This window comes from Paenibacillus caseinilyticus (assembly GCF_027533645.1).
GTDB lineage: Bacteria > Bacillota > Bacilli > Paenibacillales > NBRC-103111 > Paenibacillus_G > Paenibacillus_G caseinilyticus.
In genome coordinates this window covers 1-57,245 of the sequence record NZ_JAQAGY010000023.1, presented here as the reverse complement: position 1 = coordinate 57,245, position 57,245 = coordinate 1, and the positions used below count along the sequence as shown (strand labels likewise).

General features: G+C 60.3%; 52 protein-coding genes (1 of these 52 running past the window's edge). 11 read left to right on the top strand and 41 right to left on the bottom strand.

The features are described from left to right. Positions 1–184: the 3' portion of a DUF1540 domain-containing protein gene (locus O9H32_RS26010; protein ID WP_269869050.1), read on the top strand. It extends 38 nt beyond the left edge of the window; the window shows 184 of its 222 coding nt (coding positions 39–222); its start codon lies off the left edge, out of view; the stop codon is at positions 182–184. A gap of 263 nt (positions 185–447) precedes the next feature. Continuing rightward, entirely contained in the window at positions 448–618 is a 171-nt protein-coding gene (locus O9H32_RS26005) for a hypothetical protein (protein WP_269869049.1), read from the top strand. A 223-nt stretch (positions 619–841) separates the two neighbouring features. On the opposite strand, the gene O9H32_RS26000 is transcribed toward O9H32_RS26005, so the two are convergent. From O9H32_RS26000 to O9H32_RS25990, 3 genes are all read right to left on the bottom strand, one after another. After that, complete coding sequence (locus tag O9H32_RS26000) at positions 842–2,431, bottom strand: UDP-glucose--hexose-1-phosphate uridylyltransferase (protein WP_269869048.1); 1,590 nt, start codon at positions 2,429–2,431, stop codon at positions 842–844. Positions 2,432–2,512: 81 nt separating this feature from the next. Continuing rightward, on the bottom strand, positions 2,513–3,502 hold the full coding sequence (gene galE / locus O9H32_RS25995; protein ID WP_269869047.1) for a UDP-glucose 4-epimerase GalE: 990 nt from the start codon (positions 3,500–3,502) through the stop codon (positions 2,513–2,515). 71 nt (positions 3,503–3,573) lie between these two features. Continuing rightward, positions 3,574–4,752 (bottom strand): galactokinase, encoded by a 1,179-nt coding sequence (locus O9H32_RS25990; protein WP_269869046.1) that lies wholly within the window; start codon positions 4,750–4,752, stop codon positions 3,574–3,576. A gap of 212 nt (positions 4,753–4,964) precedes the next feature. Between O9H32_RS25990 and O9H32_RS25985 the strand changes: the two genes are divergently transcribed. Continuing rightward, a complete protein-coding gene (locus tag O9H32_RS25985; RefSeq protein WP_269869045.1) occupies positions 4,965–5,831 on the top strand; it encodes an AraC family transcriptional regulator in 867 nt (288 codons plus the stop codon). Between the two features lie 59 nt (positions 5,832–5,890). On the opposite strand, the gene O9H32_RS25980 is transcribed toward O9H32_RS25985, so the two are convergent. Next, entirely contained in the window at positions 5,891–7,951 is a 2,061-nt protein-coding gene (locus O9H32_RS25980) for a sensor histidine kinase (protein WP_269869044.1), read from the bottom strand. 237 nt (positions 7,952–8,188) lie between these two features. On the opposite strand from O9H32_RS25980, the gene O9H32_RS25975 reads away from it, so the two are divergent. Then, complete coding sequence (locus O9H32_RS25975; RefSeq protein WP_269869043.1) at positions 8,189–8,881, top strand: response regulator transcription factor; 693 nt, start codon at positions 8,189–8,191, stop codon at positions 8,879–8,881. Positions 8,882–8,920: 39 nt separating this feature from the next. Here O9H32_RS25975 and rluF read toward each other — a convergent pair whose 3' ends face one another. Both rluF and O9H32_RS25965 read right to left on the bottom strand, forming a co-directional pair. Next, positions 8,921–9,625 carry a 23S rRNA pseudouridine(2604) synthase RluF gene (rluF, locus tag O9H32_RS25970; RefSeq protein WP_269869042.1) on the bottom strand — a complete coding sequence of 235 codons (705 nt, stop codon included), beginning with the start codon at positions 9,623–9,625 and terminating at the stop codon, positions 8,921–8,923. 144 nt (positions 9,626–9,769) lie between these two features. Further along, complete coding sequence (locus O9H32_RS25965) at positions 9,770–10,516, bottom strand: SDR family oxidoreductase (protein WP_269869041.1); 747 nt, start codon at positions 10,514–10,516, stop codon at positions 9,770–9,772. Between the two features lie 356 nt (positions 10,517–10,872). On the opposite strand from O9H32_RS25965, the gene O9H32_RS25960 reads away from it, so the two are divergent. Beyond that, positions 10,873–11,331, top strand: coding sequence for a hypothetical protein (locus O9H32_RS25960; protein ID WP_269869040.1), 459 nt, complete (start codon positions 10,873–10,875; stop codon positions 11,329–11,331). A 402-nt stretch (positions 11,332–11,733) separates the two neighbouring features. Next, entirely contained in the window at positions 11,734–14,145 is a 2,412-nt protein-coding gene (locus O9H32_RS25955) for a transglycosylase domain-containing protein (protein ID WP_269869039.1), read from the top strand. Positions 14,146–14,531: 386 nt separating this feature from the next. Here O9H32_RS25955 and O9H32_RS25950 read toward each other — a convergent pair whose 3' ends face one another. The 3 genes from O9H32_RS25950 to O9H32_RS25940 form a co-directional block, all read right to left on the bottom strand. After that, the gene (locus O9H32_RS25950) at positions 14,532–15,446 is read right to left on the bottom strand and encodes an alpha/beta hydrolase family protein (RefSeq protein ID WP_269869038.1); all 915 of its coding nucleotides are present in this window, start codon (positions 15,444–15,446) and stop codon (positions 14,532–14,534) included. A gap of 35 nt (positions 15,447–15,481) precedes the next feature. Continuing rightward, entirely contained in the window at positions 15,482–16,354 is an 873-nt protein-coding gene (locus O9H32_RS25945; protein WP_269869037.1) for an AraC family transcriptional regulator, read from the bottom strand. Positions 16,355–16,484: 130 nt separating this feature from the next. Next, the gene (locus O9H32_RS25940; protein ID WP_269869036.1) at positions 16,485–17,819 is read right to left on the bottom strand and encodes an MFS transporter; all 1,335 of its coding nucleotides are present in this window, start codon (positions 17,817–17,819) and stop codon (positions 16,485–16,487) included. 245 nt (positions 17,820–18,064) lie between these two features. Here O9H32_RS25940 and O9H32_RS25935 point away from each other — a divergent pair, with 245 nt between their 5' ends. Further along, the gene (locus O9H32_RS25935) at positions 18,065–18,232 is read left to right on the top strand and encodes a hypothetical protein (protein WP_269869035.1); all 168 of its coding nucleotides are present in this window, start codon (positions 18,065–18,067) and stop codon (positions 18,230–18,232) included. Then, entirely contained in the window at positions 18,216–18,383 is a 168-nt protein-coding gene (locus tag O9H32_RS25930; protein ID WP_269869034.1) for a hypothetical protein, read from the top strand. The genes O9H32_RS25935 and O9H32_RS25930 overlap by 17 nt, the downstream gene beginning before the upstream one ends. A 363-nt stretch (positions 18,384–18,746) precedes the next feature. Here O9H32_RS25930 and O9H32_RS25925 read toward each other — a convergent pair whose 3' ends face one another. Then, positions 18,747–20,294: an MDR family MFS transporter gene (locus O9H32_RS25925; RefSeq protein ID WP_269869033.1), complete on the bottom strand. Its 1,548-nt coding sequence runs from the start codon at positions 20,292–20,294 to the stop codon at positions 18,747–18,749. Positions 20,295–20,741: 447 nt separating this feature from the next. On the opposite strand from O9H32_RS25925, the gene O9H32_RS25920 reads away from it, so the two are divergent. Next, entirely contained in the window at positions 20,742–21,956 is a 1,215-nt protein-coding gene (locus tag O9H32_RS25920) for a hypothetical protein (RefSeq protein WP_269869032.1), read from the top strand. A 588-nt stretch (positions 21,957–22,544) separates the two neighbouring features. Here the strand turns inward: O9H32_RS25920 and O9H32_RS25915 are convergent. Continuing rightward, complete coding sequence (locus tag O9H32_RS25915; RefSeq protein WP_269869031.1) at positions 22,545–23,579, bottom strand: hypothetical protein; 1,035 nt, start codon at positions 23,577–23,579, stop codon at positions 22,545–22,547. 141 nt (positions 23,580–23,720) lie between these two features. Continuing rightward, positions 23,721–24,245 carry a hypothetical protein gene (locus tag O9H32_RS25910; RefSeq protein WP_269869030.1) on the bottom strand — a complete coding sequence of 175 codons (525 nt, stop codon included), beginning with the start codon at positions 24,243–24,245 and terminating at the stop codon, positions 23,721–23,723. A 226-nt stretch (positions 24,246–24,471) separates the two neighbouring features. On the opposite strand from O9H32_RS25910, the gene O9H32_RS25905 reads away from it, so the two are divergent. After that, positions 24,472–24,621: a hypothetical protein gene (locus O9H32_RS25905; protein ID WP_269869029.1), complete on the top strand. Its 150-nt coding sequence runs from the start codon at positions 24,472–24,474 to the stop codon at positions 24,619–24,621. Between the two features lie 81 nt (positions 24,622–24,702). Here the strand turns inward: O9H32_RS25905 and O9H32_RS25900 are convergent, their stop codons facing one another. The 5 genes from O9H32_RS25900 to O9H32_RS25880 all read right to left on the bottom strand — a co-directional run bounded on the left by O9H32_RS25900 (position 24,703) and on the right by O9H32_RS25880 (position 28,162). Further along, on the bottom strand, positions 24,703–25,062 hold the full coding sequence (locus tag O9H32_RS25900) for a hypothetical protein (RefSeq protein ID WP_269869028.1): 360 nt from the start codon (positions 25,060–25,062) through the stop codon (positions 24,703–24,705). Beyond that, positions 25,062–25,238 (bottom strand): hypothetical protein, encoded by a 177-nt coding sequence (locus tag O9H32_RS25895; protein ID WP_269869027.1) that lies wholly within the window; start codon positions 25,236–25,238, stop codon positions 25,062–25,064. The genes O9H32_RS25900 and O9H32_RS25895 overlap by 1 nt, the downstream gene beginning before the upstream one ends. 107 nt (positions 25,239–25,345) lie before the next feature. Then, positions 25,346–26,521, bottom strand: a complete 1,176-nt coding sequence (locus tag O9H32_RS25890) for an FtsW/RodA/SpoVE family cell cycle protein (RefSeq protein WP_269869026.1) — start codon at positions 26,519–26,521, stop codon at positions 25,346–25,348. Between the two features lie 184 nt (positions 26,522–26,705). After that, positions 26,706–27,362 (bottom strand): 5,6-dimethylbenzimidazole synthase, encoded by a 657-nt coding sequence (gene bluB, locus O9H32_RS25885; RefSeq protein WP_269869025.1) that lies wholly within the window; start codon positions 27,360–27,362, stop codon positions 26,706–26,708. Between the two features lie 269 nt (positions 27,363–27,631). After that, positions 27,632–28,162, bottom strand: coding sequence for a DNA-deoxyinosine glycosylase (locus O9H32_RS25880; protein ID WP_269869024.1), 531 nt, complete (start codon positions 28,160–28,162; stop codon positions 27,632–27,634). Between the two features lie 133 nt (positions 28,163–28,295). On the opposite strand from O9H32_RS25880, the gene O9H32_RS25875 reads away from it, so the two are divergent. Further along, a complete protein-coding gene (locus O9H32_RS25875) occupies positions 28,296–28,508 on the top strand; it encodes a hypothetical protein (protein ID WP_269869023.1) in 213 nt (70 codons plus the stop codon). A gap of 199 nt (positions 28,509–28,707) precedes the next feature. Here the strand turns inward: O9H32_RS25875 and O9H32_RS25870 are convergent, their stop codons facing one another. The 24 genes from O9H32_RS25870 to O9H32_RS25755 form a co-directional block, all read right to left on the bottom strand. Then, positions 28,708–30,441 (bottom strand): hypothetical protein, encoded by a 1,734-nt coding sequence (locus tag O9H32_RS25870; RefSeq protein ID WP_269869022.1) that lies wholly within the window; start codon positions 30,439–30,441, stop codon positions 28,708–28,710. Between the two features lie 92 nt (positions 30,442–30,533). After that, complete coding sequence (locus tag O9H32_RS25865; RefSeq protein ID WP_269869021.1) at positions 30,534–32,177, bottom strand: DHA2 family efflux MFS transporter permease subunit; 1,644 nt, start codon at positions 32,175–32,177, stop codon at positions 30,534–30,536. Positions 32,178–32,188: 11 nt separating this feature from the next. Continuing rightward, positions 32,189–33,508 (bottom strand): efflux RND transporter periplasmic adaptor subunit, encoded by a 1,320-nt coding sequence (locus tag O9H32_RS25860; RefSeq protein ID WP_269869020.1) that lies wholly within the window; start codon positions 33,506–33,508, stop codon positions 32,189–32,191. Positions 33,509–33,540: 32 nt separating this feature from the next. Beyond that, on the bottom strand, positions 33,541–34,200 hold the full coding sequence (locus O9H32_RS25855) for an efflux RND transporter periplasmic adaptor subunit (protein WP_269869019.1): 660 nt from the start codon (positions 34,198–34,200) through the stop codon (positions 33,541–33,543). Continuing rightward, the gene (locus O9H32_RS25850; RefSeq protein WP_269869018.1) at positions 34,197–34,634 is read right to left on the bottom strand and encodes a MarR family winged helix-turn-helix transcriptional regulator; all 438 of its coding nucleotides are present in this window, start codon (positions 34,632–34,634) and stop codon (positions 34,197–34,199) included. The genes O9H32_RS25855 and O9H32_RS25850 overlap by 4 nt, the downstream gene beginning before the upstream one ends. Positions 34,635–34,706: 72 nt before the next feature. Then, entirely contained in the window at positions 34,707–35,147 is a 441-nt protein-coding gene (locus O9H32_RS25845; RefSeq protein ID WP_269869017.1) for a MarR family winged helix-turn-helix transcriptional regulator, read from the bottom strand. A 545-nt stretch (positions 35,148–35,692) separates the two neighbouring features. Beyond that, entirely contained in the window at positions 35,693–36,892 is a 1,200-nt protein-coding gene (locus O9H32_RS25840; RefSeq protein ID WP_269869016.1) for a class I SAM-dependent methyltransferase, read from the bottom strand. 82 nt (positions 36,893–36,974) lie between these two features. Further along, positions 36,975–38,165 carry a PQQ-dependent sugar dehydrogenase gene (locus O9H32_RS25835; protein ID WP_269869015.1) on the bottom strand — a complete coding sequence of 397 codons (1,191 nt, stop codon included), beginning with the start codon at positions 38,163–38,165 and terminating at the stop codon, positions 36,975–36,977. Positions 38,166–38,484: 319 nt separating this feature from the next. Then, entirely contained in the window at positions 38,485–39,369 is an 885-nt protein-coding gene (locus O9H32_RS25830; protein ID WP_269869014.1) for a carbohydrate ABC transporter permease, read from the bottom strand. Beyond that, positions 39,370–40,251: a carbohydrate ABC transporter permease gene (locus tag O9H32_RS25825; RefSeq protein WP_269869013.1), complete on the bottom strand. Its 882-nt coding sequence runs from the start codon at positions 40,249–40,251 to the stop codon at positions 39,370–39,372. Positions 40,252–40,290: 39 nt separating this feature from the next. Then, the gene (locus tag O9H32_RS25820) at positions 40,291–40,482 is read right to left on the bottom strand and encodes a hypothetical protein (protein WP_269869012.1); all 192 of its coding nucleotides are present in this window, start codon (positions 40,480–40,482) and stop codon (positions 40,291–40,293) included. A gap of 37 nt (positions 40,483–40,519) precedes the next feature. Continuing rightward, positions 40,520–41,839 carry an ABC transporter substrate-binding protein gene (locus O9H32_RS25815; protein ID WP_269869011.1) on the bottom strand — a complete coding sequence of 440 codons (1,320 nt, stop codon included), beginning with the start codon at positions 41,837–41,839 and terminating at the stop codon, positions 40,520–40,522. Positions 41,840–42,006: 167 nt separating this feature from the next. Continuing rightward, positions 42,007–43,188, bottom strand: a complete 1,182-nt coding sequence (locus tag O9H32_RS25810) for a response regulator transcription factor (RefSeq protein ID WP_269869010.1) — start codon at positions 43,186–43,188, stop codon at positions 42,007–42,009. A 6-nt stretch (positions 43,189–43,194) separates the two neighbouring features. Further along, positions 43,195–44,532 (bottom strand): ABC transporter substrate-binding protein, encoded by a 1,338-nt coding sequence (locus O9H32_RS25805; protein WP_269869009.1) that lies wholly within the window; start codon positions 44,530–44,532, stop codon positions 43,195–43,197. 79 nt (positions 44,533–44,611) lie between these two features. Next, on the bottom strand, positions 44,612–46,426 hold the full coding sequence (locus tag O9H32_RS25800) for a cache domain-containing sensor histidine kinase (RefSeq protein WP_269869008.1): 1,815 nt from the start codon (positions 46,424–46,426) through the stop codon (positions 44,612–44,614). A 282-nt stretch (positions 46,427–46,708) separates the two neighbouring features. After that, positions 46,709–47,149 carry a Dps family protein gene (locus tag O9H32_RS25795; RefSeq protein WP_269869007.1) on the bottom strand — a complete coding sequence of 147 codons (441 nt, stop codon included), beginning with the start codon at positions 47,147–47,149 and terminating at the stop codon, positions 46,709–46,711. A 365-nt stretch (positions 47,150–47,514) separates the two neighbouring features. Next, complete coding sequence (locus tag O9H32_RS25790) at positions 47,515–48,495, bottom strand: alpha-ketoacid dehydrogenase subunit beta (RefSeq protein WP_269869006.1); 981 nt, start codon at positions 48,493–48,495, stop codon at positions 47,515–47,517. A gap of 341 nt (positions 48,496–48,836) precedes the next feature. Continuing rightward, positions 48,837–49,610, bottom strand: coding sequence for a sporulation protein (locus O9H32_RS25785; protein WP_269869005.1), 774 nt, complete (start codon positions 49,608–49,610; stop codon positions 48,837–48,839). Positions 49,611–49,693: 83 nt separating this feature from the next. Continuing rightward, complete coding sequence (locus O9H32_RS25780) at positions 49,694–50,359, bottom strand: serine/threonine protein kinase (protein WP_269869004.1); 666 nt, start codon at positions 50,357–50,359, stop codon at positions 49,694–49,696. Between the two features lie 4 nt (positions 50,360–50,363). Continuing rightward, positions 50,364–51,254 carry an SMP-30/gluconolactonase/LRE family protein gene (locus O9H32_RS25775; RefSeq protein WP_269869003.1) on the bottom strand — a complete coding sequence of 297 codons (891 nt, stop codon included), beginning with the start codon at positions 51,252–51,254 and terminating at the stop codon, positions 50,364–50,366. 136 nt (positions 51,255–51,390) lie between these two features. Then, the gene (gene cls, locus O9H32_RS25770) at positions 51,391–52,890 is read right to left on the bottom strand and encodes a cardiolipin synthase (RefSeq protein ID WP_269869002.1); all 1,500 of its coding nucleotides are present in this window, start codon (positions 52,888–52,890) and stop codon (positions 51,391–51,393) included. A gap of 305 nt (positions 52,891–53,195) precedes the next feature. After that, positions 53,196–53,465: a hypothetical protein gene (locus O9H32_RS25765; RefSeq protein ID WP_269869001.1), complete on the bottom strand. Its 270-nt coding sequence runs from the start codon at positions 53,463–53,465 to the stop codon at positions 53,196–53,198. Positions 53,466–53,619: 154 nt separating this feature from the next. Next, positions 53,620–55,443, bottom strand: coding sequence for an adenine deaminase (locus tag O9H32_RS25760; protein ID WP_269869000.1), 1,824 nt, complete (start codon positions 55,441–55,443; stop codon positions 53,620–53,622). A gap of 188 nt (positions 55,444–55,631) precedes the next feature. Beyond that, positions 55,632–56,759, bottom strand: coding sequence for a helix-turn-helix domain-containing protein (locus O9H32_RS25755; protein WP_269868999.1), 1,128 nt, complete (start codon positions 56,757–56,759; stop codon positions 55,632–55,634). Between the last annotated feature and the right edge of the window lie 486 nt (positions 56,760–57,245).

Below are 57,245 nucleotides of genomic sequence, written 5' to 3'. Positions count from 1 at the left end.
TGAGTACTGGGAGAGCGGCAATAACTGCAGTGCAGAGGTCATTATGATTGAAGTTAACGCACATTCGGACAAGCCCGGTACGCAAAGCAAGAACGGACTGGAGTATGACTCCCGCCATCAGGATGAGGCCAGCGGCGTCATTGACACCTGTTGTCAGACCTTCGAAGAACGCAAAGCACACTAACCAGGCTTACATCCAATAACGCTTCAGGAGACATTCATCGTCAAAAGAGCAGATACCCGGATCAGCCGGGTAGTCTGTTCTTTTGATGGTTACGGCGCGCGAACGGACCTTACCCCCTGATTCTTTTCGAATCTTGTGGAGTAGCGGACCAGACGCCAGCCTGATCTCCATCATCGTATCTACATAAGAGGGACCGGCACTATGCCAAGCCCCTACCTATAACTATCATCACAACCAATTTATCTAGTAATGGAGGACGGACCATGAAATTCAGTATCAGTTATAAAGGCAAACTGCTTGGGCATCCGATGAACCGCGAACAGGCGGAAGCCGCCCTGCTGAAGCTCAGTCTCTGCATGAACAATCTGCAGATCGTGCAGGTCACTTCCGAAGTGCCTGCCTCCATGGATACCCGGCAGCGTATTATCGTGTAATGGCCTTCTCCGCCTCCGCGTGTTGGATTATGCAGCGAAGCGAGCCGCAGGGAGCCCCTCGGCCGTACGACAAAAAGGGCTGAAGCATATGCTTCAGCCCTTGGTTGACGTGCGCAGCTATCCCGCTCACGCTTCTTGAGCCCGTGTTCCTGCTCTCCTGTGTTACGGGAGGGCGGAACCGGGACCGAGGCGCCCCCCTCCGGAGCCGGAGGAACCGCTCTCTTTATTGAAAACCGATACTCCGCAGATAGGCCCGGAAGCCTTGACGTCCGTGATCATCGCGCTTGTATACCCCCGCGTCACGGAGCACGTCCGAGAACTTGCGGCCTACGGCCCCTCGGAGCATCGCTTCCGCCGCTTCCTCCGTCAGCGCCGCGCCGTGTTCGGCGATCAGCTCGGCCAGCCAAGCCGCATGCTTATGCAGCGGATGCGACGCATCCTCCGTGATGCGCCCGTCCAGAGGCGCCCCGCCGGTGAACAGCTGCCCCGCCAGCTCCAGCTCATCCTTGAGCCGGCCGGGCAGAACAGCCAGCCCCATCACTTCAATCAGGCCGATATTCTCCTTCTTGATATGATGCAGCTCCTGGTGCGGATGGAAGATCCCGTCCGGATGCTCTGCGCTCGTGCGGTTGTTGCGCAGCACAAGATCAAGCTCATACTCTCCGTTCGCATTGTTGCGGGCGATCGGAGTGACGGTATTATGCGGGGTCCGCACGCCATCCTGCTCCGTATAAGCCAGCACTTCTTGCCCCGGATCGCTGTAGCCTCTCCAACTATCCAAGATCGTACCCGCCAGCTTCAGGACCAGCTCCCGGTGATGGCTCTGAATCCGGATAACGGACATCGGCCAGTTCACGATCCCGAGCTTCACTCCGGGGTAATCCGGATGGGTGAAGCTCTCCTCGACCGGCGCGATTTCCATCGGAAACTTGTGGCGCCCGCCTTGGAAGTGATCATGGTTCAGAATCGAACCGCCGACTATCGGCAGGTCCGCATTCGAGCCGATGAAATAATGCGGGAACTGGTCGACGAAGTCGAGCAGCCGCTCGAAGGTGTCTCCCGAAATCTTCATCGGCCGGTGCTGCTTATCGAAGATGATGCTGTGTTCGTTATAATATACATATGGCGAGTACTGGAAGAACCAGGTCTCACCCGTCAGCTCCAGCGGAATGACCCGGTGATTCTGGCGGGCCGGATGGTTCAGGCGGCCGGCGTAGCCCACGTTCTCGATGCAGAGCAGACACTTCGGATAATGCGACTGCGGCGCATTCTTCAGCATCGCGATCTCCTTCGGGTCTTTCTCGGGCTTCGAGAGGTTGACGGTCATCTCGAGCGCCCCGTACTCCGTCGGCGCCAGCCAGTACAGGTTCTTCTCGATCCGGTCCATCCGGATATAGTTGGAGTCGATGCAGAGGCGGTAGAACTGCTCGGTCGCCTGCTCTACGCCATCCTTCCTTGCCTTGGCCCAGAACCGGTTCACGATCTCCGAGGAGCGGGGCATAAGCTGGCCCATGATCCGCGCATCGAGCAGATCGCGCAAGGTCGTGTTGTTCTCTTCCAAGAGGCCGACCTCCGCCGCGTAGTCGAGCAGTCCTTCCAGGATCTCCACCGGACTCTCCGCCGGTGCCTCTTCCAGTACACCCTCATAGGGCTCGGGTACCTGCAGCAGATCCAGCAGCCCGTTGCGGGCCGCGTACACGTCCATACTGTCGATGAGTTTGCGCTTCAAGGCGAACTGCAGCAGCCGCTCGATCCGGTAGGCCGCCTCTCGGGCGGGAGCGCTGTGCTGCGGCTCTTTCTGTACGTTCTCCATTGCTCTTTTTCCCTCCTTATCGCCACGGGACGGACTCTACACCCGCCCCGCGGCGGAATCGGCGTGCCTTGACAGCCGCCTTCAGTTCGGTCCGTAGCCGTCCGGGCGGCTCTGGTGCCAAGCCCAAGCGGAAGCGATGATCCGCTCCAACTGATTGCGCTTCGGCTCCCAGCCAAGCTCGCTTCTCGCCCGGTCGGAAGAAGCGACGAGTACGGCCGGATCGCCGGCGCGGCGCGCTTCCACCCCCGCAGGAATGCCGTGTCCTGTCACGGTACGGGCGATATCGATAACTTCCTTCACCGAGAAGCCTTGGCCGTTGCCGAGGTTGTAGACCGCGCTCTCGCCGCCTTCGCGCAGCTTCTTCACCGCGAGAATATGCGCATCGGCCAGGTCGGTGACATGAATATAGTCGCGGATGCAGGTGCCATCCGCCGTTGGGTAGTCGTCGCCGTAGATCGAGATGTGCTCGCGCTTGCCCAGCGCCACCTGCAGGATGATCGGGATGAGATGCGTCTCCGGCGAGTGGTCCTCGCCAATCTTGCCTTCTTCGTGCGCCCCGGCGGCGTTGAAGTAGCGGAGGGACACGTACTTGATGCCGTGAGCCGTATCGAACCAGCGCATCATTTTCTCCATCGCGAGCTTCGTCTCACCATAAGCATTGGTCGGCAGGGTGCGGTCGGTCTCGAGAATCGGCACGTTCTCCGGTTCGCCGTACGTGGCCGCCGTGGAAGAGAACACGATCTTCTGGACGCCATATTGGTTCATCTTCTCGAGCAGGCAGAGCGTGCCGTACACGTTGTTATGATAATACTTGCCGGGATTCTGCATGCTCTCGCCCACGAGCGAGCTCGCCGCAAAGTGAATCACCGCATCGATCTCGTTCTCCCCGAACACCGTATCCAGGAAGGCGGCGTCACGCAGATCGCCTACGTACAGCTTGCCGCCAAGCACCGCTTCGCGGTGTCCCTGATGCAGATTGTCGACGATGACAACTTCTTCCCCTCGTGCCAGCAGCTCGGCCACCGTATGCGAACCGATATACCCCGCGCCGCCCGTTACCATAATTGCCATTGTTACCTCTCCCTTCGCTATCCGCGGATCTCTTCTCTATCTATGTCAGTGTCTAATGGAGTACAGGAATATTACAGGGCCGGCAGTTCCTTCACGCCGTCCCCGATATTGCAGACGTAGAAATCAGCAGTCAGGCCGGTCTTGTTCTTGTATACCTGGCCGACTTCCTCGATGAAGCGCTCGACGCTGTCCTCGTGAACGAGGGACACCGTGCACCCGCCGAAGCCTGCGCCCGTCATCCGGGAACCGAGCACGCCAGGCACCTCCAGCGCTGCCTCGACCATCGTGTCGAGCTCGAAGCCCGTCACCTCATAGAGATCGCGCAGCGACTTGTGGGAGCCGGTCATCAGCTCGCCGAAGCCGACGAGATCGTTCTCTTCGAGCACGCGCACGGAATGCAGGACACGGTGAATTTCTTCGACCACGTGCTGGGCACGCTTGCGGACGACCGGATCCTGGATCAGATCCTGGGATTCCACGAACTGCTCGAGGGACAGTTGCCCGAGCAGTCTCAGGTCCGGATATTTCACCTGCAGGTCCGCCACCGCCTGTTCGCATTGGGCGCGCCGCTCGTTGTAAGCGGAATCGACCAGCCCGCGCTTCTTGTTCGTGTTGCCGATCACGAGCTTGTAAGAGCCGCTGTGGAACGGCACATGCTTGTATTCCAGCGTGTCGCACATGAGCAGAATCGCGTGGTCCTTCTTGCCGTTGGCGACGGCAAACTGGTCCATGATGCCGCATTTGACGCCGATAAACTCGTTCTCCGCCTTCTGGGCGAGCAGCGAAATATCGACCGTATCCACCGGCTGCCCTTCCAGCGTTAGAAAGCCGTAGGCTGTTACGACTTCGATCGAAGCGGAAGACGAGAGCCCCGAACCATTCGGGATCGCGCCGCTGAACAGCAGGTCATATCCGCCTACCCGCACGCCGCGGTTCTGCAGCTCTTGGATCACGCCTTTGGGGTAATTGGTCCAGTCATCCTCTGCGCGGTACTCGATATCCTGAATGGATATTTGTTTGCGAAGCGGAAAATTGGTCGATGCGAAGCCAAGCAGCCCGTCGTCCCGGCGGCGGATCACAAGCGTCGTCCCGAACGTCAGCGCGGCCGGAAATACGTATCCTCCGTTGTAGTCCGTATGCTCGCCGATCAGATTGACACGGCCCGGCGCGTGGAATACGTGAATCTCGTGGGAGCTCTCCGTACCGTACAATTCGATAAACTGTTCCTTTAATACCTGTACTTCACTCATCGCTCTTCACCTCATCATAAGTATGGATAGAACTGGAATACGTAATGCATCCTGCATGCTTTGAATGGTCTCAGTATAGCGCAACAGGTACGTCGGAGAGTATGGAACGATGTCAGACACATATGGAATTATGTTAGATCCCGCTATTCTCCCCCTCATCTGCATGATACAATGGACACACCTTAGCCCCTTGATCAAGGAGATGCCCAGCCATGAAGCCTGCAGCTGTCCCCCCCGAGAGCTATTACGTCGTGTCGAATCCGTATCCTCCCCCGCAGCCGGGCCCGCTGACCGTGCTCTTCTCCGGCCACAGCCAGACGAAGCCGGGCCATAAGCCCGGGCCCAAAGTAGTGGACTATTATCTGCTGCATCACATCCTCTCCGGCAGAGGCAGCTATACATGCCTTGGGCAGACCTACGAGCTCGGTCCCGGAGACAGCTTCCTGATCGAACCCGGGAAGCTGGTCGCCTACACGTCCGACCTCGAAGAACCTTGGCACTACCGCTGGATCGCCTTCGAAGGGGAGCAGGCAGCCGCGCTGCTCGAAGGTATCGGACTCAGCTCGCGGCAGCCGGTCATCCAGGCCCCGCGGCGCCGCAGCACCGGCGTGCTGTACCATCAGGTCCAGACCGCCTTCCGCTCCCGCAGCCTCTCTGCCAATCTGAGGGCGAACGGACTGCTGCAGCTGCTGCTCGCCGACTATGCGGAGGCACTGCAGGGGGAAGGGCGGACGCTGCCCGAAGAAACCAGCCCAGCGGCGCAGACGGTGCAGCAGGCGCTGAACTACTTGTCCGCGCAGTATGCCGAGCCGATCACCATCGAGCTCATGGCCGAGACGCTCGGCTACAACCGCGCCTACTTGTCCACGCTCTTCAAGCAGCAGACCGGCGTCACCCCGGTGACCTTCCTGCTGCGGCTTCGGCTCGACAAGGCGCGCCATCTGCTCCGGGAGCGCCCCGAGCTGACGGTGGAGCAGACCGCCTCTTCCGTCGGCTTCCAGGATCCGCTCTACTTCTCGAAGCAGTTCAAGCGGCAGTACGGCGTCTCTCCTACCGATTACCGTCATTCGCTGCTGTAGCCGATTCGAGCCCGGGCCACCCTGCGCCGCTGCAGCCAAGTAAAAGTAAAGGCTGCGGCTTACTCCGCCGGGTTCACCAGCGGCAGCATGAACGCCAGGCAGGCCCCTTGGCCGATCATGCTCTGGGCCCAGATGCGGCCTCCATGGTAGTCGATGATCTCCTTGGCGATCGCAAGGCCGAGCCCGCTGCCTCCCCGGGCGGTGTTGCGGGACTTGTCCTTTTTGTAGAAGCGGTCGAAGATGTAAGGCAGGTCTTCGGGATCGATACCCGTCCCGTTGTCCTGCACCTGCACGACGAGCGAATACTCGTCGACGATGAAGAGCAGCTGAATCAGCCCGCCCGCCGGCGTGTGCTTCACGGCGTTGTAGATAATGTTCGTGAGCACCTGGTCGATCCGGTCCAGATCCACCCGGATCCAAGCCGGCTCGGCATCCGCAGGCTTCATGGCATGCGAAACCATCTCAAAGCGGAGTCCCGCCCCCGCAAGCTCCAGCTCGTACCGTTCCTCGAAATATCGGATAAAATCACCCGCCGGCACCGGACGGATATCGAAGTCGAGCTGCCGTGCCTCCAGCTTCGAGAGCTGGAAGAGATCCGCAATGAGGCGGCTGAGGCTCGTAATTCGCCCGTGGATCAGCTTCAGATACTTCTGCTGCTGGTCCGGCTGGGTGACCACGCCATCGATCAGCGCTTCGACATACCCCTGAATCAGCGTCATCGGCGTGCCGAGATCGTGCGAGATATTGCTGAGCAGGTGCCGCCGCGAGGTTTCCATCCGCGCCAGATCTTCATTCATCTTCTCGAGGCTGCGGTTAATCTGCTGCAGCTCTGCGGTGCGTTCGCGAATCTTCTCCTCGAGCCCCAGGTTCATCTCCCGCATCTGGCGGGAGAGCGTCTCGACGGACCGGTAAGCCTTGGCCGACTTGGCACTGAGGATGAACGAAGTCATGAATACGCAGAAGAGCAGCCCGTACGACGATACCTCACCGAAGTGGATCAACTGGTTGTAGAACAGGATATCGATGACGACGCTGGTAATGTAGGAGCCCGCGCCCACGACAGCGAACATGGCCCCTTCCCTGCGCCGCGCCAGTGCCTGGCCGATACACATCATCGTGTAGATACAGCCGATGACCGTGATGACTTGATAGATCGGAATGAAGTAAGTAAACCACGGGGCAGGGAAGAAGAAGAGCCCGGCAGAGAACAGCAAGCCGAGTCCCTGCGCCGTACGTACCGCCTCCCGCCGTACCTCCAGCGGATAGAGCGAGCGCACGAACATCAGTATGGACGGCACCCCGATGAAGAAGCAGATGTACTCGATGCGGACCCCCATCGTCCAAGACAGGTCCTCGAAAAAATAATAAAGCATCGAGCTGCCGGTCAATGTCGCGCGAACCCCGACGAGCACGCAGAACAAGCCGAAGAACAAGGCGCCGCTCTCTTTGCGCCGCAGCGCATACAAGCCTAGATGGTAGAATCCCATCGACAACAGGCTTCCGATGATGAGCATCTCGAACGCCAGGGAACTGTAGACCCGGTCATTAATCCGGTCGATGGTCCCGAGCTCGATGGGCCTCAGGATTCCGCCGAGGCGGTGATGGAAGTTCGATACCTGAACCACGATATCAAGCGTGCCGACCCCGCTCTTGTCGATCTTCAGCACTTGTGACTTGAACCGGGGTACGGACGACTGCAGGTCTTTGCCCAAGGTTCCGACTTCCGTGAGCATCTGCCCGTTCACCCATACCTTGTACGCGGTCCTGACCGATGGAACATACAGGGCCAGGTGGGTGACCGGGTCGTCGATCTTGACTTTGAGCCGGTAGGTCGCGTATCCGCTTCCCTCAAGCTCTTCCCCGTTGACCGTCCGCCCGCTCCAAAAGCCCGGCAGCTCCATGGTCTGCATAGACTTAAGCGTATCGCTGCTCGGGGACAGAAGCTCGAGCGGCGTAAGCAGACGCCGCCAGTAGAAGTGCCACTCCCCTTCGAGCGCCACGTTGCCGTCACGGTCAAAGCGGTGCCCGTCCAGCCGGAGAATGCCGTTCACCGCCCGGGGACGCAGCGAGTCGTCTCCCGTCTCCTCCCCACTGCAGGCAGTTCCAAGACCAATTAACAAAACTATGGAAAAAATAATGAAAAAACCTTTATAATAGAAATAGTTTTTGAGGATCGGTACCACTTTCTTTCTGGCTGCCCTGAGGATGACTGCCGCCTGATGCTATCGTATCGCACCCGTCGACATTTGGAAATCTTCTTTTTTTGCCGAATCGGAATGCGATCCCCCCGCCTGGCGGGCAGGCGGTACACCAACGAACGGGCGCCTTGTACATAGAACTGCTTGGAGGAGACACTCATGCCTGGAGAAAAAATACTCATTGTAGACGATGAAGCCGAAATCCTGGAACTCATCTCCCTCTATCTCAAAAAAGAAGGTTATGAGGTCCTGACCTCCACGAACGGTCCCGACGCGCTGGCGATCGCCCTGGAGCACCGCCCTGACCTTGTCATTCTCGATATTCTGCTGCCGGAGATGGACGGGATCGAAGTATGCCGCCAGCTGCGCAAAACCTCCAATACCCCGATCCTCTTCCTGAGCTGCAAGAGCGAGGATATGGACATCATTCTCGGCTTCAGCATCGGCGGGGACGACTACATCACGAAGCCGTTCTCCCCGGGCCAGCTCGTAGCCCGGGTCAAAGCGCACCTGCGGCGCAGCCAGCTCATGGAACAGCATAAGGAAGAATCCCAGCATCTGACCTTCCCGGGCTTGGAGATCGACATGCTCTCCCGCTCCGTCAAAGTCGACGGCACCCTGGTGCCCCTGTCTTCCAAGGAATTCGACCTGCTGCTGCATCTGGCCCGTTCTCCGGGCAAGGTCTTGTCGCTCGAACAGCTCTACAAGCTGACTTGGGGTGTCGACAGCAACGGGGACACCCGCACGCTGCTCGTTCATATCTCGAATCTGCGCAAGAAGATCGAGGGGAATCCCGCGGATCCGAGATACATCCATACCGTGCGGGGCATCGGCTACAAATTCAACGGGTAGCTCTCGTGCCGCGTTCCATGCCGGTTCTCCCCTGTAAGATCAAGCATCCGCTTCATGCCCGATCCGGTGCAGCAGTCCCTGCAGCTCGTCCGGCTTCAGGTCGCGCCACTGTCCTGGCGGCAGGTCCCCGAGCGCAATGTTCATAATACGCACCCGCTTCAGCCGGCGTACCTCATAGCCGAAGGCGGCGCACATCCGGCGGATCTGTCGGTTGAGCCCCTGGGTCAGCACGATGCGGAAGACGCGGTCCTGCTGCCGGGTTACTTTACAGGGCTTGGTGACCGTACCCAGAATATGCACCCCGGAAGCCATGCCCTGCAGGAACATCGGCGTGACAGGCTTGTCCACCGTCACAATATACTCCTTCTCATGCTCGAATTCGGAGCGCAGCACTTTGTTGACAATATCCCCGTCATTGGTGAGCAGAATCAGACCCTCCGAATCCTTGTCGAGCCGGCCGATCGGGAAGATGCGCTCCTTGTGTCCCACGAAGTCCACAATATTCCCGCGGATATGCCGCTCCGTCGTCGAGGTGATGCCGACTGGCTTGTTCAAGGCGATATACACATGGGGCTTCTTCGTGCTGACCAGCCGGCCGTCGACCCGCACTTCATCGCCTTCCTCTACCTGGGAGCCGAGTTCCGCCGGCTTGCCGTTAATCGTCACCCGCTTCGCTTCGACGAGCTTGTCGACTTCCCTGCGCGAGCACAGTCCTGTTTCGCTAATAAATTTATTGATCCGCATATCCTTCACTCCGGTTGCCTCTAAGGCCCAATTTCTTCCCACATTATATCATGGGGTGCGGGGAAACCAAACCTCCCGGACCGCGCCGCTTGGGGCATCCGGGAGGTTTGGGTTACAGCGTCGGATGCCCGACCGGGTAGCTTCCTACCGGGCCGTCCGGTTGTTCATCGCCTCAAAAGCGGCGTCGATCTCGTCGCGGGACATCCGCAGGGACTTCTCCGACGGTCCGTACCCGATCTCCGTGCGTCCCTCGGCCAGCCCTTGGAAGATCCCATCCGCGAAGTTGCCTAGCGGTGCGCCGAACGTATGCAGACCCGGCCCGCCGAGATCCGTGTCTACGGCCGGAGGAGCCACTTCGATCACCTGCACGCCGGTCTGCGCCAGCTGGTGCCTCAAGCTCATCGTGAAGGAGTGCAGGGCCGCCTTGGTCGCACTGTAGACCGGCACGCCTGCGAGCGGCGAGAACGCAAGGCCCGAGGTCACATTGATGATCGCCGGCCTGCCCTGGCCTGCAAGAAAGGGGGCGAACAGCATCGCCAAATGAATGGGAGCCTCCAGATTCGCAGCGATCTCCTGACGGTAATAGCTCCAATCTTCCGCCGCTTCCAGGAGGTTCACCCGCTGCTGGATCCCCGCGTTGTTCACAAGCACGTTCACCTCTGGGAATTCGTTCACCGTCCAGTCGAAGAGGGATTGGCGGCTGGCTTCATCCGCTACATCGCACACCCGGGTATGAAGCTCCGGCAACCGCTCCTTGGCCTCGCGCAGCTTCTCCTCCCGGCGGCCGCATACGATCACCCGGCTGCCTGCCCGGATGAACCGCTCCGCCATCGCGAACCCGATGCCCGATGCCCCTCCTGTGATCAGCACTGTATTGCCTGACAAGTCCATGGCCATCTCTCCTTTGCTTCGTTTGATATAGGATCCAGTAAGCCCGGTTCCGCCTCATTCTATACAAGCCTGCCGGAACCCGTCAATGGCCCTGAAGGTCCACTCGCCCAGGCTCTTTCGGGAGCTGTTTCGGACTTGTCCGCAGCGGGTAATAGAGAGGTACAGAGCGGGAAGCCGACGGCACCACGGAAAGCGCTTTCCAGAAGAGTGGCCGCGTAGATCATACACAACCGATGACGCCCTCTTCCCAGTAAAGGGAGATAGGAGCCCAAGCCCGCCGATGCGGGAGTCACTTGACGGATGGCCTATAGCCGTGCCCCTGGCACGTACTACCCCAACCCGAAGGAGTGTTGACCATGACACGCAAACGAACGCTGCCGACGATCATGAAGCCGTTCTCCCAAGTTCACAGTACGCTCACTGCCCTGGGATTCTCGCAGATCTCTCTCCGGGAAGGCGCCGCTTATGAGATCAAATTCCGTGACCCTGCTACGCTGAAGGAATATCCGTACCGCCTCTACACGTATACGCAGGAAAATGGACAGACGCTGATCGATGTGGGCGAAGCCGGCTTTGTCACCCCCGGAGGCGTGCCGATGTCGGCGGAAGTATCTGCCGAGCAGGTCATGTCCGAGGTGCTTCAGTACCTGGAGGGAACGGCAGCCAAACGCAAGTCCACGCCGATCGACCGGGCGCTCAACGGCATGATGGCCACCAACGAAGAGGAAGTAAAGAAGCTCGGAAAGTCGATGGTGCGCGTACAAACCAATGCGCAGCTCATCGAAGCCGGCCTGATCCCCGACCCCATCCAATAAATGCTGCAGCCGTTAAAACGAGGCCCGGCCGGGTATTCCCGGTTCGGGCCTCTTTGTGTGCGTTTATTTAATAGATAGGTAATGAGGTGTGAGTAGAACTGTGATAGAGGCTGCTGAACGGTCATGCTGCGGCAGGGACGGCAGGCTCACTCAGGCGGGACTTTGCAAACGGCGGGCGTTACCTCCCCAGGGGGGAACTGTATGATTTTGGATCGTGCCCCAGGTGAATTCCCATGCTATACTTTCGGGATGCCTTGCGGTTGAATTTTTTCCTTTGTTTGACATGTCCACCAGCCCAAAACGGACGCGATGAACGAAAGAATTAGAATGAGCAAAATGCTGCCTCATCGCGATGGCAGTTCCGTTACGACGGGACAGAGGTATGCAAAGGGGGCCATAACTGTGAGTTCTTCTAGAGATAAAAGCCCGGGCAGCAAAGGCCGGGCAGCCTTGCAGGCGGCACGGGCAGCCTGGGGCAAAGCAGGAGCCAACCGCGAGGCGCCTAAAGCCGGAGAGGCCGAGGCGCCTCGCACAGATTCGGCGGCCTCGCGGCCAGCCGAGCCGCTGCGCACAGAGCACGCGCTCTCGCGGCCAGCCGAGCCGCTGCGCACAGAGCATGCGGCCTCGCGGCCAGCCGAGCCGCTGCGCTCGGAGCATGCGGCCTCGCGGCCAGCCGAGCCGCTGCGCACAGAGCATTCGGCACGCGGCAAGGCCGTGCGCAGCAGTGCCCCGGCGGAGACAGCCGCCGGCAGCGTGCCGGCAGCCGCCAAGCCGAAGAGCCGCAAGCGCCTGCTGCTAGTCGCATTCGTCGGCGCGGCGGCCGCCGGCGTAATCGGATTGGCTGTCGCCGCAACCTGGGTGCGCGGCCTTGATATCTCGAAGCTGTCGCACCCGCTGCCTGAGCCGGGCTTCATGCTGGACATGAATGGCCAGCGCGTGGCCCAGCTTTCGTCTTCGAAGCTGGTGCCTGTGCCCTTGGCTCAGATGCCGGAGCATCTGCGCAACGCCGTGATTGCGGTCGAGGACCGCAGGTTCTACGAGCACAAGGGCTTCGATGTCTGGTCGATCAGCCGGGCTTTGCTCCGCGACCTCCGGGCCGGTTCCATGAAGGAAGGCGGCAGTACGATCACCCAGCAGCTGGCGAAGAACCTGTTCCTCGAATCGGACAAAACCTTGACCCGCAAAGCCAAAGAACTGGGCTATGCGGTCAAGATCAATTTTACGTACAGCAAAGACGAGATTCTGGAGCTCTATCTCAACAGCATCTACTTGGGTGAGGGGCGCTACGGCGTGGAGGGGGCTGCACAGCAGTACTTCGGCAAGAGCGTGAAGGATCTGACGCTGGAGGAGTGCGCCCTGCTCGCGGCGCTGCCGAAGGCGCCCACCGCCTACTCACCGGTGAAGAATCCGGACAAAGCGCTGGAGCGGCGCAACCTGGTGCTCTCCCTGATGAAAGAGCAGAATTTCATCAGCGAGGCGGCGTACACCGCAGCCGTAGCGAAACCCATTGCGCTCTCTCCGCCCAAAGCCGAAGATTCGCTGCAGGGACGCCACGCCCATTATGTCGACTATGTCATGGACGAAGCCCAGCGGCTCTACGGCTTCACCGAAGAACAGGTGCTGACGATGGGCCTTCGCATCTACACGGGCATGGACCTGAAGGTGCAGCAGGCGATGGAGCAGGTCTATGCGACCGACGCCCTCTTCCCTCAGGCCCAAGGAGACCAGCCCGTGCAGAGTGGAGCCGTGGTCATCGACCACAAGACCGGTGTCATCAAAGGCATTCTCGGCGGCAGAGGCAAGGCTGTCTACCGCGGCTTCAACCGGGCCACGGAGTTGAAGCGCCAGCCGGGTTCGTCCTTCAAGCCCTTGGCAGTCTACGGTCCGGCGCTAGAGCGGGGCTATACGCCGCAGTCCGTTCTCTATGACGGAGAACTCGACATCGGTGGCTACAAACCGCGGGATTGGGACGGACAGACGCGCGGCCAGGTCTCTCTCCAGGAAGCGGTGATGCGCTCGTGGAACATTCCCGCCGTATGGCTGCTGAACGAGATCGGCATTGACGCCGGACTTGATTTTGTGAAGCGTGCCGGCATCACCCTGCCAGCGGCAGACCGGACTCTCAGCCTCGCCTTGGGCGGGCTGTCCGAGGGGGTCTCCCCTCTCCAGATGGCCCAGGCTTACGGCTCGATTGCGAACCAGGGCGTGCTGCACCAAGCTCACGCCATCGTCAAAATCACGACGAAAGACGGGCAAAAGCTGGTCGACGCCGCACCGCAGCAGACGACGGTGACCACGCCCGTCAACGCCTATATACTGACGACCCTGCTGCAGAACGTCCTCTCCCCTTCGGGGACCGGGCAGGCAGCGGCGGTCGACGGACGACCGACGGCGGGCAAGACCGGCACCACCCAGCTGCCAGCCACCGCCGAATTCCAGGCGATCGGCTCCGGCGGCTCCAAGGATGCCTGGTTCGCCGGTTTCACCCCCGAGCTGACGGCGGCCGTCTGGGTCGGGTACGACAAGACCGACAAATCCCACTATCTCACCACCGGCAGCAGCGTGCCGGCCACCTTGTTCCGGGAGATCATGACCCGCTCGCTCCAAGGCGTGCCGGTCTCCGGCTTCCCCGTGCCCGAAGAGATCCGGCGCGCCGAGGAAGAAGCCGCAGCCCGGCAGAAGGCGGCCGAAGAGCAGGCAGCCGAGGAACAGGCCAAACGCGAGCAGGAGCAAGCACGGAAGCAAGAACGCGGCAAGGGGGCCGACAAGCGGGAAGCGCTGCGCAAGAAGATCGAGGAATGGTTCGGTCACTAGCGGCAGCGAGCCAAGGCCGAGCCGGCCGACGGGCATGACCCTGACTTCCCCGCTTCTTCGCAAGGCCTAGACGCCGGTGCTTATCATGTTCCGGCTCGGCTGAACTGACTCCGGCTTCCATGCTCGCCGACTACCCAGCCGAACCCCCGCGCAGCCTGGCTCCCTGCCCCTTCCCTACACGCTGCTGTCCTTCCATCTCAAGAAGCGGACTCCCTCCCGGGGAAGTCCGCTTCTTGGTTTTCTCTGCTTATTCCGTTCTCTGCTTATCACGCCATGCTGCGAGCCCCCCCTCCTTGCCCTCAACCGGGTATACGTGGACGGCAGGGTCCCATCAAAGCGTTCGTGACCGCCTCGTTCATGAGCCGGACCCGCAGGCTCAAAGACTGCTAAGACCCCCACCTTTCGTCATGATGGGTATATAGAAAGTGCAATATGTCTTCCTGAAGCGTGCTATGGAAATGTTCGCGATCAAAGCCCGGGGGGTCTTGCGAAGGGAGAAAATCCGGAGTCTTCATCGACTCTGGGAAGGGGCTTAGAAAGGAAAAATGTCCGGCGTTTTTGACTGTTCTGTATTGAATCTTCTTCGGATCAGCGACGCCGCCCAATATGATTTGCGCGTGAAAAGAGGGCGTGTAGGGATCCTTCTCTGCGTCCAGCATCAAAATGGGGAGGTTAATGGTACGTAAGCTCCCTTCAGCCCGGAACCAGACCGAGGCAGGCGCTAGGAGAACCAGGGACTTGATTCTTTTATCGGATGTAACCTCTATGAGCTGCGGATTACCGTCCGGGGTCTCATGAGGAAACGAAGTCGGCACGCCACCTGTCGCTGCCAATGCCGTGTATCCACCCAAGGAATGCCCGATGATCGATACGGCATCCGGCATTAATTTATCCTTGAACAACCCATTTTCAAAAAACCAGTCGGTGGCCATCCTTAGGTGCCTAGGTCTGTTGGCAAGGTTATGTACCGTTCCTTCTAAACTGTTGTTATCTCGATTGTTGTATGGATGCTCTGGCATGCCGACGATAAATCCGTTCCGGGCTAAATGCCGAGCCAGCGTCCGGTATACAAGCGGCGAACCTCCGGTACCGTGAGAGATGATAACCAGAGGAAATCTCCCTCTCGAAGTCTCTGCATCCCTGGACAATTCCAGCAGGTATGGCCCCAATCGTTCTACTTGTTCGGGATGGTCTGCCGGATACATCACTATCATAGGAAATGTAATGCCTAAGGAGGCATCATCTATATGTACTTCCCGGTATCCTGCATACCCATTCTTACACTCTGCGTTTCCTGTCATCCACCTTACTTCCTTTCCTCGGAGCTTTGCTCCAGTCACGATATCGGGTCAATCGGTATATAAATATCAAGCTCAGAATCATCATTCGCAGGTCCCATATATCTATGATCGTATCGTGCAAATTCCGGACCGTTCGTGCGAATCCTTCCCGATTTCGGTAACCATATGTTATAGATGTAATAGAATGTATCCACCAGTCTATCCAAAGATCCCCGGTGCGTGAATACGGCGTATGTAGCTGCAGGGAGGACTTTATTGACCATCCCTTCAGGGATTTGTCCCTCTTCGCTGACTTCGACGCAAGCCGTATAGGAGACTTCCCACTGAATTCCTGTAAGCATAATCAGCGCGTAAAAGATCGATTCAGGCCCCCTTCTTCCAGCAATTCCTCCCGCTCTTTGCCTGAAATCGCTCCACAGCCTTCCGATTTCCTGAGAGTTGAGCCCCCTTTGTTCCATTCCAACCAAATAGAGCTTTTCCTTATCGACAATCGAGGGGGCAAGGGTAACTCTGTACTTCAGATGCCGTATCCCGGCTTCATCCAACGGCCTTTTCTCCATCGTTCGAAACAGCGTGTCTTTCATGTTGGTCTGCCTGCGGAACCGTCCCGGCGAGATGGAGAACATCTTTTGAAAGGCTCGAGTGAAGGCTTCTTGAGATTCGAACTGATATTGGAGGGCAATCTCTATGATTCTAAGATCGGAATGGAACAAATCATATGCCGCATGAGTCAATCTCCGCCTCCTGATATAATCCGATACGGTGTGTTCTGTGACGGATTGGAAGATCCGGTGAAAATGATAGGGGGAGTATCCTACCCATTCCGCAATGTCTTCAGCTGTGGTTTTTTCCATCAGACGGTTTTCAATATAGGCTATCGCTTTGGTTACGGGTTCAATGTAATTCATTTGACGCCTCCCTGGAGATACCACAACTGTACATCATTTCGTAATTTTATTTTTGATCTATTTTGCGGAATGGGGGAATATCCAAAGACCCGGTACCCCTTGGGCAGCGGGTCCGGGTGGAGGTCGGCGGTTAACCCGCCTGGGGGGCTGTATGCTCCTTGCCTCTATAAAGGAATACGGTCGATGCCAATGCGGCGAGCGCCACAATGAAGCCGTACAAGAACAACCGGTGAATGCCGGTCATGAAGGCCGGCGCGCCGGTGAGCAGGCCGCCCATGATCGTCACGCCGACCGCCGTGCCGATATTGCGGGCGAACACCTGCAGGGAAGTCGAGATGCCCTTCTGGTCCGGCGCTACGAGCTGCTGCACGCCGATGACCGACACGGTGGCGAGCAGCCCGTAGGCCAGCCCCTGCAGTACCATGATGATATTCACGTAGAAGAATCCACCCTGCTCCGGCAGGAATAACAACAGCAGACCGGACAGCGCGAGAATCAGGTTGCCGATCACGAGCAGGGGGCGGTAGCCGTAACGCAGAATCCATTTGCCCGCCGGCACACCCATGAGCACCCAGCCCACCGACATGCCCAGCAGCGCCAGTCCGCTGATGAAGAGCGAATAACCGTGCTGCTGGAGATAGTACGGGATATAGCTTGAGGAGCCGAACAAGGCGGCACAGGTCAGGAATCCGTTGAGGTTCATCCATGCCACCGGCCGGTTCTGCAGAACCACCACCGGCATGATCGGCGACGGATGCCGGCGTTCGTTCCACACGAACAACACCAGGAACAGAAGACCGGCGGCCGTGTACAGCAGATAGCCGTGCGTCACTACCGTATTCAGGAGCAGCAGGCCGATCGCAAGGCCGAAGAGCAAGGCCCCGCCCCAATTGATCTTGCTTTTCTTCGGCTCATAGCTCTCCTTATACGGGATGAGCAGGAGGAGCGAAGCCAGACAGATCGGAATGTTGACATAGAAGATCCATCGCCAGGTGAGCTGTTCGATGAACAAGCTGCCGAGCAGCGGCGCCAGTACCGCAGACAACCCCCACATGCCGGTGAAGAAGGCCTGGATGCGCCCTCTCGCCTCCACCGAGAACAGGTCGCCCGCAATAATCGCCGGGAAAGCGATCATCGCTCCCGCCCCGATGCCCTGCACGCCGCGGTACAGCACCAGCTGCAGCATCGTATCCGCCGTTCCGCAGAGCAGCGAGCCCAGCAGGAAGACGAGAATCCCGAAGGACAGCACCTTCTTGCGTCCGAAGCTGTCCGAGATACGCCCGCTGAGCGGGGTCACGATCGTACACAGAATCATGTAGGAAGCGAAGCTCCAGGCATACAGCTTCTCGTCGCCAAGCTCTGCCGCGATGAGGGGCATGGTCGTATTCATAATCGTCGTATCCATTGATGAGATCAACACCGCCATGACGATACTTGCCATAACGGATAACCGGTTCCACTGCATGGGGGTCCCTCCCTCTTTTTTTCTCCGTGAGCCCTTGCCATCCGAATCGCTTCACGGGGCAACAGGTTGAATATACCATAGCGTGTCATCTGGATGCATACCCGATTTCCTCACTTTTCCAGAAGTTGTGGATAGGAATCCGGCTTCTCCCGCTGGAATGCTCCGCCAGACGCCGGGGGACAATATACCCGCAGGAGCGGCCCCCTGGGCCCCTTACCCTATGCCACAACCGGAGGGAATACGCCATGAAGATCGAGACGGATGCATATCAGATCGCCCCGCTTACGGAACAATCCCAAGTCGTGGATATCATCCAGGAAGCGGAATCGAAGCTCGCCCGCCTGACCGGCAGCGAGATCACTCTGATCGCCTATTCCAAGAAGGGGGATGGGCTGCGTGGTCAATCGCAATAAAGCTTCCGCCCAGGAACAGGACGAGCCTACTATCGCTCCGGGGATGAATACCCATGACCCGCTGGAGGAGAAAGCCTCCCCCGGCGAGGTGGAGCACGGCGACTCCACTCCGGTGACGCGTCTGTACCTGGACCGCACGCCTGAGGAATGAACTGCCTTCCCGCCGGCCTCGGTCCGGCAGGAACGTCGGCAGGATGAAGAGCCCGCAGGGAATGCGGGCTCTTCGCATTCGCCTGTACGAATGGTGAGGCAGAACTTATCCGGCATTATGGCCAAGACCCCGGTGGGGAAGCACCAGCCCATCGGGCTTTTCATCATGTTTCGCAAGGGATTCTGAAAAATAGAGAGCGGGTTACCCTCACGTACCTTTCATTGAGGGATAAGGGAAAGCCCGGGTGGAAATCATCCCACCCGGGCTTCTTCGTGTCGGCAGTGCCTCGCCCGTATCGGGATATCCGTCAAGCGGCACAGACGCCTGTGACAACGAGCTCCACCAGGCCTGCACAAGCGCTCGTTAGTGCGAAGGCGACGCGTCCCGGGCTGCTTCGGCCGCCGGGTCAAGCTGCTCGCGGCTCATGAAGAGGGCGGCAGCCAAGGCCAGCACGGCCGGAATCAGCGCCAGCATGAACGTCAGCGAGATCGAGGAGGAGAGCGCTTCGGCAATCTGCCCCAGCACCCCGGCCGGCAGGTTCGCGCGGGCCGCCGGGTCCAGCAGCGCATGCGGATCGCTGAAGTTGAGGCCTTGGGGCACCGCTGCGCCTGCCTCCCCGCCTCCGCCGGTCGTGAATGCGCCTGTCAGGTTCCGGGTCATCGCGTGGCTCTGGATGATCCCGAAGACCGTAATGCCGAGCGTCATGCCGAGCGACCGGAGGAAATTAAAAGTGGAGCTCGCCGCCCCCCGCTGCCGTGCCGGAAACGGATGAATCGCGGAGTTGCCGAGCACCGAGAAGGAAGCGCCGATCCCGAGACCGACGAGAATCATGTACAGCGTCACTACAAGGCGGGAGGTCCCCGGCGAGAGCGTCGTCAGCAGGGCAAGCCCTGCGACCAGGATGGCCAGCGTCGGCAGCAGGATCGAGCGGTACGGCAATTTGTTCATGAGGAAGCCGCCGCCGGTGGCCGTGACGACCGAAGCCAGCATCATCGGCAGCAGCACGAGCCCCGAGTTCGTTGCGCTGCCGCCCAGAACGCCCTGGATGTAGATCGGGATGTAGACGGAGGCCGTAATGAATGCCGCGCCGCTCAGCATGCCGATCAGGTTGCTCGCCGCATAGAGACGGCTGCGGAACATGCTGAAGGAAATGATGGGCTCCTTAGCCCGCGACTCCACGAACAGGAAGGCCGCGGTAAGCACGGCGAACCCCGCGAGCATACCTACGATGGGGGCCGAAGTCCAGGCAAACTGCTTGCCTCCGAGCTCCAGCGCGAACATGAGACAGACAATCGCCCCGATGAGCAGGAAGGCCCCGGCCCAGTCGATCGGCTGTTTGGAATGCTGGTGCGATTCGTTGTAGAAGAAGGCGATCATCACGAAGGCGATCAGCCCCAGCGGCAGATTGATGTAGAAGATCCAATGCCAGCTGATGTAATCGGTTATGTACGCCCCGAGCAGCGGACCAAAGATACTCGACATCCCGAAGACGGCACCGAACAACCCTCCAAGCTTCCCCCGGTTCTCCGGCGGCACGGCATCCAGCATGATCGTGAAGGCGATCGGCACCAAGGCTCCGCCGCCAATGCCCTGCACCGCGCGGTAGATGCTCAGTTCGACGATCGAATCCGCAATCCCGCACAGCATCGAGCCGGCCATGAATACGAGAATGCCGAAGACGAAGAAGCGTTTGCGGCCGTACATATCGGACAGCTTGCCGAAGATCGGCATCCCTGCCATCTCCGCCACCATATAAGCCGAGGTCACCCACACGAACTTGTCGAGCCCGCCGAGCTCCCCGACGATCGTTCCCATAGCGGTAGCCACGATCGTGTTGTCCATCGAGGCCATCAGGATCGCAAGCAGAAGACCGGCGACGATGACTCCGGTTTTGTTTTGTGCTGCACTCATAAAAAGATAAACTTCCTTTCTTCATCCAAATTCATTACTGCTAAAGTATATTATACAGCATTCCGCTGACAACAGAATGTCAGGATTAGATAGAGCCGCTCCCCACCTCAAAACAAACAGGCCGCTCAAGGGCAGCCCGATGCTAAAGCAGGGGAATCTATCTCAGAACATTCCTGTACTATGGTAGAATATCCCTTGCCTGGTCGCAATCGTTGGGATGATAAGATTCGGTGCATCGCCAGCCTTGGAACAGCCTATCTCCCGTGCCGCTTTCCGTCCATTTCGGGTTACGCAGTAACCTTTTGGAGCCCGATCCAGTCTGTATCGTTACATGGGAATGAAAGCGAGAGTGGACACGTAATGAAGATGAAGTTGTTCCTGGCGATCTGTACGGCCCTGCAGCGCCGGCAGTTCTAATCTGTAATTCATCCGAGGAGAATAGACCCTATGAAGAATCGAATCTTATGGCTGACACTCGCCGCAGGATGCCTCCTGCTGTCGGGAGCATCCAGCGGAACTGCAGCGCCGGCTGACACGTCGCTGCCCCATATCGAAGCGCCCAACGGCCTGCGGATCCCGGCGGCCGTCAGGCTCTTGAAGCCAACCCCCTTCTACGATACGGCCGACCTCGCCTCGAAGCCGCTCGGCAGCTTGTCCGCACAAGAGGTAGAGGTGATCGGCGCCGAAGCTTCCTGGTCCAGCGGGCGGAGCTGGTATAAGATCCGTACGTGGCTTGGGGACAAGTGGATGTCCCCGGAGCCTTGGACTGTGGAAGTCAAGCCGCCCAAGACCATTCTCCTCACCGGCGATACCCCGCTCTACGGACAGCCGAAGTTATCTGCCGTGTCTTCCGCCTCGATCTCCGCACAGGAGGTCGAGGTCGTAGGGGCGGAGAGGCAGTGGCATTATATGGACGCCCACCGTTATGAGGATACCTGGCTGCAGATCCGTACTTCGTGGCTAGGCGACCAATGGATCCGGGTGCCGCTGGCCGAGATCGGCACCTTCCGGCCTGTCGACAGGAAGTGGTACTATACCGGTGTGCAAGCGTTCCAAAATCCCAAGGGTCAACGGTTCCCGGATGTGATCGAGAACCGGACCCTGCATATTACCGGCGAATTCACGACCGTCTTCGATATCTTCTATCGTGTCGATAACGGGAAGAACCCGGTCGGTTGGGTGGGGCAGATGGGATATGCGGTGCAGGAGATCTCGGAGCCTCTGACGCTGCCCAGGTCCGTCCTTCTCTTCGCTGCCGTCGGCGCAGAGAGCGGGACCCGGTTAGAGCCGCAGACGGTCCAGGCCTTCGAGAAGATCGATACGGGCCCCGCCGAAGCGCGGCCCGATTATGCAGACGATACGGGCGTCTGGTATCATGTTCGGACGAACCAGGGCGAAGGCTGGATCAACCGGGCTTACGGTGAGCCTGAAGTCATCCGGCCTGCCTCAGGGAAGCTCCGGATCGGGGAGGGCGGGACAGAACTGTACCGTTACCCGCACCCCGGACTTCGCCTCAAGGTAGACCGGCTCGGATCCCAGACCCTCGCCCCTACGGGCTATTGGGAGGATCCCTCCGGTCAGCGCTGGTATCAAGCGGACACCTATGCGGGCAAAGTCTGGCTTCTCTTCCGGGAGGGCACCGATACGATCTTGACGAAGTAATCAGGACCAGGCGGGCGGACAGAGGAGGCCGCGCCTCTATATGCCAAAGGAAGAAGGATCGGGAATTACTTGAGGGGAAAGATTCCGTTTGTCCTGCCAGGTGAGCGGGTAAGAACTAGCAGTATGATCCACTGATCACAGAAAGGCGGAATGTGCCCGTGCATGTCGAACCTTCCAGTGCTGTATTCTCCCTCCTGCCCGCTCTCTTTGTCATCCTGTACCTGGGCATGATCGTCTTGTCCGTGTAGGCTTTCGTTCTCTTCGTCAAACTGGCTCGCCGAGGGATTGTGGCCCTGGACCTCTACATCGACGAAAAGCGCATCCGGTCGCCGGGACCTCGGAAGTTCTAGCGATGTTTCAAGTTTCGCCGCACCCGGGAGTCAGGGGGAGGCGCGAGGTGGCCCCTCCCCCTGACTCCTCCTATGGCATCTCAAAGAGGCAATCCCTCTCTCGGGACTGCCTCTTTGAGATGCTGTATGATGTGCAGCCCGATTGCCTCATCCTCTTCGGATTGCCTGGAAAATTTGGGGCTTGGAATCCCGCCGGGTGTACAACTGGCGGGCCCTGAGAAGACGGAGACCCAGGCGGTTAGTCGTCGTCCCTCTCGTCTTCTCCCTTGCCTTTGCCCTTTTCCTTCTCTTTGTTCTTGCCTTTGTCTTTATCTTCGTCCTTGCCTTTGTCCTTATCCTTCTGCTTCTCCTGCCCGATCCCGTTATCATGCTTACCCTGCGCCTTCGGATTCTGGGGCGGCCGTACCGGGGCTGCCCCCTGCCCGTTCTCTTTCCAGTCGACCTCAAGGTCCCACTCGGTCAGCTGGGATGCATCCAGATGGAAGTGGCCGGCCAGCCGCTGTTTCAATGCCGCCTCCCAGGCGCTGTGTTCACTTGGCAGTCCCTGCAGCATCAGGCTCAGCAGCTTCTCCGCTTCCGCTCCGTTCAACCGGACTACGGCCCGGTCTTTGGTCTCGATCAGAATATCCGATCCGTCCCGGCTGCCCGGCTCATGCTTTACCTTGAGCAGCAGCTCGCGGCCCTTGAGTTCCAGCTCCAGCTTCTCCCACTCCCATGTGCTGCTGGCGGCAGCAGTCCCGGCGGCGGCTCCTGCCGCGGCACCGCTTGCAGTCTGCGCAAGCGACACAGCCTCCGCTGCTTTCGGCACTTCGGGGCCGGCCGACTCCTGAGACGGCACAGCGGCGGGTGCCGGAGCTTCAGCCGCAGGGGCCTCCGTAACGCCGCCATCCGCGGTCCCGGCCGGCGCCGCCGGAGCGGTCTGACCGGCAGCCGGTTCCGTCTTCGCCTCAGCCTGGCCGGCCGCCTTGATGTAGGCCGCCTGCTTTTTGCTGTTGAGGATCACCTCCAGCGTGTCGCCCGGCTTCAGGCTCTCCGCCTCGGCCTTCTGCGAGTTGCGGTATACCCAGGCATTCGCCGCCATGGTATACGACGTCACACCGCTGCCTGTATCCAGCTTCAGGCTGCTGCCTGACAGGCCGGCGAAGGTGCCATGCACCTCCTGGGACACTTCAGCGGATACTTCCGTATCCCCGAAGGATAAAGCTCCGTAAGCGGAACCGGCCAGCAGCAGCGCCGCCAGCGCGATGCCGATTGTTTTTTTGTAAGCTGCCATTACTGCTTCCCCCTTCGTCCGCAGACCGCCGTGCGGCCGGGACGCTCTGTAGTCGTGTATGTTCTACACGGTTCGGAGGGAAGAGCCGTTTTGGGGGCGCCGCGGGTACGCTGCTTCGCCTACCGAGCTGCCCGTGAAGAGCTAGACGCGCTCCCAGCGCGTATCGTACTCCTGCAGCTTCGGATGGAGCGGGCCGCCGGGACCGTCGATGAAGAACCTTACCTTTTTGATCCAAGTCTCGAAGCTCTCGTATCCGGCCAGCAGGTTCGCGGTCTCCTCCGTCACATACAGGAAGAACGGCCCCTGGTACTTCTCTTCCAGAAAGCGGAACGCATAATCCGCCGGCGTGTACTTCTTGCGCTTGTTCTCGAAGCTCTCGACCGTATAGTCCACATCTGTATCGGCGTGCTCCAGCAGATCTTCAAGCGCCTGTACCCGTTTATAATAAGGGGTATGCTCCCCCTTCACCATCCGCCGCAGCGTCTCCTCATGGAGCGGGTAGAAGATGACGCGCGCCAGCTGACGCTCATCCGAGAAGACTAGCAGCCGCGTCAGCTCCTGCTCCGTGTAGCCTTCGAACGAATCGTACACCCACAAGGTTCCCTTCAGTCCTTTGCCCTTCGGCGGCTCGTAGCCGAACGGGACTTTGATCTGGCTCCTAGGCATGGCCTTCCTCCCCTTTCGCACATGAATTACCTGCTTCTAGTATGCCATATCCCAGCAAAATAAGCAGAGGCTGCAGCCCCTGCCTGCTCCCCTGCAGTATAGAAGCTATTACCCGGGGTCCCTCTGCACGAAGCGCCCTGTCCTCCCGTGGAATAACATCCCGGACGGGTGCGCATGGTAAAACAGGAAGTGCGCATCCATGCCGCAGCCGGAGGGAGGGAAGAGCATGTCGGAGAACAAGAAGCATCAGGGCAACTACGAGGGCACCGCTTCGATGTCGGCCGAGAACCAGGATATGGAGTTCGTGAACGATACCCTGGAAGGCGCCAAGACGACGAAGAATCTCGTCGGCGCTACACAGAAGGAAAAAGAATAGCCCCTTCCTCGCCACTCAAGACGCCCGGCTGCAATCAAGCAGCTGCGGCGTCTTTTGGGTTCGGCCCCTTCCCTTCTTTCGTCACCCAGGATAAGGCTCGATCTCGGCCAAGAAAGGCTTCCGCAGCCGGTTGTACCGATAAGTGACGACGTACTTCTCGCCTTCCTTCAGGAGGGGCAGCACGATGTCCGGCGCGCTGACCGTCTGCATCGAACCGTCTTCCCTTCGCAGCTGCAGCGCTTCTCTCCCTTTGGATTCCAGTGTGACTACCGCATAGGTATTGTTCAGCATCTGCGTAGCGTAGAACACGGTCGTCCCCGCCGCAAGGAAGAGCAGTCCCCAGATGATCGAAGGAATCGGCCTTTTCTTGGCAGCAGGCAGGGGTCCGCCAGCCTTCATCTGATTAGATAGCGCCGCCCCGCCTTCCTTCTTCCCCGCCATCAATCGAGCAGCGTCAGCACGAAGCATGCTGCCGTCATAAGAACCACCGAGGTGATAAACCCATACCCGAACCAGCGCACCGGACGCGGCATGGACGACAGATCGGCCCGCCGCGGGGGGCCGCCGCCCTCAATTCGCCTGATCCCCGCCTGATCCCCTTGGATGGGCACTTGCACGGATAGGGCTTCATACCCCCTCCCAGGCTCTGTTTCATGTATCCCAGGCCGCCCCAGCATCCTCTTCCTATTCTTCATTCCCTTCATCCCCCTCCTCTGCCTCACGCTTACAAAGCTTTCCCCACCGGAGTCCATTCCCCGCCTGTAGAGACGGCTGCCGCCTGTGCCCGGATACCCTGCACCAAGCCGACCGCGATCATATTCGTGAGCAGCGATGTGCCGCCATAGGAGATGAACGGCAGCGTAATGCCCGTGAGCGGCATCAACCGCAGATGCATCCCGACATTCTGGAAAATCTGGAACAGGAACATGGACGCAATGCCTACAGCCAACAGCCGCGAGAACGTATCGGGTGCCGTGATCGCCGCCAGCACGATCCGGTAGATGAGCACCATATAGAGCATCAGGAGCAATGCGGTCCCGCGGAATCCGAACTCCTCCGCGATTACGACAATGATCGAATCCGCATATACGTAAGGCACGAATCCTCTACGCGCGGTGCCCTGCATGTACCCTTCACCCTCCAGGCTCCCCGAGCCGATGGCCAGTTCGGCGCTGTCGATATGGTATTTTTTGTCCTTATCCACGTTGTCCGGGTACAGGAAGGTGTCGATGCGCTCGACCCAGCGTTCTTTATCCTGCACCTTGAAGTACTGCTCGATCGGCCCGTGATACACCTTGTAATAATGCACGGAGGTCATCAGCAGCCCGGTGGCCAGACCGATCATCAGCAGGAACTGCCAATACTTCATCCCGCCCACCCAGATGAGACAGACGATTATGAACACGAAGGCCATAGCATTCCCGAGGTCAGGCTGTACCAGCACGAGTAGGAAGGGGACTCCGGCCAGCAACGCGCTTGGGAGCACGCCTCCCACGAACGTCATGCGTCCATCCTCCACCTGCCGGCTGGCCAGGAACCGCGAGAGCATTAGCACGAGGAACAGCTTCATGACCTCCGCCGGCTGGAAGCTGAGCCCCCAGAACCGGATCCACCCCTTCGCGTGATTGACCGTTGTGTCGAGCACGAGCACGACCACCAGCAGTACGAGTCCCACACCGAAGAGGATCGGCGTGATCCGCTTCAGGAAAGCGTTGTCTACCATCCCGACCAGGAACATCGCTGGAAACCCCAGCAGATAGTAGACCGCCATATTGACATGGGCTCCCTCAAAATCGGTACCTAAGGTCGCACTGTACACGGCGGTAAGGCTGACGGCACAGAACAGGAGCATCACCGTGGTCAGCGTCCAGTCGTGCGTCTTGAAATGAGTCTTGAACATGGAAGAGACCTCCGGAATTGGAAAAATCAATATAACCGATTAGACGCTGCGCGGAGGGGTTTTGTTTCAAGGGGGGATTGGGAGTGCCAAGTATATTCCGCCAGCAAATCAAATAAAGCCTTGAACCCCGCAAGGGCTCAAGGCTCCAATACCATAGATTATGCCGGACCGCCATGCTGCATTCTCACTCCGACAGCTCGCCCCACTTCTCCTGAAAGACCAATCCCTCAAGCGAGCGGCGCTTCGCCCAGCCGGAAGTCTCGAGGATCGGGGCCGACGGGTACTGGTCGGTGTAGCCGATCGACAGCAGCGCGACCGGGTCGATATGCGGCGGGATGCCGAGAATGTCGCGCACGTCGTTGCGTTTGTAGAAGCTGACCCAGCCCATCGCGAGACCTTCGGCACACGAAGCTAACCACAGGTTCTGGATCGCGCAGGCGACCGACATCATATCGGTCTCGGGAATGGAGTTGCGGCCGAGCACATGGGAGCCGCCGCGGGTAGGATCGCAGGTGATGCAGATCGTCAGCGGCGCCTGCTTCAGGCCTTCGATCTTGAGGCCCAGGAAGTGATCCTGGCGGCTCGGATCGTTCTCATAATGGATCGCCAGAGCCCGCCGCTCTTTGTCCGCGGCCCAGGCCAGCTTCTCCTTCAATTCGCCGGACGTTACCAGCACGAAGTTCCACGGCTGCATGAAGCCGACGGACGGTGCGTGGTGGGCGGCTTCGAGCAGCCGCGTAACGATATCGTCCGCGATGGGATCGGGCCGGAACGTACGGACGTCCCGGCGGGTATAGATCGCTTTGTAGACCGCGTTCTTCTCTTCTTCGCTGAACAACATGGCCTTCACCCCTCAAGTTGTGCATTTCTAATTCCATATAATCCGTGTGTTCCGTATATATTCGTGCTTCTTGTGCTGTTTCCCTTCTCACAAAAGGTAACCGTTTACAACCGGGGGAGACGAATTGGAGCGCTTGGTACCTTGAGCGCCGCGGTTCTCCCGAAAAGATGCCGATACAGCCAGCTGCAGCTGCTTGCTTGAATGGCGGTCAAGGGAGAGGGAGAGGCCCCGCACGTTCCCCGCTCCCGGAGCGCCGAACGGCCCGTGCGTCATCCCTGGCGCGATACGAGCCAAGCCTCCCGGACCGGCAGCCAGCCCTCCCGCTTCGCCTCCAAGCCCATCGCCCGGGCGGGCGAGGACGACGGCAGCACGGCATAATGCAGCGGCAGGCCTTCCACCTGCGGAGCCGCCTGGCGGCGGAAGTACTGGGCGGCGGCGCTGCCGTTGAAGAACACGTGCGTGATGCCCGGATAGGCGGCGAAGAACGCACGGAAGTCGTTCGCCTCCGCCTTGCGGATCGCCGCATCGAGGCTGCCTTCGCGCTCGCATTCGCGCAGCACATCCCACAGCGCCACGCCGCGTCCGAGCGCGAACTGCAGCCGCTCGGCGTAGATGCCGGAAGGCTCGCCGCCGTCCAGCAGCCCGTAGAGCAGCGGCCAGAACGCGTTGCGCGGGTGGCCGTAATACTGCTGGGCCTGCAGCGATGCCTCACCCGGCATGGAGCCGAGGATCAGCAGCCGGCAGCCGGGGTCCACGACCGGCGGCAGGCCGGTTTTTTTTCCACTCGCATTCGCTTCCATGCACAATCGCCTCCCTTCCGCTGCCGTTGCGCCGCCACCCGAATCCCTCCGGTCTACCTGCTTTAGGCTAATTTTTGCCATTCTGGATATAGTATACCAAGACCCATGTTCCATGGAGCGGAGGGCATGAACCATGAACATCGACAGCCTCAACGCGTGGATGAAATCGCTGAGCCATAATTACGTCCTGATCTCGGCGGCGGCTGTGCTCTTCTTCGGGGCCAAATTCGTCGCCGGCTATTTCACGTACCGCCGGATCCGGCGGGATCTTGCCGAGATCAAGTCCCTGGTCCGGGAGCGGAACCATACAAGCCCCGGCCCGGACTCCCCGGTCAACCGTCCCTAGACCGCCATCCCGAAGGCTGCAGCTCTATCTATGCCGCTTCTTCCTTCTATTGTATGACATTCCTGCAGGGGAAGCCACTGCCTGACGCCCTTACGAGAGCCCCCGTCTGCGGCAGCCCGGCAGTTAGATTGACCGCCAAAAGAGCACCCCTATCCCGCCACGGCAGGAATAAGGCTGCTCTGAGAAATCGTACATAAGCTTACTGCTTCATCACCGAGATTAGACGCTTGGCGTCGCCGAGCGGCGTAGAGACCAGCTCGTACATCTTGACGGTGATCGGATACTCGAGCTGGTCGGAGTTCACGCTCTCGAAGTAGATCGACTGCGTGCCGTTCGCCAGGCGGTTATCGCCGGTCAGCGTGTACGTCTTCGAAGTCAGAATCTTGCCTTCGAGGTTCTCGATCTGCATATACAGCTTCGGCTGCATGCCATCGGCGATGACTTCATCCGAAGTGCGGATATCGAGATCCATCTTCAACTTATAGGTATAGCTGAACGCCTTCGTGAGGGCGTTCTGCATCACCATGTTGGAGATGCCCCACGAGTCGATCTTCATCTCGAACGGATAGAAGCGCAGCAGCTCCGTGCTGAGCTCGTCGCCCGTCACATCGGTCTGCAGCTGGGCGATCGGTGTCTTGTACAGCTGCTGCCCCTGCTGCTCGAGCAGACGGAGCGTGAAGCGGCTGCCTTCCTCCGACTTCGGTACGGCGAAGGTATACGTGCCTACCGCGCCGAAGCCCGGCAGCACTTCCTTCACCGCAGAGGTCAGCTGGGTGCCGCTGAAGGGAACGCCCTTGTCGCTGACGAGCTCCGCGCCGAGCTGCGGCAGCGGCAGCGGACCTTGGCTGCCGTTGGCGAACTTGATCTTGGCGACCGCCGTCTTGAACTGCTGTCCTTCGTTCTCGAACCACTGCAGGCTCTGCAGCGTCACGCCCAGCTGCGGATTGACCGCCTGGCTGTGCGGGTCTACGGCGATCGTCTCGCCGGCCTTGATCACCGGCAGGCCGGGAATGTTCTGGCTGGCCTGCGGACGGAATGCCAGACGGCCGGTCCAGTACGTCAGAGGTGCCGTCTGGCCCTGCTTCAGGAAGCTCTCCGGCGTCATGACGTACAGCGAATCAAGCTGCGCTTCCGGTTCCAGCGTCACGGCGAAGGAGATATACTTCGTCTCGCCCTTGTTGACTTCCGCCGGAGCACCATCGACCTTCGCGCCGAGCGTGTTGCGCGAGCCCGAGCGGCCGCTCAGCGTGAAGTCCGGCACCGTCTCGGCGTAGTCGCCCGGGTTGCGGACCGCAAGCTTCACGACATACGTAGGCGATTGGCCCGTGAACTGCTTGTGCATGCTGACCGGCGTGAACTCCAGCGGCGAGTTCGTCCCCGCGATGGTGAATGCCTCGCCCCAGCCTTTCAGCAGAGCCGGATCTTCGATCGCCGCATCCTTGCCTCTCCAGATGAGGGAAGCGGCAGGCACATCCGCCAGCAGAGCTTCCGTCTTCGGATACACGCTCCAGTCGACGTAGACGCACAGCAGGTCCGTGACGGACAGCGGCGCTTTGGACTCGACTTCCAGCATATAGCTCAGCTCTACGAAGCCGTAGGGCGGAATGGAACGCACATTGGCAGCAGATGGCAGCAGGGTGTAGGCATTGCCGTCCGTTCCTTTGGCGCGCAGTTCATAATCCGGGATCCGGACAATGGCACCCGAGTCATTGTAGAGCTTAACGACAGCGCCGATTCTCCAGCCGGTGGCCGTCTTCTCTTGCAGCAGGCTCTTCACCTGCAGATGGGTCACTCCGTTCAGGGCATAGGAAGCCGAGAGTCCGGCAGGTGCCGTACCGGCAGCCGCCGCATCCGCCCATACGGGTGGGACGCTCAGCGTCAAAGTGGAGACGAGGAGCAGGCCTGCGGCCGCTTGTTTCCATGGCAATTTCATGATGATGCCTCCTATATCGTATCTTGCTGGGATGAGTGCTATGAATCAAGTAGATCAAGATGAAATAAGAATGCTGCAAGACTCTATCTTTCTTAGGCCTTCACAAGCTCCGGCGTCTCCCCGGAGGCCGTGCCTTGGGGAGCTGTATCCTTGGCGGCGCCATCCGGCTGATCCGGCTGCACGGGTGCAGCGGGCGATTTTTTCTTGCCGGCGAGCAGGAACACGAACGGAATACATACGATCGCCGGAATCGCCGAGATGAAGAACGTATCGGCGATCGAACGGGCTAAGGCTTCGAGCTGCATCACGCCGGCGATAACCGAGGTAGCGGCGCCTGTAGCGGTTGCCGTATCGACGCCCCACTGGTACACAGCTCCCGAGATCATCGAGATGGACTGGCTTGCGGTGAGCGAATCCACCGTTACACTCTCCGAGATGTGCTGGTAGTGAATGGTCTGGCGGTTGCTCATGATGGCCGTCAGCAGCGCGATCCCCATGGAACCGGCAACCTGCCGGCAGACGTTCGACAACGGCGAAGCGTTGCCGATCTGGTGGGTCGGGATCGCGTTCATCCCGGCCGAGGTGAGCGGCATCATACAGAGGCCGATGCCTACGGCACGAATCGTCAGGAGGACGTTCAGCCAGTGGTTCGGCGTATCCACGGTAAGATGGTGCAGCTCGAGGGTCGTCGCCCCGAGAATCGTAAGCCCGGCAATGCCGAGCGGCAGAATGCCGAAGCGGTCGAACAGGCGGCCCGAGATCGGCATCATGAGCGCCATGGCGATCGACTGCGGGAGCAGGACGAGTCCGGTCTGCATCGGGCTCAGCGACTGGATGCTCTGGAGATAGACGGGCGTTAAGAACGTACCGCCCATCATCCCCATCATCACGAGACTCGAAGCGATAACCGAGATCGTGAACTTCATGTTGCGGAACAGCCGGAGATCGAGCACCGGCTTCTCTACGCCGAGCTCGACCCAGATCAGCAGCAGCAGGCTGAATACCGAGACGAAGAGCAGCGAGATGATATACAGCGAGGTCCAGCCTTCGGACTGTCCTTTACTTAGGGCGAGCAGCAGCGTGCCGAAGAAGGTCATCGACAGGAGCGCGCCCGCCAGGTCGAACTTTAGCCCCTTGACCGGCTGCGCATCCTTCAACAGAATCCGGCCGAGGATAATCGCCAGGACCCCGATAGGGATATTGATGAAGAACAGAAGGCGCCAGCTGTAATGCTGGATCAGATAGCCCCCGAGCGTCGGACCCAGTGCCGGGGCCACCATCGCGGCTACCCCCCACAGGCCCAGCGCTGTTCCTGTTTTCTCCCGGGGAAACGTAGTATAGATAATGGCCATACCGACCGGCATGATGAAGCCCCCGGCGAAACCTTGGATGATTCGGAAAAAGATGAGCGAGCTGTCGCTCCATGCCAGTCCGCAGAGCACCGAACCGAGGGTGAAGCCGGCTACGGAGTAGACGAATATATTTTTGTTACCGAACCGTGCCCCGAGAAAACCACTCATCGGAATGACCATCGCGGATGCCAGCATGTAACCGGTGATGACCCATTGGACGGTATTCACCGACGAGCCGAAAACCGCGACGAATTTGTTCATCGCCACGTTCATCAGGGAGGAATTCAATACGGAGACGAAGGTACCCATGACGATGGCAATGAGCGCCAGCCACATGCCGCTGTTCGCGGCGGGCTCTGTCTTGTTGTCGGGTATGTCGGCCATGCGCGTACCTCCTATTCCGCTTTCAGGGCGGTGCCGTCAGCAAGGGCTGCGTCCGGATTCATGACGATGGACTGCCCGGCCTTGAGCTGGTCGCTCTCCTGAACGTATACCCACTCGGCGTTCTTTTCTTCGGCCTGAACTTCGACCAGTTTGGCTTTGCCATTGCTGTCCGCCACCGCTACGAAAGCTTTGCCCTCACGCTGCAATACGGCGGACTTCGGCACTTCCAGCTTCTGCTGGGTGCCGCTGCTCGTAACCACTTCCGCTACCATGCCGGCAAAAAGCTTGCCTTCCTGGTTATCGACTGTTACTTTAACCGGGAACGAGCTCGTGTTCGGCGTGGCTACCGGCGAGACGAAGGTGACCGTCCCTTTGAACGGCTGGTCGCCGGCCGTCGGCACCTTCACTTCCACTTCGGCTCCCGTCTTGATCTTCGCGATCTGGTTGTCGGCCGCACTGACCTCCACCTGGACGCGGTCCATCTTCACTACGGACAGCAGAGCCGTCCCTGCCTGTGCCATCTCGCCAGGCTGGATATTCCGCTTCACGACGATGCCGTCCACCGGGGCGGTTACGGCCGCGTTGTTCAGCGAGGAATTGGCCAAGTCCAGCGTCGCGGAGAGCCGGGTCACCTCGGCCTGCGTCGCCTTGAGCGTATTATCCGTGGCGCCGCTGCGTGCCAGATCCAGCTTCGCCTGCGCCGCTTCGACCTGGGCGCCGGCCGCTTTGTAGGCTGCCTGGGTCTGCTCGTAGGCCGTACGGGCTTTCTCGTACTCGAAGGTGCCCTTATCGAGATCTTCCTTGCTCACCGACGCGGAGCTGTCATAGAGGTTGCGCAGACGGTTATAAGAGCTCGTCGCCAGATCGAACCCGGCCTTGCTCTGCTGCACTACCGCCCCTGCCTGCTCCTGCGCGGCCTTGGCTGCCGCGACGGCGCTCTCGAGCGCCGCAATCTCCTGCGGCCGGGCGCCGGCCTGCAGATCCGCAAGCTTCGCCTGCGCCCCGACCATGCCCGATTCCGCCTGCCGCACCTGGGTGAGCAGATCGTCTGTCTCGAGCTGTACGAGCACGTCGCCCTTATGGACGGCCGCGCCTTCTTCCACGCTCACGGCGGCTACTTTGCCGGAGCCCTTGGAGACGACCTTCACTTCCTGATCGGGGATGATCTTCCCGCTCAGGCTGACCTGCGTGCCCTGCGAGAGCTGCATCAATTGGTAAGCGGCTTTGCCTCCGGCGGCCGCATGGCCCGGTTCCGTGCTGCAGCCCGGCAGCGCTGCTGCCAAGGCCAGGGAAAGCAGTGCGGGAGCCCAAAGTTTGTGGTTACGATTCATGGCTATACTCCTCTTCATCTCTATCTCGCATTTTAGTTGTCTTTGACGTTAATCTTGATGACCGTGCTCATCCCCGGCGACAGATCCAGCCCCTGCTGGTCATCTACCGCGATCTTAACCGGGATTCGCTGGGTCACCTTCGTGAAGTTCCCGCTCGTGTTCGTCGAAGGCAGCAGGGCAAAGGTCGATGCCGTTGCCTTGCTGACCTCCTTCACCGTTCCGGTCAGCGTAGCGCCCGGGAAGGTATCGACCGTGATCTCCACTTTCTGGCCGTCATGCACGCGGTTGATATAGGTTTCTTCAATGTTCGCCATAATGTAGAGCTTCGACTTGTCGATGACCATCGCCACCGTCTGCCCCGGCGAAGCGACTTCGCCCGTATGAACCATCGTCTTGATCACCGTACCGGAGATCGGAGCCCGCAGGGCCGCCTGGTCCAGCATCGAGACCGCCAGGTTGCTGCTGTCCTGCTGGGCAATGATTTGGTCCGCCAGCACCTGATCCCCTTCTTCTACGGACAGAGAGGTCACCTTCCCCGTTACCCGCGGCATCACGCGGTAGATGTCCGCCGTCAGTCTCGCATCCTCGGTCGACACATAGTGCTGTCCGTTATACCAGAAGTAGCCGCCGATGCCGCCGCCGACCACAATCATGGCCGCCAATATGGTGTATAGTACGCCTTTTCGCTTCATGCTTTCTCCTCAACCTTCTTCTCCATTTGGTTCAAAATCAAATTGACCGACTCGGACACGATACGCAGTTCCTCTTCGCTCAGACCTTTCAACAGCTCCCCGTATGCTTGTTCTTCGAACAGGGCATATCGTTCCTTGGCCGCTTCGAGCTTCTCCGTCTTGTGAATCCAGATGACCCGCCGGTCCTGCTGGTCCCCTACCCGCTGCACCCAGCCATCACGCTCGAGCCGGTCCACAATGCCCGATACGGTACTATAAGAGAGCTGCACGGCTTCCACAATCCCGCCGACCGTCTTTGGTCCCTGGAACACCTGAATCACCACGAGCATTTGGGGCAGCGTAATCCCCACTTCCTTGAGTCTCTCGCTTCGTACGGCATGCATTCGCCCGGTGAGCTCCCGAATCATCCGGAAAAACCGGCTGTCGAGATCCATGGTGGCCATTCCTCCTTTGGGTTGTATGTAAATCAATAACGAACTGCACAGCCTTATGCCAAGCGCTTCCCGCTACTGCGACAGATTATGAAGCGCGGTACGGAACAACCGGTCGACCGCATCCAGCTCTTCCTGGGTGACCCCTTCGGTCATCCGCTCGGCGATCGACCGCTTCAGCCGGCGGATCGCCCCTGCCGTGTGCCGGCCTTCTTCGCTTAGCTGCAGCGAGACGACCCGGCGGTCTCCAGCCTGCCGTGTCCGTTCGATCAGCCCCTTCTCCGCCAGCTTGTCGCAGACGAAGGTGGCCGCTCCCGAAGTCACGCATAAGAACTCCGTCAAGTCGGACATGCTGAGATGGCCGCAATCTCCAATGTGAAGCAGAAGATTCGCCTGCTGGCGGGTGAGCCTCATCGGGCTGGCCTCGTTCCATTTCGCGATCATCCTCCGCTGCAGCTGCCGGTGCGTCTCTTCCAATCGCTGAAGCAGTACATCATGCGGTTCCGGTTCCGTCACAAGGCTCTCCCCCTCCGCATCAAGCGGAGCAACGGATAAGGTTGACCGCCAATTGATTCATAATTAAATATTTTGCATTCCGAAATAAATGGTACTAAAAGAATATATCAGATTTCCAGCAATCTAGGGAACCGGGAAAAAGGACGATTTTCCTTCAAATAATCGGATGAAGGTGTATGAAAGCGCTTTTTAAACTCTAATGCTCACGCATACGGATACTTAAGCTCGCTGGCGGGCAAATCATCGCAAAAAGCCCTTAGGACCGCGGGGTCGGCCCTTAAAGGAAGTCGTTGGAAAGCGGCAGAACCGGCTCGTGGACTGCCCAAAAGGCACATAGGGGAAGAATAGAGGGGGAAGTACGGTACGGGATTCAAGCCCAAAGAAAAACAGCCGCCGGACGCAAAACGTCCGAACGGCTGCCGGTACCGGGGAGGGTTCCCAGTACCTTTACTTACCCTGTACCTATACATAGTAGAAAACCGATATCATGGGCTGCCCTGCTGACCGGGAGGACTTCCCCTCCTCCAGCAATTGGGGCCGGCAAGCTATGCGAGCAGCGGTCCCAGCTCTTCCCGCATCGCGCGCTCCAGGTACGGCTCCGCATGGAGGAAGCTCCGGAAGGCGGTGTACTCCGCCGCGAGCCTCCCCGCTTCCGCCTGCGTCAGCGGCCTGGCTGCCCGTACGGCGCGGATCAGCAGGTTCTTCGGCGTATGCTCGAGGTCGATGAACTCGAGCATCTGCGTCTTGTAGCCGAGCAGCTCCAGCAGCTTGGACCGGATCGCGTCGGTGGCGAGCGCCGAGAAGCGCTCCTTGAGAATGCCGTGCTGCAGCAGCGGCGAGAGCACCTCGCTCTCTACCTGACGGAACAGCTCATGCTGGCAGCAGGGCACGGACAGGATGACGGAAGCGCCCCAGCGCACCGCTTTCTCCAGGGCCGCATCCGTGGCCGTGTCGCAAGCGTGCAGCGTGACGACCATGTCGACCTGGCGCAGCTCATCATACTTGGCGATGTCGCCCACCAGGAAGCGCAGCCCCTCATAGCCGAGTTTCTCCGCCAGCAGCGAGCAGTCGCGGATGACGTCTTCCTTGAGGTCCAGCCCGATAATCCGCAGATCGAAGCCGTGCATGATCTTCAGGAAATGGTACATCGCGAAGGTGAGATACGACTTGCCGCAGCCAAAATCGATAATATTCAGCGTCCGGTCCTTCGGCAGATGGGGCAGCACGTCGGCAATCATCTCCACGAAGCGGTTGATCTGGCGGAACTTGTCGTACTTCTTCGCGAGCACCTTGCCATCGGCGTTCATGATGCCGAGCTCGACCAGGAACGGCACTGGCACGCCTTCGTCCAGCGTGTAGTTCTTCCGGCGGTCGTGCGAGAGTGCAGCGGACGCCTGCTTGGTCGGCGGCTTGCGCAGAATGCCGAGCTTGCCCTTCTTGCTGACGAGCACCTGATAGTCGGCCTCTCCCGTCTGAAGCAGCCCTTGGCGGAACCGCTCCGTCAGCAGCTCCCGAAGCTGCGCTTCGGCATGTTCCGTCTCCAGGTTCTCATGGAGCACCTTCGGCCCGCAGAACGAGCTGAACTGGTAGCGCAGCCCCTCCTTCAGCTCCACCGGCTTGATCGTAATCTTCGTGCAGCCGCGGCCCGTCGGGTCGGTGCCTCTCACTTGGCTGAGCGTCGCCTGGATCAGGAGGCGCTCCCCGAACAACCGGCCGAGCAGCTGCGGTAATTGGATATCCTGCATAGGGTGTATATTCCTCTTTTCATTTGAATCGTGCTGCGGCAGGAGCTGTTATTGAGCTGCCGCTACGGCTTCACGCGGGCTCCTACTTCGCCGCTGCCGCCGGTTTCAGCCGGATGATCTTATCGTCATCCGGCTGCGGCTGTCCGCGGCCGTCACGGTTGTTCGTGAGGACGTACAGCGAGCCGTCGGGACCTTCGGCCACGGCGCGGAGCCGTCCCCGTTCGCCCTTCAGCAGCGTGTCGATGCTGTGCACGCTCTGCCCGTCTTCGGACAGCGTGAAGCGGAGCACCTGCGTGCCGCGGAGATTCGCGGCCAACAGTGTGTTCTTCCACGGACCCTTCGTCACGAAGGCGATGCCGGATGGAGCCCATGTCTCCTCTGCGCTGTGCGCAAGCGGCTTCTTGAGCGGCCCGGGTCCGAGCTGGCCTTCATCCCCCGGCTTCACCGCCGTCTCGTCTCCCTGGAGCAGAGGCCAGCCGTAGTTGGCGCCCGGCTCGATCAGGTTGAGCTCGTCGTGCGCCGTCTGCCCGTGCTCCGTGCTGTACAGCCGGCCCGTGACCGGATGCCAGGCGAGCCCCTGCGGATTGCGGTGCCCGAGGCTGTATACCGGCGAGCCCGGGAACGGATTATCCGCCGGGATGCCGCCGTCCGGGGTGATCCGGAGGATTTTGCCGGCAAGCACCTTCAGGTCCTGGGCATTCAGCGGTGTGCCCGCGTCGCCGTTCGTCACGTAGAGCATGCCGTCCGGGCCGAACTTCACCCGGCCGCCGTCATGCGTCCGGGCGGCGGGCAGCCCGTCCAGCACCACCTTGTCCAGGACCGCCCGGCCGCCGCTCTCCTTCAGGCGCACCACTTGGTTCACCGGCTTCCCGTCACGCGTATACGTGTGATACACGTAGATGTAGCCATTGCCCGCGAACTCCGGGTCCAAAGCAAATCCGAGAACTCCGGCCTCGCCTTCTTTGTAGAGCGCCGCATCAAAGGTAAACACAGGCTCTGCCGCCACCCGGCCCTCCCGGATTACGCGAAGCGAACCGCCCCGCTCCGTGAAGAAGATCCGCCCGTCCGGCGCAAAACCGATCTCCCATGGCACCTGCAGTCCCGATGCGACAACCTCCTGCGTGTAGGGCATGGCTTCGTCCGCGCCCTTCGAGGTCCCGGCTCCCGGCTCCTGCATTCCTGCAGCCGGGGACGTCCCCTCCTTCGCCTCGCACCCGCCGAGGGCAAGCGCTGCGGCCAATACGGCAGACGTCCATCTCAAGGGAAGCGTCATGGGAAGATCCTCCTTGGCTTTTCTTCTTATTATACCCCTTCCCTCCGCGGGAGCCAAACCGGCCCCTTCCCCGGCATGAGATTCGCCGGGCTGCCGAAGTCCGCCGGCCCGGTCCCTACCGGCCGAGATGCCGTGACAGACCAAGATAAACGGTTTCGCCGTCCTTTAAGGACGATGCGCGTTTATAAGATATATAAGATTACAGGATCGAGCCCTAGCGAGATATAAATTCTTAGATACCAATAAGCATCCTATCCCCTGACAGGGACAAGACGCTTAGGTACTTGCAGTGCGGCTCCGACACCGCAGCCCTCTCTCGTCAATCCTTCACCGAACCTTGCATGAGTCCGGCGATGAACTGGCGCGAGAAGAGCGTGAAGACGACGATCAGCGGGACGGTCGCCATGAGGGTGGCGGCCATGACCATGGAATAGTCGGTGCTGTATACCCCGTTCATCGAGGCGATGAGCATCTGCAAGGTGAACTTCTCCTGCACGGAGATCACGACGAGCGGCCACAGGTAGTCGTTCCACGACCCGAGGAACGTAATGATCCCGAGCGTGGCCAGCGCCGGCTTCAAGATCGGCAGCGCCACGAGCCAGTAGAGGTCGAACGAGCGGCAGCCGTCGATCCGCCCCGCGTTGATGAGCTCGTCATGGATGACCGAGTCCGTGTACTGCCGCATCCAGAAGATGCCGAAGGCGCTGGCGGCGCCCGGAATGATGAGCGCCTTCAGTTCGTTGATCCACCCGAGCTTCTGCATAATGATGAACTGCGGGATGAGCCCGAGCTGCTGGGGGACCATCATCGTCAGGAGGAGGAAGAGGAACAGCGGCTTTTTGCCCGGGAAGTCGAACTTTGCGAACGCAAACCCCGCCATCGAGCAGAAGAACAGCACCATAGCCGTATGCAGCACAGCCACGAGCAGCGAGTTGCCGAAGGACTGGAAGAACCCTACCCCGTTCAGCACTTTGTTGATGTTCACGAGAAGCTGGTCGCTCGGCAGCAGCCTCGGCGGGAAGCGGAACATGTCCGCCGTCGTTGCCGTCGACATGACGAAGAGCCAGTAGAATGGGAAGAGCGAAGCGAGCGCACCGAGTCCCATGCCCGTATAGACCAGCACCGTACCCAGCCAGGCCGTCCGCCGGGGGGCGGCCGATTTCACGCCCAGGCCCCTTTTGACTTCCATCGTATTCGCTGCCATCTACACCCGCTCCCCTCTCGACACGAACTTCCAGTTAATGAACGAGAAGACCCCGATGATGATGAACAGCACCCATGCGATGGCCGAAGCATATCCGAACATCTGGTTCACGAACGCCTGGTTATACAGGTAGAGCACCAGCGTCAGGCCGCCCTTGGTCGCTCCGCCGGAGTTGCCCGTCAGGATGAGCGGTTCGGTGAAGAGCTGCATGCCGCCGATCGTCGAGAGAATGACCGTGAAGAGGATGATCGGCTTCAGGAGCGGCAGCGTAATCGAGAGGAACTGCTGCGTCTTCGACGCCCCGTCGATCGTCGCGGCCTCGTACAGGTCGTTCGGGATGCTCTGCAGGCCGGCCAGGTAGATGATCGCGTTATAGCCGGTCCAGCGCCAGATCACCATGAGGGATATCGCCGCCTTGACCCACAGCGTATCGTTGAGCCAGTCGATGCGCGGCAGGCCCGCCGCACCGAGCAGCCCATTGATCAGGCCGAACTCCGTGCCGAAGAACGAACCGAAGATAATGGCCACCGCCACGATCGAAGTAATATTCGGCAGAAAATAAATGGCCCGGAAGCCGTCCTTGAACTTCAGGAACGCGGCGTTGAGCAGGAAGGCCACCACGAGGGCGGCGAACAGCTGCGGCACCGTCGACATGAACCAGATCACGAACGTGTTGCCGACCGACATCCAGAAGTCCGGGTCGTCGGTGATGAGGTTCGTGAAGTTGCGCAGGCCCACGAATTTCATCTCCCCGAGCCCGTCCCAAGCATGGAACGCGAGATAGAGCGAGAAGAGAATCGGGAAGAGGCCGAAGACGATAAAGAGCAGATAGAAGGGCGAAATCATCAGATAAGGCGCCAGGTAGGGACGCAGGCTTTTCATAACGCGATCACTCCTTTCCGGAAGGGGGAGGGTCTTGGGTCAGGGACCGGACAGCGGCGCCATCATGCCCCGCAGGCATAGGCCGCTCCGGTCGGATTCGGCCATGGGCCCCCAAGTTGCGACGGTCCTGAAAATCGGATCGTCCGCTTGAAGCGGCTCCCGCCCGGAGGCTGTGCCGCTTGCCAAGGAGAGCCGGACGGCTGCCTTAGACAGCCGCCGCACCACCGCCACCCGTGCCCGTCCGTCCCGAGAGACCTCCCGGCCTCCCTTATTTATTTTTCAGCTTTGCTTTGGCTTTCTCGACGAGCGCCCAGAATTCTTTCTCGGCGTCCTTGTTCTTGTCGACCGCGACCGCTTGGAGGCCGTCTCCGATGATCGTATCCACGGTCGCGTAATCCGGGCCCTTGCGCTGCACCTTCACGGCCTTGGCCACTTCGGAGTACAGCACGCCGAGCTTCTGGCCGCCCCAGAAGTCATACCCTGTCTCCGTGAACGCCTTGTCGCCGTAGACCGACGGGGTGGACGGGAAGTTGCCCGAGATCTTGAAGATTTCCAGCTGCTGCGCCGGTGACGTGAGCCAGGAGATGGCTTCATACGCTTCCTTGCTGAGCTTGCCCTGCTTCGGAATCATGAGGAACGAGCCGCCCATGTTGCCTGTGCCTTCCGGAATCTTAGCCGCGCGCCATTTGCCCTTCGTGTCCGGGGCCCGCGTCTCGACATGCCCCCGGCCCCAAGCGGCGGAGATGTAGGTGGCGATCTTGCCGGAGTTCAGCGCCGCGGAGTATTCCTGAAGCGCATTCTTCTGGTCATACGTGCCGGCGATGCCCATCTCGCGGGACTTTTTGAAGTAGTCGAGCGCCTTCTTCACCTGCGGGTTTTTATCGATAATGAGATTGTTGTCTTTGTCAAAGTAGAGCTCGTCGCCCTGGTCGCGGACCGCATTGTAGAGCTCGGTCGGGTTCGAGAGAATGTCAGCGCCCGTCTTCTCCTTGAGCACCTTGCCCGCCGCCAGGAAGTCGTCCCATGTCTTGATCTTCGCCGCGACATCGTCCGGTTCAGACGGCAGTCCCGCCTGCTGGAACAGATCCTGCCGGTAATAGAGGACCATCGGGCCGATATCGGTAGGCAGACCGAGCTGCTTGTCGCCGGCCATGGATTGCTTCCATTTCCATTCCAGATAATCCTTGGCGAGGTCTTTGGCCCCGAACTCGTTCAGATCATAGAATTTGTCGGGATACTTCGTGAATTGGTCGAGCTGCGAGATATCGACCATGGCGATATCCGGTGCGCCCGAGCCGGCCGACATGGCCGTCAAGAGCTTCTTGTGCGCGTCCTCCCACTTGTAGATCTGCGGCACAATCTCGATATTCGGGTGCGTACGGTTGAATTCCGGGATGATTTTCTCGAACGAGGCCCCCTGCCAGAACCACATCTGCAGCTGCACCTTCTTGCTGCCGCCATCCCCGCTGCTGCCGCTGTTCCCGGACGCCGCCGGGGCGCTGTCCCCTCCCCCGCAGGCACTAAGCACCATCATAGACGAGAGCAGCACCGCAGCCGATGCCTTGCCGAATCGACGAATCCTCTTCATCAACATACGCTCCTTTCGGTATTGAGCCCGACCCACCCTTTTTTCTGTATCCGATCCCCCGACGTTCTGTGTGGAAGCCCTTACATTTAGTATAAGGAAAGGGGGAATTTCCGTATATGTGGCACATCTTCGATTTCTTGGAGAAATCACAGGAATCTTGACATTTCTTATACTCCCCCGGCGGCCGAGGCACGGTAATCGTTCGGGGACTGGCCCTCCACCGTCTTGAAGAGGCGGCTGAAGTAGGCCGGATCCTTGTAGCCCACCTTCTCGCACACTTCATAAATCTTCAGCTGCGTCTCCCGGAGCAGCCGCTTCGCTTCACAGAGCCGGTGCTGGGTAAGGTACTGCGAGTACGTCATGCCCGTCTCCTGGTGGAACAGGCAGCTGAGGTAGTTCGGGTTGACCTGGTGATTCTGGGCAAAATCCGTGAGCTGCGCCGCTCCGGCATACTCGCGGTGGACGTAACCTAGGAGCGCGCGCACGACAGGCGGCATCTTCCCGCCCGCATCCCCCCTGCGAGAGAACTCCGTGAAGCCAAGGGCCGCTACCGAGCGGATATACATCAGGCCGAGATCCTTGATGTCATCCGTGCATCCCCCGTAGCCGGCCTTCACCGGCATGCGCAGCTTCTCCGCCATCCAGACCGCCGTCTCCTTCACCTCCCGCTCCCACGCCGCCTTATCCCCCTGCAGGGAGAACAGCACGATGGTCACGAGCCGGTCTTCGACACACACGACGGCCGGGCCCAGCCGGTTGAAGGCTTCCTCGGCACAGCCCCGGATGAAATACCGCACCGAGGGGGCGCCCAGCGACTGGAGATCCTTCGTAGAGAACGACACGAGCATGATTTTCTCGTATGGAGGGATGAGCCCCCGGTCGAAGTCCGGCAGCGGCACATCGTGCAGCAGATCGTGGATCCGCTTCTCGAGCAGCGCCCGGTGGCGGATCGCATCGACCTGCCGGACATCCCGGCGCTGCCGGTATTTGCCGTACGCCGTGCTGTAGATCTCCTCCAGCTTCTTCTTCGAGAGCGGCTTGAGCAGATAGTCTGCCACCTGATGCTGCAGGGCCTTCTGCGCATAATCGAACTCCGCATGACCGGTCAGCACATAGACATCGGTCTCCGGATAGGCGCTGCGGATATGGCCTGCCAGCTCCAGGCCGTCCACCGCCGGCATCCGGATGTCGGTGATCACCAGCTGCACGGGATGGCCCTGCAGCAGCTGCATCGCTTCGCGCCCGTCGCCGGCCGCCAGCACCCGGTCGACCCCCTCCATCTTCGCCAGCAGCCGGCAGACCGGCTCCCTCACGCTCGCTTCATCGTCGGCTACCATGATCGTGAACATTGGACTTCACTCTCCTTCAGGATGTTGTACCTCGTCCCTCATCTGTTGCTCTATTGCCCGCCATACAGCGTCCGGGTCGGCCCCCTCCGCCTCCACCCGGTGCAAGCCGTCCCGCACGATCCGGTCCAGCCGCGCGAATGCCGGCTCCTCATAGCCCCCCTTATACCGCAGCGCGGCATAGGAATAGAGCTGGCCGACGGGCGCGTTATGGAAGAAGCCGTCCCGCATTTCCAGGAAGTCGCTGGAGGCATAAGACTCCGGCGTGGACGGGAAGTTCCCGCCGCTTTTGAAGCCTTCGAGCTGCTGGGGCGGGGCCGTCAGCCACCGCACGAGGGCATACGCTTCCCGGGGATACCGCGACGAGGCCGGCACGGCCAGGAAGGAGCCCATCCAGCTCGACGGCTTGCCGGGGGCCCGCGTGAGGTCCCACTGGCCGGCCGTGGCCGGGGCATTCTTCTTCATCAGCCCGTGGAGCCAGGAAGGGGCGAGCACGGCGGCGAAGCGTTTGTTCACCGCCCCGTCGGCCCAAGCGGGACTCTGGGAAGGCAGGCCGGCGTTCAGTCCGAGCCGGTGGAAGCGGATGGCCATGTCCCAGGCCTCCCGGATGCTGGCGGCCTGATCAGCTGTGAGCGTCCCGGCATCCTCCTCCCTGGCAGAGAGGGGCTGCATGGAGCCCGGAGCCCCCATCACCTTCCGGATCGGGCCGGACCGGGCGGCATCCAGCGCTCCCGTCCCGCCGGGAACGGCATTCTCATCGTACTGATTGAGATATGTCGTATACACATTCGTCAGATTATCGAACAAGGCGGCCCCCGTGCGCTCCTTAATCTGCAGCCCGGCCTTCTCTAGGCTCTCCCAAGATGACAGGAGCTTCGCCGCTTCTTCCCGGTCTTCGGGCAGCCCGGCGGCGGCGAACAGGTCCCGGCGGTAGGCCAGTGCCGCAGGCCCGATGTTCGCAGGCATCGCGAACAGCATCCCGCCGTCCCGGCTCTCTCCCTGCCGCCACTTCCAATCGAGGTAATGCACCCGTTCGTCGCCGAACTCATATAGATTATGAAAATGCTGGGGAAAGCGCTTAAGCTCACTGAGCTGATAAGCCTCCAACAGCACCGCATCCGGCGCATCCGACCAGGTGGCGAACGCCGTCATGAGGCTTGGCAGCAGGTCGTCGTACTGGATGGTGACCATCTCCACATCGACATCCGGATGCTCATCGATATACCCTCTTACAAGTCCCTCATAACCGCTGCCGGCCCACACCCACAGCCGCAGGGTGACCTTCGGCGAAGCCTGGGCCACCGCAGGCAGCTGTACCGCCATCGGTGTACACGCGTTCAGTAACAAGCATAAGAGTATCAGTATCCACGGAGCCGCCCGCCAGCCGCACGGCCGCCGCCATTCCCTGATGCTTGCGCCATTCCTTTCAAGCCGCACCGCCATCTCCCCTTCCCTCCGGCGACTGTCTTGCTGTACCTGCTCCCGCCAGCGGGAGCGTCAGCTCTACCCGCAGCCCGCCGAGCGTACTGTGACTGAGCCGCAGGCCGTGCGGCTCCCCGTAGTATGCGCCGATCTGCCGGTGGAGGTTCGGCAGACCGATGCCCCGGTCCCCTTCCGGAGCCAGCACTTCCATGCGGAGCTTCCGTTCGAGCTCCGCGAGTTCCCCGTCGCCGAGGCCGGCCCCGTTATCCTCCACGGAGCAGTGGAGAGTTCCTCCGCTGGAGCAGATCTCCACCCGCAGCAGCCACTCGCAGCCCGCCTTGTGCTCCAGCCCGTGATGGAACGCGTTCTCGACCAACGGCTGCAGCAGCAGACGCGGCACGGGCTGTTCCTCGAGCCCTTCCTCCACGTCCATCACGACCGTGAATTGGTCCCGGTACCTCGCCCGCTGCAGCAGCAAGTACCGCTCCAGCTGCTCCAGATCCTCCCGCAGCGGCACCAGCTCGCTCGACGGGTGGACGCTGTAGCGCAGCAAGTCGCTCAGAGCCAGCGTCATCTCCTGGGCATCCTCCTGGCGGCCGTCCTCGATCGTCCAATAGATAAGATTCAGCGAGTTATAGAGAAAATGCGGCCGGAACTGCGCCTTAAGCGCCACCAGCCTCGCCCGCTGCTCGCTGATCTGCTGCTCCGAGAGCCGCTGGATCACATCGTCGAGCTGAGAGACCATGCCGTTGTAGTTCGCATACAACTGCGTCAGCTCCCGGCTCGCGAACTGCCCCTTGACCGGGTGCAGCCGCCCCCGGCCGACCCGGTTCAGCCCTTCCGCCAGGCGTCGGATCGGCTTCGTCAGCGTCCAGCTGTAGAACGCCGTCAGCACCAGGGCGATCCCCGCCCCGGCCGCCATCGTCACCAGCGCGTGCATCCACATCTGCAGCGCATCGCCGTAGACCGCTTCTTTGCGGAAGTAGGCGATCGTCGTCCACCCGCTGTACACCGACTTGGCATACGTCACGTACACCTGCTGCTGGTCCTCCCGCGTCGTCCATTCGAAGAAAGGCTGGGCTCCCCCGCCGAACTTCGAGAACAAGGCGACATCCGCCGCCCTGCCGATCTCCCTCGGCTCCGTCGAATAGACGATGTTGCCCGAGCGGTCCATCACCTGCACTTTGCGTTCGACCCGCTGACCCGTCTCCCCGATGATCCGGTTAATCTTCTCTACCGGGAAGACGATGAACTGGTCGCCGAGCGTCTCGAGGCTCGTGCGGTCCTTGACCTTCCGGGCCCCGATGATCGCCGGGATCTCGCCGTCGCGCCACGCCGGCCCGTAGACCCACAGCATCCGGCCGTCCTGTGTCGACATCCGGCCGTACCACGGCGTCAGGGACACTTCGTCATGCTGCCGCCAGAACAGCTGCAGGGATTCGCTCGACGCATATACCCGGCCGTCCCGGTCGAAGAGATGGACGAGCATGTCGCTGGCGAGGTAGCGCGCCTTCTCTGCCATATACCGACCGAGCTCGAGCGGGTCCGGCGGTGCCCCTCCGTCCCCTGGGGCCTTCAAGGCGCTCTGTACACGGGGGTCGAAGGCCAGCATTTGCGAGAACTGGTCGTACTGCCGCAGCAGCACGTCGATTTTGGCCGAGAGCTGCTCCACTGATTCCTGCGTGTAGCCTGCTGTCCGGTTCATAACCAGCTGCGAGGTCAGACGGTAATTGAACATATTCGTTAAGGCGATCCCCAGCACCGCAATGATGAACATCCCGGCAAGCAGCTGCACGAAGATCGGCAGGGGGCGCTTCAAGAGCCGCAAGAGCCTCACCTCGATTGTTATGCTACCGGCGGAGTTCCCGTTCAGGGGCCCCTTACCGGTATATGTATGTGTTTCCTTCGCTGTCCCCAGCGGCCTAAGCATTCTTGTGGAACAAGGGCTTCAGCCCGATCGCAAAGGAATGCGCTTTCATATGGGTCTTCTAAAAAACCGGAGCCTCTCTCCCACTCCGGTCTTTTCTTGCGTCTTTTTTTGCGTCTTCTCTGGCGCTTACTCCCGCGCCCGCTCCCTCGTCATCCTGCCCGGCCTCCGGGTTTACTTCACGAGGAACGACTCCAGCATCCAGACGTGCTTCTCGAGCGAGCTGTGGATGGCAAGCAGCATATCGCCTGTCGTCTCGTCGCCAACCTGCTCCGCGAGCGCCATACCTTCCTTCAGTTCCCCGATGAGGATGCCGAAATCCGCTGCGATCGAAGCGACCATGGCTTCCGCATTCTCGCCGCCGGCCGCCTCGCGCACACTCGCCTTTTCGAGAATTTCGCGCATCGTCGCTACCGGCTCCCCCCGGAGGGCCAGCAATCTCTCTGCCAGGTTATCCACGTGGAGAGCCGCCTCCGTGTAGAATTCCTCGAATTTCGTATGTAAGGTGAAGAATTGCGGTCCTTTCACATACCAGTGGTAGTTATGCAGCTTGATATACAGCAGGCTCCAATTGGCGATCTGGGTATTGAGTACCTCGGTCAAGTTCCGGGACATACGTCATTCCTCCTTCTGTTTTCTTACCAATATCTTCATTGAAAATAAGCATACCATACAACGAATGGAGCGTATATTGTCCTTCCGTCCCCTTGTCCGGCACCTATAACCCGTGTGGACAAGGATATCCCTTCCGCGGATCCGATCTTCTGTCGAACCGTAGGAATATTTGTTTCCCGTGGAACAATGGTTCGGCACGATTCGGCCTGAACCCTCTTACTATGGCAGAATTCGCCTTTCTTTATCCGCCCAAAGTTGCGTTTTGCGTCAATCTGGATGACAGCCGGGTTCGTTCGCGCGGGCGGGCTTCCCAGCAATCCGTCTGCCCGGAAAAGCGGCCGCGAGCTGCCTTCCCGTGGACTGTTCTAGTAATCCAGCAGACTGTATATCCCCTTGGCAATCCGAGCAGGGTTCGGAATCCACTCATCCTCAATGAGGGAGAACGCAAAGACCGTATCAGGAGATGTGACCCGGAGTACGGGGGCCTCCAAATGCAGGATCGCCCTCTCATTGATTCCGGCTATAACTTCGGCGGCTGCGCCCGACGTTCTCTGGGCTTCCTGGACCACCATAGCGCGTCCCGTCTTCCTTACCGAGGCTGCCACAGTATCCATATCCAGCGGCATTAGAGTTCTTAGGTCAATCACTTCTACTTGGGCTCCGCGGGTGCGCTGCACTTCATCAGCCGCTTTGAGGGATGCGTGGACCATCGCACCGTACGTGACTAGCGTAAGGTCAGTCCCTTCCCTGACCACCTTGGCTTTGCCCAAGGGTACCGTGTAAGCCTCTTCCGGCACCTCCTCGCGGAACGTGCGGTACAATTTCATATGCTCAAAGACAAAGACCGGATCATTGTCGCGGATGGCGGCTATCATCAGACCTTTCGCATCATAAGGTCCTGAAGGGATTACTACCTTGAGTCCGGGAGTCTGCATCAACAGCCCTTCCAGCGGTTCGCTGTGGAGCTCCGCTCCCTTTACGCCGCCTCCGAAAGGCGCCCGAAAGGTAATCGGGGCATGATACCGGCCTCCCGAACGGTACCGCATCCGCGCCGCCTGCACGCAGATCTGGTCCATCGCTTCGAACAGAAAGCCGCTGAACTGGATTTCGGCAACAGGACGGAATCCCTGTATGCCTAGCCCGATTGCAAGCCCCCCGATCGCCGATTCGGCCAGCGGCGTATCGAAGACCCTCTCCTCACCGAATTCCTCCTGAAGTGACTGGGTTGCCCGGTGGACACCCCCCGCCTTGCCTACGTCTTCACCGAATACGAGAACACTCGAATCTCTTCTCAGCTCGCACCGAAGAGCATCATTAATAGCTTGAATCATCGTCAACTGAGCCACACCTAACGCCTCCTTTATTTTATTTTTATTCCATTTATTTCAATATTACATTGTTAATACAGTAATCCAAAATTATATAAACAGTCAATTAAATTTATGTATAACACCTTATTTTTATTTACTTTTATGTGGTAGTACAGATTTTAAAAAATTGTATAACAGTTGCTGTGTCGCTAAGATCACTAGACTTATCGCGCCATTCGGATGGGATATCCCCGCCACATCGGCAGCTTCAGAGACCTCATGAGAATAAAGCCCATACACCCCGATCTACACAAAAAACAGGCCCCCGTCTCCATGGAAACGAAGGCCTGCCCACTATACCATTATTGCGCCTTACATCAGCTGTACCGCGAGATAAGCTCGCGCAGCTCGCCGGATACCGGCTGGGCGCCCCGGCGCAGCTCGCTGCCGGGAATCGTCAGGCGCACGAAGCTCTCGTCGGTCTCCATCGCTTCCGCGAAGAGACCCATGAGGCCGCGCGCCTTGCGGTCGATCTGCAGGAAGAGCTCGAGATCGTCGCCCTTCTTGAAGAAGAGCACTTCGAGCTCGTCGAGCTGCCCGCGGAAGTGCGTCGACGGCACGAACTCGAACTCCTGCACGAACGGCAGCCGTCCGCCGAGGCGCGGCGCGTAATCGTTCGTCACTTCCCGCAGACGGAAGCCGAGAAGATCCAGCGCGTCGAGCACCGTCTGCATATGTGCGTAAGGGACGATCTCGATGTGATCCCGGTCCGTCGGGTCCACCGCGTTCGGGATGTCGAGACCGGTCTCGATCCAGACGTTCGCGCTCCGCAGGGAGATCGGCGTATGGTCGGGAATGACGAAGGAGAACGGAATCTCCCGCCGCTCCCCGGCCTGCACGAGGAACCCTTCGGTCACGCGGAACTTGGCGGCCTCTGCCGTCTTACGGACCTTCTGGTCGTTCTCTTCCTTGATATACTGCGTCTTGATATAAATATAGATCGCATCGATCTGCTGCTCGGTCTGTCCGCCTTGTACGACTACGACACCGCTCAGCTCCTCGCCGACCGTCACCTGCGCATTGTGCAGCTGGGTATCCACTTTGGCCGATCCGATCCCCACGCTGGCCAGCACTTTCTTGAAAAACGACATTGCCCTACCGCCTCCTTAGCGTCTTGGCTCGCTTCGAGCCGCATACCCATCATACGCAGGGGGTCCATTGCGGTTTCAGTCCTTCAGCAGGACCCGCGCCGCTTCCTCATGGCCCGGTATCCCCGGCGTACGGCGTTCATCACAAAGTCCGGAACCGGAATACGGTGCAGCAAAGGCACCCGGAGATAGAACCGGTGGTACGCCTTCTTGAGATCTGTCCACATCGTGCACGCATCCGTCTTCAAAAAATCGGATACGTCGACCACCATTCCGCGGCCGTCCTTCATCATGACGTTCTTCCCGTGTACGTCGTGGGGGTTCAGCCCCCGGGCCACCGCATAAGCAAGCGCCTCATCGATATCTTCGATCACCCTGCGGGGGATGGGGATCCCTTTGCGCACGCAGTCGTATAAGGTTACGCCCTCCAGGCGCCGCAGCACGAGGTAGCTTCCGCCGTAATGGTAGCATTCCGAATAGGCCGGATGCCGGCCGAGCCGGCGGTACACCTCCGCCTCCTCCTGCAGGCCGTGACGGTTCGGCGCATAGATCTTGATGACCAGCCGGGGATACTCCGGATGCGAGAGGACCACGGCATAATTGCCGGCGCCGACGAGCTTCCAAGGCTGCGGCAGCCGTACGACAACGACAGGCTCGTGAAGCTGCTCGCTATTCACGGACAGCTCCGGCAGAAGCTCCGTTTCGATTAGGCGGATCAATGCCGTGAAGTGGTTGTCCGCCCCGTAGGCCATCTGCTTATCCTCCATAGAAGCTGGCTGCCCGCCCTTTCACCCCGGTCCGGGCCCGGAACAGTCCGCCGGCCAGCGGCTGCTCCGCCAGCTGCTCTGCCGAGAGCCAGTTCCGGGCGGTCGTGATGTACAGCTCGTCATAGGCCTCCCCGCCGAAAGCGCAAGAAGTCACCTGCGCCGCCGGTACGGGGACCGCGCCGATCCGCTCCCCGGTCGCCGGGTTCCAGCGGGAGACCTGCCAGCCGCCCCACTCGGCGATCCACAGCATCCCTTCGCTGTCGACCGTCATGCCGTCGGGGGAGCCCTTCTCCCCCTCATAGGACACCACGATGCGGCGCCCGGTCAGCTCCCCGCTCGCCAGGTCGTAGTCGAATGCGGCTACCCGTTTGGTCGGTGTATCGATATAATACATCGTCTTGTTGTCGGGGCTCCAGCCCAGCCCGTTGGAGGTGGTGACACCCGCGAGCACGCTGCGCAGACGCCCGTCCGCCTCCAGGCAGTACAGGGAAGCGGTCGGTTCGCTGCCCCGCATATTCATCGTACCGGCCCAGAATCGTCCGGCCTCGTCGCACTTGCCGTCGTTGAACCGGTTGCCCGCGAGCTCTTCCTCCGGATCGGCCAGCTTCTCCAGCTCCCCGGTCTCCGAATCCATGAGATAGAACCCGTGCTGCATAGCGAGCACGAAGCCTCCCGCGGTCCGCGGCACGGCCGCCCCCACCCGCTGTTCGAGCTGGATCGTCCGGTGTTCCTCTGCCGGCGACGGGTCGTAGAAGTGAACCCGCCTGTCTTCAATATCCACCCATACGAGACTGCCGCTGCGGTGATCCCATACGGGCCCTTCCCCAAGGGCCGCACGCGCATCCCATACCAGTTCCGCTTTTGCCTGTGTCTCCTGCATCGCTCCGTTTCCTCCTCTTCCCTTGCCGCCTTGCCATTTCCATTTGCTTTCCATTGTAGCATAGGATAAGCCGGTAAGCGACGGCGGCCAGGCCGACGCCCGGCGGAATCTCCGGTAGGGAAGGCCGCTGCCGCGCCTACAGAATCGGGGATAGGAGCCGCGACATCGACTCCATGACCCGGCTTAGGAAGCTCCGTCCCCGGTAGGATTCCAGCGTGAACTCGCGGCAGTGGGCCAAATCTTTTTGGAAAGCCTCCTGCAGCTTCACTGCCGTCTCTTCATCGTACAGAAAGGCGTTGATCTCGAAGTTCAGGACGAAGCTCCGGTGATCCATATTAGCCGTGCCGACAGAGGCGGCCCTGCCGTCCACGACGAGAGTCTTCGCATGCAGGAACCCCCGCTCGTATTGGAAGCACCGCGCCCCGACCTGCAGCAGCTCGCCGACATGAGCCTGCGTCGCCCACTGCACGAGCCGGTGGTCGCCCTTGAAGGGAACCATCAGGCGGACATCGACGCCCGACAGCGCAGCAATCTTGAGCGCCGTCATCACACTCTCGTCCGGGACGAAATAGGGCGTCTGCAGCCAGATCGTATCCCTGGCCTCATGGATCAGCTTGATCAGCGCCGTCTTGATCTGCTGCCGGTCCGTATTCGGTCCGCTCGTGACGATCTGCACGGCCGCGCCGCCCGGATGCCGCACCAGCGGCGGGAAGAACGCCGTCTGCTCCTTGTCCGGGACGGTCTGTCCGGAAGCAAGCGACCAATCCATGAGGAAATACCGCTGCAGCTCGTACACTGCGCCGCCCCGCAGCATAAGATGTGTATCCCGCCAGTGGCCGATCCGCGGGTCGAGCCCCAGGTATTCGTTGCCGATATTGAAGCCTCCGATGAACCCGGTCTTCCCATCGATTACAGCCACTTTGCGGTGGTTGCGGTAGTTGATCTTGAGATTGAGATACGGCACCAGCGACGGGAAGAACGGATACACCTCCGCTCCCGACCGGGTCAGTTCCTTCGCCCATTTGCGGGGCAGCCCCGGCGAGCCGATCGCATCGTACAAGAGCCTCACCTTGACGCCGCTGCGGGCTTTGTCCACGAGGATGGTAAGGAGGTCGGAGCCGATTTTGTCATAAGAGATCTTGTAATACAGCAGATGGATATGCTCCTTCGCCTCCTGCAGCTGTCCGAGCAGCGCATCGAACTTCTCCCGGCCCTCGGTCAGCACCGTCACCTCGTTGTTCTGGGTCAGGATGGAATGCCCGCTCTTGAGGTTGAGGTGAATCAGCGGCTGATAAGCCTCCGCAGCCGTATTCCGGTACTCCATCGAGCCCTGGTCGATCCGGTATACCTGCTCGTGGGCCACCGCCCGCACGACACGTTCCGACCGCCGCTTCATCTTATACAGCTGCCGCCGCGCCAGATTCTGCCCGAAGACGAGATAGAGGAAGAACCCGAGCACCGGCAGGAACAGCAGCACCATCAGCCAAGCCCAGGTGACGCCGATGTTGCGGCGTTCGAGGAAGATGATCGGGATCGCAAGTACGAAGTTGATAACAGGGAACCAGGAAGTAAAAAAAGTCCATATAGCGCCGTTCCATACATCCGGCATCGCCGGCATGGCGGGTAGTGCTGACATCGTATCTCCCCCGATCTCTCTATGTAGTTGAACGCCGTAGCTTGGATGCTGCTTCCCGCCCAGGAAGGATAAGCCAGTCAGCGATTAAGTTAGTGTCTGCCCGGGTCCGGCCCGTTATTCCGGAAGGGAAATGGCCGGGGGGCGCTTCGGGATTCGTTCTATATGTTACTTACCTAATGACGGGGGGAGACGAAACCGACCGCACACCTCCACCCGCAAAAAAAAGACCCGCCGCAGCGACAGGCTGGCGGCAGGTCTCGGCCTTGCGTGACGGCTGCCCTCCGGGGGCTGCCTTCGCAAGCGGTCTATTCCTCTTCGATCGGCGTGAGGCTGTTCAGCGCCGCTTCATCTTCCGCGAGCAGGGAGTTCGTGAGCTCCAGCGCCTGCGGGTTGGTGCCCTCCGGCACTTGGTCGATCGAACGGTGGGCTTTGTCCACAGCCGAATGCGCCTGCTCGATAAGCTGGGCGGTCGGGTGGGACTGGGCCTGCGTCACGGCATGGTGCGCCTTGGCTTCTGAATTCTGCGCCTGCGACACCGGGTTCTGCGACTGAAGACTGGAATCGTAACGGGACATGGGGTTCTCCTCCTTCCCTTTGGGTATCCCCCTTACTATGGCAAGAACGGGGAAGGTTTATGCCGTATGGCGAAGGAGGAGAGCAAGCCGGGGGCGAACCGGCCTTTGGAGTCCCTGCGGAGTCTTGCGCCCCCAAGCAGTGCGCGGTATGGATCTACGCTTCGACGAACAGCGGTACGCGGGAGATGCCCCCGGCCGTGATCTGCACGAGCCCCTTGTCGGAGAGGCGCAGCTCGGGAATGACGACGAGCGCCAGCAGCGACAAGGTCATGAAGGCGTAGTTCAGGCGGCAGCCCGCCTCCTCCAGCGCCCGGGAGAGCCGGCGCGACTGCTCCGCCACCTGCTCGAACGGGGCGTCCGACAGCAGTCCTGCGATCGGCAGCGGCAGCTCTGCGCCTCCGTCTTCGAGGGCGATCACGGCGCCGCCCTGCAGCTCGGCCGCCCGCTGCGCCGCGCGGGCCATGAGCCCGTCGTCATTGCCGATGACGAGCAGGTTATGGCTGTCGTGCGCCACCGTCATGGCCAGCGCCGCAGGCCGCTCGAAGCCGATGCCTTCGACGAGCGCCACCGAGCGGCCGCCCGTGCCGTGGTGCCGCTCCAGCACCGCGATCTTACAGAGCCCGCCGGCCGTCACGGCGAGGTCGACCCTCCCGTCCCGAACCGCTACGGGTCTCAGCTCCGCCTTCGTCTCCACGTGGTTCTCCTGCACGCGGATGACACGGGCCGTCAAGGTCCCTTCCGCTGCGGGAGCTTCGATCACGAAGTCTTCCGGCTTCGGCGCTCCGGCCAGACGGACCGAGCGGATCACTTCCTCCGGATACGAGGCCGGCGCAAGGTCCACCGTCATCCGGCCGTTCTCCGCCACAACCTCGCCCGCACAGATCGTCATCACGACATTCACATCGGCGAGGTGCCCGTCCAGCAGCACCATATCCGCGCAGGAGCCCGGCGTGACCGTACCTACGTCACGCACCACCCCGAATCGCTCCGCCGTGTTGATCGTCGCCATCTGGATGGCCGTGACCGGCTTCACCCCCTGCCGGATTGCGTTCCGGATCACGAAGTTCATGTGCCCTTCGTCCACCAGCGACTCCACGCTCCGGTCATCCGTGACGAGCATCATGCGCCGCGAGTCGAGCCCCATCTCCGTATGGGCCTTGATCGTCTCCTCGACGTCGTGCCACGCGGAGCCGCGGCGCATCTTGGCGTACATGCCGAGGCGGATGCGCTCCGCCACGTCTTCCTTCGTCACGCATTCGTGGTCGCCCGTGATGCCGCTCGCCGCATACGCGATGAGCCGCTCATCATGGGAAGGCCAGGTGAAGTGGCCGTCGGCCACCCGTCCCGCCCGCAGCGCTGCTTCGATCTCGCCGAGCATGACGGGGTCGCCGTACACCACGCCCGGGAAGTTCATCACCTCGCCGAGGCCGATCAGATCCGGCCCCCAGCCGAACGCTTCCGCCACCTCTGCCGGGCCGAAGCAGGCGCCGCTTGTCTCCAGATCCGGCGATGTCGAAGGTACGCAGGATGCCACCTGCATATAGGCGGCCAGCGGCGTGCGTCTCGCTTCGTCCAGCATGAGGCGCAGTCCCTTCAGCCCGAGAACATTCGAGATCTCGTGAGCGTCGAAGAACCCGCCTGTCGTGCCAAGGGGCAGCACGGCGCGGGCGAACTGGGTCACCGTCAGCTGTGTGCTCTCGATATGGCAATGTCCGTCCAAGAAGCCCGGCGCGAGGTAACGGCCGGCGGCGTCCACCACCTTCGTCTGCGGCCCGATCAGCTTCTCCGGCTTCCGGCCCACATAAGCGATACGGCCCTCCTGCGCCCCGACCGCCATGCCTTCCAGCACTTCGCCCGTGCAGACGTTCACGAGCCGGGCGTTCACCACGACCAGGCTTGCCTTGAGATCGCCCCGGGCGGTCGCCACCAGCTGCGCCAACCCGTCCGCCAGCGGTTTTCTGCGGTTATTCTTGTCCATGCCGCTCACTCCTTTTGTGGGTTTCTCTTCGACCCATGGTTAAATTGGTAGATAAGATACCACACATTCCCTGCCCTCGGGAAGGGGGCGCTGCCCCGTTTGGCTCTGCCTCCTTACTTTTTGTTGAGGGATCCAAAAGCAGCCGCCCCCTTTGGGCAGCTGCACAACAAACCTGCCTCGCGGCGCCCTTACCGGACGGTCACCTGCAGCCCCGGGTAAGTCTCAGCGAGCTGCTCCGCCCGCTGCTGCAATCTCGCGCGCTGGATCGGCACGGAGAACAGCTCCGGATCCGGGAGCAGCGTCAGGGACGTGCCGGTCTCCCCCGTCTCGCCCACCGTGAGCAGCCCCGTCTGCGGAATGCCGTGCCGGTATTCCTGCCGGTAGATGCTCCCCTCCCGCCGGATCTCGGCGGTCAGCCGCAGGCACAATGCATTGACCACCGCCGGAGATATGCTCTTCTCTGCGCCCGGCACTTCATACACCGCGCCTTGGGGGCCGTGTCCGAGCTCCGTCAGCACCGTCTGCACTACGTTCGCTGCAGCGGTTCCGAGCGGCCGGATGGGGATGCCCCGGCCATTGTCGGCCACCGTCACCGAGCCGTCGTCGTGCAGGAACAGGGACACAGCCGTACTGTGCCCCGCACGGTGCTCCGCGGCGGATTGCTCTAGCAGTGCCCATACGAGCGGATGCGGATCGTATCCGGGCGCGCCCCCGCCGGTTCCGAGGTACACGCCGGCACGTCCCCTCGCTTCCGTCATCTCAACATAACGGCTGGCGTCCAGCAGATCCGCAGAAGCCGCCAGCAGCAGAAGAAGAGGCAGCCTGCGGTGGGGAGGCACCGCATACTGGCCGCCGCGGTCTTCCTGCACGAGCAGGTCCGCTCCGAGGAGCGCCTTGATATGGTGATACAGCTGCCCGGTCGTGCCCATGTTCAGCAGCTCCACCAGCTCCGCTCCTGTACGGGGCTCCTGAAGGACCGAGCGCAGAATGTCGAGCCGCTGCTTATGGCCGATCGCCCCAAGAATCCGGGCCGCCTTCTCGGCATCGAGCCCGAATAGCTCCTCCACTTGCCGTTCCCGGGGCTCCCAACGGTACGCCTCCTCACCGCTTCGGTAGGCTCCCGAATAATGGAGCGAGCCTGCATTCGCTCCGGCTGTCGGTTGGTCAGCCCCACGGAGCGGAGGCGCACTCTCCGACTCCGGCACACTCACGGCGCGCTGCCCCGTGAGCTGTTCTCCCAGCTGCCCGACCACCCGCTGCAGATCGGCCAATTGAAGCCTCAGTGCATCCAGTTCCGCCTCTACATTCCGTACCATGATTCTGCTCACCTCACGTATTATCTATATACGTAATTACGTATTTAGATAAATTATATGCGATGTTGGTTTCTTTGTATACTGTTATTATCCAAATTCGCCTCACAGCCAGCCCTCTGGCCGTGTAAGATGCGGGCTATCCTTCCTATCCGAAAGGCGGCCCCGGCCGCCAGAGAGATTTGGTCAGGGGCGAAGGAGTGCTCTCCGTTGAACATCCTAAAAAAATCCGCAGCTAAAAACACACCTCGACCGGTCGATCGCTCTACTTAATGCGGCCTTCGCGGACAATTACGCTTAGGAGGCACGATGGGAATGGAGAAGATGCCGGACGAATACGCAATGACGGAATACTGGACGGATAAACTACCCCGAAAATTACTCTTAGCACAGACCCGAAAATGGCAGCACGAAACTAAGCCCAGCTTTTATGTTTTTTAAAAACTGTGCTTCTTTGGATTTATGTAAAAGCGTTAAGAGGCCTCTGAA

What these genes read in the sequence shown, in the direction of transcription:
- O9H32_RS26005 (WP_269869049.1), top strand. Translation starts at nt 448, where the DNA reads ATGAAATTCAGTATCAGTTATAAAGGCAAACTGCTTGGGCATCCGATG.
- O9H32_RS26000 (WP_269869048.1), bottom strand. Translation starts at nt 2,431, where the DNA reads ATGGAGAACGTACAGAAAGAGCCGCAGCACAGCGCTCCCGCCCGAGAG.
- galE (WP_269869047.1), bottom strand. Translation starts at nt 3,502, where the DNA reads ATGGCAATTATGGTAACGGGCGGCGCGGGGTATATCGGTTCGCATACG.
- O9H32_RS25990 (WP_269869046.1), bottom strand. Translation starts at nt 4,752, where the DNA reads ATGAGTGAAGTACAGGTATTAAAGGAACAGTTTATCGAATTGTACGGT.
- O9H32_RS25985 (WP_269869045.1), top strand. Translation starts at nt 4,965, where the DNA reads ATGAAGCCTGCAGCTGTCCCCCCCGAGAGCTATTACGTCGTGTCGAAT.
- O9H32_RS25975 (WP_269869043.1), top strand. Translation starts at nt 8,189, where the DNA reads ATGCCTGGAGAAAAAATACTCATTGTAGACGATGAAGCCGAAATCCTG.
- rluF (WP_269869042.1), bottom strand. Translation starts at nt 9,625, where the DNA reads ATGCGGATCAATAAATTTATTAGCGAAACAGGACTGTGCTCGCGCAGG.
- O9H32_RS25965 (WP_269869041.1), bottom strand. Translation starts at nt 10,516, where the DNA reads ATGGACTTGTCAGGCAATACAGTGCTGATCACAGGAGGGGCATCGGGC.
- O9H32_RS25960 (WP_269869040.1), top strand. Translation starts at nt 10,873, where the DNA reads ATGACACGCAAACGAACGCTGCCGACGATCATGAAGCCGTTCTCCCAA.
- O9H32_RS25950 (WP_269869038.1), bottom strand. Translation starts at nt 15,446, where the DNA reads ATGACAGGAAACGCAGAGTGTAAGAATGGGTATGCAGGATACCGGGAA.
- O9H32_RS25945 (WP_269869037.1), bottom strand. Translation starts at nt 16,354, where the DNA reads ATGAATTACATTGAACCCGTAACCAAAGCGATAGCCTATATTGAAAAC.
- O9H32_RS25940 (WP_269869036.1), bottom strand. Translation starts at nt 17,819, where the DNA reads ATGCAGTGGAACCGGTTATCCGTTATGGCAAGTATCGTCATGGCGGTG.
- O9H32_RS25935 (WP_269869035.1), top strand. Translation starts at nt 18,065, where the DNA reads ATGAAGATCGAGACGGATGCATATCAGATCGCCCCGCTTACGGAACAA.
- O9H32_RS25925 (WP_269869033.1), bottom strand. Translation starts at nt 20,294, where the DNA reads ATGAGTGCAGCACAAAACAAAACCGGAGTCATCGTCGCCGGTCTTCTG.
- O9H32_RS25920 (WP_269869032.1), top strand. Translation starts at nt 20,742, where the DNA reads ATGAAGAATCGAATCTTATGGCTGACACTCGCCGCAGGATGCCTCCTG.
- O9H32_RS25915 (WP_269869031.1), bottom strand. Translation starts at nt 23,579, where the DNA reads ATGGCAGCTTACAAAAAAACAATCGGCATCGCGCTGGCGGCGCTGCTG.
- O9H32_RS25910 (WP_269869030.1), bottom strand. Translation starts at nt 24,245, where the DNA reads ATGCCTAGGAGCCAGATCAAAGTCCCGTTCGGCTACGAGCCGCCGAAG.
- O9H32_RS25905 (WP_269869029.1), top strand. Translation starts at nt 24,472, where the DNA reads ATGTCGGAGAACAAGAAGCATCAGGGCAACTACGAGGGCACCGCTTCG.
- O9H32_RS25900 (WP_269869028.1), bottom strand. Translation starts at nt 25,062, where the DNA reads ATGGCGGGGAAGAAGGAAGGCGGGGCGGCGCTATCTAATCAGATGAAG.
- O9H32_RS25890 (WP_269869026.1), bottom strand. Translation starts at nt 26,521, where the DNA reads ATGTTCAAGACTCATTTCAAGACGCACGACTGGACGCTGACCACGGTG.
- bluB (WP_269869025.1), bottom strand. Translation starts at nt 27,362, where the DNA reads ATGTTGTTCAGCGAAGAAGAGAAGAACGCGGTCTACAAAGCGATCTAT.
- O9H32_RS25880 (WP_269869024.1), bottom strand. Translation starts at nt 28,162, where the DNA reads ATGGAAGCGAATGCGAGTGGAAAAAAAACCGGCCTGCCGCCGGTCGTG.
- O9H32_RS25875 (WP_269869023.1), top strand. Translation starts at nt 28,296, where the DNA reads ATGAACATCGACAGCCTCAACGCGTGGATGAAATCGCTGAGCCATAAT.
- O9H32_RS25870 (WP_269869022.1), bottom strand. Translation starts at nt 30,441, where the DNA reads ATGAAATTGCCATGGAAACAAGCGGCCGCAGGCCTGCTCCTCGTCTCC.
- O9H32_RS25865 (WP_269869021.1), bottom strand. Translation starts at nt 32,177, where the DNA reads ATGGCCGACATACCCGACAACAAGACAGAGCCCGCCGCGAACAGCGGC.
- O9H32_RS25860 (WP_269869020.1), bottom strand. Translation starts at nt 33,508, where the DNA reads ATGAATCGTAACCACAAACTTTGGGCTCCCGCACTGCTTTCCCTGGCC.
- O9H32_RS25855 (WP_269869019.1), bottom strand. Translation starts at nt 34,200, where the DNA reads ATGAAGCGAAAAGGCGTACTATACACCATATTGGCGGCCATGATTGTG.
- O9H32_RS25850 (WP_269869018.1), bottom strand. Translation starts at nt 34,634, where the DNA reads ATGGATCTCGACAGCCGGTTTTTCCGGATGATTCGGGAGCTCACCGGG.
- O9H32_RS25840 (WP_269869016.1), bottom strand. Translation starts at nt 36,892, where the DNA reads ATGCAGGATATCCAATTACCGCAGCTGCTCGGCCGGTTGTTCGGGGAG.
- O9H32_RS25835 (WP_269869015.1), bottom strand. Translation starts at nt 38,165, where the DNA reads ATGACGCTTCCCTTGAGATGGACGTCTGCCGTATTGGCCGCAGCGCTT.
- O9H32_RS25830 (WP_269869014.1), bottom strand. Translation starts at nt 39,369, where the DNA reads ATGGCAGCGAATACGATGGAAGTCAAAAGGGGCCTGGGCGTGAAATCG.
- O9H32_RS25825 (WP_269869013.1), bottom strand. Translation starts at nt 40,251, where the DNA reads ATGAAAAGCCTGCGTCCCTACCTGGCGCCTTATCTGATGATTTCGCCC.
- O9H32_RS25815 (WP_269869011.1), bottom strand. Translation starts at nt 41,839, where the DNA reads ATGAAGAGGATTCGTCGATTCGGCAAGGCATCGGCTGCGGTGCTGCTC.
- O9H32_RS25810 (WP_269869010.1), bottom strand. Translation starts at nt 43,188, where the DNA reads ATGTTCACGATCATGGTAGCCGACGATGAAGCGAGCGTGAGGGAGCCG.
- O9H32_RS25795 (WP_269869007.1), bottom strand. Translation starts at nt 47,149, where the DNA reads ATGTCCCGGAACTTGACCGAGGTACTCAATACCCAGATCGCCAATTGG.
- O9H32_RS25785 (WP_269869005.1), bottom strand. Translation starts at nt 49,610, where the DNA reads ATGTCGTTTTTCAAGAAAGTGCTGGCCAGCGTGGGGATCGGATCGGCC.
- O9H32_RS25780 (WP_269869004.1), bottom strand. Translation starts at nt 50,359, where the DNA reads ATGGCCTACGGGGCGGACAACCACTTCACGGCATTGATCCGCCTAATC.
- O9H32_RS25775 (WP_269869003.1), bottom strand. Translation starts at nt 51,254, where the DNA reads ATGCAGGAGACACAGGCAAAAGCGGAACTGGTATGGGATGCGCGTGCG.
- cls (WP_269869002.1), bottom strand. Translation starts at nt 52,890, where the DNA reads ATGTCAGCACTACCCGCCATGCCGGCGATGCCGGATGTATGGAACGGC.
- O9H32_RS25765 (WP_269869001.1), bottom strand. Translation starts at nt 53,465, where the DNA reads ATGTCCCGTTACGATTCCAGTCTTCAGTCGCAGAACCCGGTGTCGCAG.
- O9H32_RS25760 (WP_269869000.1), bottom strand. Translation starts at nt 55,443, where the DNA reads ATGGACAAGAATAACCGCAGAAAACCGCTGGCGGACGGGTTGGCGCAG.
- O9H32_RS25755 (WP_269868999.1), bottom strand. Translation starts at nt 56,759, where the DNA reads ATGGTACGGAATGTAGAGGCGGAACTGGATGCACTGAGGCTTCAATTG.